At 59.3% G+C, this 57,671-nt stretch carries 38 protein-coding genes and 6 pseudogenes (2 of these 44 only partly in view); 32 read left to right on the forward strand and 12 right to left on the reverse strand.

The genetic code is table 11. From position 1 onward, the window contains the following. Window positions 1-621 carry the final stretch of a Ulp1 family isopeptidase gene (locus MAFF_RS25770; protein ID WP_157866200.1) on the forward strand. It extends 4,590 nt beyond the left edge of the window, so the window shows 621 of its 5,211 coding nt (coding positions 4,591-5,211); the start codon falls outside the window, past its left edge; it ends in the stop codon at window positions 619-621. A gap of 46 nt (window positions 622-667) precedes the next feature. Here the strand turns inward: MAFF_RS25770 and MAFF_RS39330 are convergent. Together MAFF_RS39330 and MAFF_RS38270 are read right to left on the reverse strand one after the other, a co-directional pair. After that, window positions 668-1,233, reverse strand: a pseudogene (locus tag MAFF_RS39330) (ISKra4 family transposase); the annotation flags it as partial. A 6-nt stretch (window positions 1,234-1,239) separates the two neighbouring features. Continuing rightward, window positions 1,240-2,101: pseudogene (locus MAFF_RS38270) on the reverse strand (transposase); the annotation flags it as partial. Window positions 2,102-2,223: 122 nt separating this feature from the next. Here MAFF_RS38270 and MAFF_RS40390 point away from each other — a divergent pair. From MAFF_RS40390 to MAFF_RS25820, 13 genes and pseudogenes are all read left to right on the forward strand, one after another. Then, window positions 2,224-2,493, forward strand: a complete 270-nt coding sequence (locus tag MAFF_RS40390) for a DUF4158 domain-containing protein (RefSeq protein ID WP_197535287.1) — start codon at window positions 2,224-2,226, stop codon at window positions 2,491-2,493. Window positions 2,494-2,592: 99 nt separating this feature from the next. Next, window positions 2,593-3,123, forward strand: coding sequence for a hypothetical protein (locus MAFF_RS40395; RefSeq protein ID WP_197535288.1), 531 nt, complete (start codon window positions 2,593-2,595; stop codon window positions 3,121-3,123). Further along, on the forward strand, window positions 3,014-5,074 hold the full coding sequence (locus MAFF_RS25780) for a Tn3 family transposase (protein ID WP_197535289.1): 2,061 nt from the start codon (window positions 3,014-3,016) through the stop codon (window positions 5,072-5,074). The genes MAFF_RS40395 and MAFF_RS25780 overlap by 110 nt, the downstream gene beginning before the upstream one ends. Beyond that, window positions 5,071-5,457, forward strand: a complete 387-nt coding sequence (locus MAFF_RS36895) for a hypothetical protein (protein ID WP_157866080.1) — start codon at window positions 5,071-5,073, stop codon at window positions 5,455-5,457. Before MAFF_RS25780 ends, MAFF_RS36895 begins: the two co-directional genes overlap by 4 nt. A 69-nt stretch (window positions 5,458-5,526) precedes the next feature. Then, entirely contained in the window at window positions 5,527-6,006 is a 480-nt protein-coding gene (locus tag MAFF_RS36900) for a tetratricopeptide repeat protein (protein ID WP_010913956.1), read from the forward strand. Between the two features lie 155 nt (window positions 6,007-6,161). Next, a pseudogene (locus tag MAFF_RS25790) lies at window positions 6,162-6,706 on the forward strand (recombinase family protein). After that, complete coding sequence (locus MAFF_RS40870) at window positions 6,703-7,629, forward strand: hypothetical protein (RefSeq protein ID WP_010913958.1); 927 nt, start codon at window positions 6,703-6,705, stop codon at window positions 7,627-7,629. The pseudogene MAFF_RS25790 and the gene MAFF_RS40870 overlap by 4 nt, the downstream one beginning before the upstream one ends. 88 nt (window positions 7,630-7,717) lie before the next feature. Beyond that, a complete protein-coding gene (locus tag MAFF_RS40875; protein WP_010913959.1) occupies window positions 7,718-8,065 on the forward strand; it encodes a hypothetical protein in 348 nt (115 codons plus the stop codon). 23 nt (window positions 8,066-8,088) lie between these two features. Further along, window positions 8,089-8,415, forward strand: a complete 327-nt coding sequence (locus MAFF_RS40880; RefSeq protein ID WP_052292101.1) for a Ulp1 family isopeptidase — start codon at window positions 8,089-8,091, stop codon at window positions 8,413-8,415. Window positions 8,416-9,157: 742 nt separating this feature from the next. Further along, complete coding sequence (gene xopAD / locus MAFF_RS25805; protein WP_010913960.1) at window positions 9,158-16,279, forward strand: XopAD/skwp family type III secretion system effector; 7,122 nt, start codon at window positions 9,158-9,160, stop codon at window positions 16,277-16,279. A gap of 1,650 nt (window positions 16,280-17,929) precedes the next feature. Then, on the forward strand, window positions 17,930-18,601 hold the full coding sequence (locus MAFF_RS25810; RefSeq protein ID WP_010913962.1) for a winged helix-turn-helix domain-containing protein: 672 nt from the start codon (window positions 17,930-17,932) through the stop codon (window positions 18,599-18,601). 44 nt (window positions 18,602-18,645) lie between these two features. Beyond that, window positions 18,646-20,088, forward strand: coding sequence for a type II and III secretion system protein family protein (locus MAFF_RS25815; RefSeq protein WP_044551336.1), 1,443 nt, complete (start codon window positions 18,646-18,648; stop codon window positions 20,086-20,088). 8 nt (window positions 20,089-20,096) lie between these two features. Beyond that, entirely contained in the window at window positions 20,097-20,657 is a 561-nt protein-coding gene (locus MAFF_RS25820) for a CpaD family pilus assembly lipoprotein (protein WP_010913964.1), read from the forward strand. Window positions 20,658-21,447: 790 nt separating this feature from the next. Here MAFF_RS25820 and MAFF_RS25825 read toward each other — a convergent pair. Then, complete coding sequence (locus tag MAFF_RS25825; protein ID WP_010913965.1) at window positions 21,448-23,352, reverse strand: HrpF/NolX family T3SS translocon protein; 1,905 nt, start codon at window positions 23,350-23,352, stop codon at window positions 21,448-21,450. 197 nt (window positions 23,353-23,549) lie between these two features. After that, complete coding sequence (locus MAFF_RS25830; protein ID WP_063825847.1) at window positions 23,550-24,251, reverse strand: hypothetical protein; 702 nt, start codon at window positions 24,249-24,251, stop codon at window positions 23,550-23,552. Between the two features lie 183 nt (window positions 24,252-24,434). Here MAFF_RS25830 and MAFF_RS25835 point away from each other — a divergent pair, with 183 nt between their 5' ends. After that, a complete protein-coding gene (locus MAFF_RS25835; protein WP_010913967.1) occupies window positions 24,435-24,938 on the forward strand; it encodes a nodulation protein NolB in 504 nt (167 codons plus the stop codon). Window positions 24,939-24,947: 9 nt separating this feature from the next. After that, the gene (sctJ, locus tag MAFF_RS25840; protein WP_044549206.1) at window positions 24,948-25,811 is read left to right on the forward strand and encodes a type III secretion system inner membrane ring lipoprotein SctJ; all 864 of its coding nucleotides are present in this window, start codon (window positions 24,948-24,950) and stop codon (window positions 25,809-25,811) included. A 193-nt stretch (window positions 25,812-26,004) separates the two neighbouring features. Here sctJ and MAFF_RS41205 read toward each other — a convergent pair whose 3' ends face one another. After that, complete coding sequence (locus MAFF_RS41205; RefSeq protein ID WP_157866081.1) at window positions 26,005-26,277, reverse strand: hypothetical protein; 273 nt, start codon at window positions 26,275-26,277, stop codon at window positions 26,005-26,007. Window positions 26,278-26,447: 170 nt separating this feature from the next. On the opposite strand from MAFF_RS41205, the gene sctL reads away from it, so the two are divergent. The 12 genes from sctL to MAFF_RS25910 all read left to right on the forward strand — a co-directional run bounded on the left by sctL (window position 26,448) and on the right by MAFF_RS25910 (window position 38,245). Further along, entirely contained in the window at window positions 26,448-27,071 is a 624-nt protein-coding gene (gene sctL / locus MAFF_RS25850; RefSeq protein ID WP_010913970.1) for a type III secretion system stator protein SctL, read from the forward strand. Beyond that, on the forward strand, window positions 27,068-28,426 hold the full coding sequence (gene sctN, locus MAFF_RS25855) for a type III secretion system ATPase SctN (RefSeq protein ID WP_010913971.1): 1,359 nt from the start codon (window positions 27,068-27,070) through the stop codon (window positions 28,424-28,426). The genes sctL and sctN overlap by 4 nt, the downstream gene beginning before the upstream one ends. After that, entirely contained in the window at window positions 28,402-28,935 is a 534-nt protein-coding gene (locus MAFF_RS25860) for a hypothetical protein (protein WP_010913972.1), read from the forward strand. Before sctN ends, MAFF_RS25860 begins: the two co-directional genes overlap by 25 nt. A gap of 27 nt (window positions 28,936-28,962) precedes the next feature. Beyond that, entirely contained in the window at window positions 28,963-30,027 is a 1,065-nt protein-coding gene (gene sctQ / locus MAFF_RS25865) for a type III secretion system cytoplasmic ring protein SctQ (protein ID WP_010913973.1), read from the forward strand. Further along, window positions 30,020-30,685, forward strand: a complete 666-nt coding sequence (sctR, locus tag MAFF_RS25870) for a type III secretion system export apparatus subunit SctR (protein WP_010913974.1) — start codon at window positions 30,020-30,022, stop codon at window positions 30,683-30,685. The genes sctQ and sctR overlap by 8 nt, the downstream gene beginning before the upstream one ends. A 29-nt stretch (window positions 30,686-30,714) precedes the next feature. Then, window positions 30,715-30,963, forward strand: coding sequence for an EscS/YscS/HrcS family type III secretion system export apparatus protein (locus MAFF_RS25875; protein ID WP_010913975.1), 249 nt, complete (start codon window positions 30,715-30,717; stop codon window positions 30,961-30,963). Window positions 30,964-30,971: 8 nt separating this feature from the next. Further along, window positions 30,972-31,790, forward strand: a complete 819-nt coding sequence (gene sctT, locus MAFF_RS25880; protein WP_010913976.1) for a type III secretion system export apparatus subunit SctT — start codon at window positions 30,972-30,974, stop codon at window positions 31,788-31,790. After that, entirely contained in the window at window positions 31,787-32,824 is a 1,038-nt protein-coding gene (locus tag MAFF_RS25885) for an EscU/YscU/HrcU family type III secretion system export apparatus switch protein (RefSeq protein WP_010913977.1), read from the forward strand. Before sctT ends, MAFF_RS25885 begins: the two co-directional genes overlap by 4 nt. 975 nt (window positions 32,825-33,799) lie before the next feature. Continuing rightward, window positions 33,800-34,120, forward strand: a complete 321-nt coding sequence (locus tag MAFF_RS25890) for a hypothetical protein (protein ID WP_044551341.1) — start codon at window positions 33,800-33,802, stop codon at window positions 34,118-34,120. A 392-nt stretch (window positions 34,121-34,512) separates the two neighbouring features. Further along, complete coding sequence (locus MAFF_RS25900) at window positions 34,513-35,403, forward strand: SctD/MshK family protein (protein ID WP_010913978.1); 891 nt, start codon at window positions 34,513-34,515, stop codon at window positions 35,401-35,403. A gap of 238 nt (window positions 35,404-35,641) precedes the next feature. Then, on the forward strand, window positions 35,642-37,687 hold the full coding sequence (sctV, locus tag MAFF_RS25905) for a type III secretion system export apparatus subunit SctV (protein ID WP_010913979.1): 2,046 nt from the start codon (window positions 35,642-35,644) through the stop codon (window positions 37,685-37,687). Window positions 37,688-37,747: 60 nt separating this feature from the next. Beyond that, a complete protein-coding gene (locus tag MAFF_RS25910; protein WP_010913980.1) occupies window positions 37,748-38,245 on the forward strand; it encodes a tetratricopeptide repeat protein in 498 nt (165 codons plus the stop codon). A gap of 110 nt (window positions 38,246-38,355) precedes the next feature. Here the strand turns inward: MAFF_RS25910 and MAFF_RS39340 are convergent. After that, a pseudogene (locus MAFF_RS39340) lies at window positions 38,356-38,630 on the reverse strand (IS110 family transposase); the annotation flags it as partial. On the opposite strand from MAFF_RS39340, the pseudogene MAFF_RS41505 reads away from it, so the two are divergent. Then, window positions 38,631-38,934: pseudogene (locus tag MAFF_RS41505) on the forward strand (transposase); the annotation flags it as partial. Window positions 38,935-38,978: 44 nt separating this feature from the next. On the opposite strand, the gene MAFF_RS25920 reads toward MAFF_RS41505, so the two are convergent. The 3 genes and pseudogenes from MAFF_RS25920 to MAFF_RS25930 form a co-directional block, all read right to left on the reverse strand. Next, complete coding sequence (locus MAFF_RS25920) at window positions 38,979-39,695, reverse strand: IS6 family transposase (RefSeq protein ID WP_157866082.1); 717 nt, start codon at window positions 39,693-39,695, stop codon at window positions 38,979-38,981. Between the two features lie 143 nt (window positions 39,696-39,838). Next, window positions 39,839-39,994 (reverse strand): annotated as a pseudogene (locus MAFF_RS41510) (IS6 family transposase); the annotation flags it as partial. A gap of 190 nt (window positions 39,995-40,184) precedes the next feature. Continuing rightward, the gene (locus MAFF_RS25930; RefSeq protein WP_425280319.1) at window positions 40,185-41,156 is read right to left on the reverse strand and encodes an IS701 family transposase; all 972 of its coding nucleotides are present in this window, start codon (window positions 41,154-41,156) and stop codon (window positions 40,185-40,187) included. Window positions 41,157-42,633: 1,477 nt separating this feature from the next. On the opposite strand from MAFF_RS25930, the gene MAFF_RS25945 reads away from it, so the two are divergent. Next, a complete protein-coding gene (locus MAFF_RS25945; RefSeq protein ID WP_425280342.1) occupies window positions 42,634-44,880 on the forward strand; it encodes a hypothetical protein in 2,247 nt (748 codons plus the stop codon). Between the two features lie 350 nt (window positions 44,881-45,230). Here the strand turns inward: MAFF_RS25945 and MAFF_RS25950 are convergent, their stop codons facing one another. Further along, on the reverse strand, window positions 45,231-45,947 hold the full coding sequence (locus MAFF_RS25950; protein ID WP_157866083.1) for an IS6 family transposase: 717 nt from the start codon (window positions 45,945-45,947) through the stop codon (window positions 45,231-45,233). 384 nt (window positions 45,948-46,331) lie between these two features. Here MAFF_RS25950 and MAFF_RS36700 point away from each other — a divergent pair, with 384 nt between their 5' ends. Beyond that, window positions 46,332-55,502: a shikimate kinase gene (locus MAFF_RS36700; protein ID WP_010913990.1), complete on the forward strand. Its 9,171-nt coding sequence runs from the start codon at window positions 46,332-46,334 to the stop codon at window positions 55,500-55,502. Between the two features lie 27 nt (window positions 55,503-55,529). Here MAFF_RS36700 and MAFF_RS25960 read toward each other — a convergent pair whose 3' ends face one another. Beyond that, window positions 55,530-56,246 carry an IS6 family transposase gene (locus MAFF_RS25960; protein ID WP_157866082.1) on the reverse strand — a complete coding sequence of 239 codons (717 nt, stop codon included), beginning with the start codon at window positions 56,244-56,246 and terminating at the stop codon, window positions 55,530-55,532. Window positions 56,247-56,452: 206 nt separating this feature from the next. After that, window positions 56,453-56,893, reverse strand: coding sequence for a Tn3 family transposase (locus MAFF_RS38300; protein ID WP_010913991.1), 441 nt, complete (start codon window positions 56,891-56,893; stop codon window positions 56,453-56,455). A 623-nt stretch (window positions 56,894-57,516) separates the two neighbouring features. On the opposite strand from MAFF_RS38300, the gene MAFF_RS25970 reads away from it, so the two are divergent. Further along, a protein-coding gene (locus MAFF_RS25970; protein WP_010913992.1) for a cytochrome P450 crosses the window boundary here: on the forward strand, window positions 57,517-57,671 show its 5' portion. The gene runs 1,048 nt beyond the window's last position; 155 of the gene's 1,203 nt are visible here — the first part of the coding sequence; the start codon lies at window positions 57,517-57,519; its stop codon lies off the right edge, out of view.

Genomic DNA, 57,671 nt, shown 5'->3' on the forward strand with positions numbered 1-57,671 from the left:
GCGCCTGCACGAAAGCTCGCTACAAGACTGGACGCGACCCTGGTAACACCCGACATGGCGCAGCAGAAAAACGCTGTTGACTGCGGCGTCTTCGTGGTGGACGGCACGCGCGAGCTGGTTCGTCGATTGGCGAACGAAGAGCGGCCAGACCAGCAGCTGCCGCTGCACCTCAACTACCTCGTCGCCGATCGGCAGGCGCTGCAAAACCGACTGAGAGAGGGGCGCTTGCCGCACGAGCTTGCCGCAAGCCCTGCCGAAGCTTTGGCAGCACCCGGGTCGCAGGTGCAACACGCCGCCTTGCAAGAGCAGCAAGCCAGACAGGTCGCGCCAGCGCCGTTGGAACGGCACTTGGGCAAGACGCGCGAGGCCGAGGACAAGCTGACGAGTACACTGGACAGGAGCAACCGCGTGAACAGCGGGGGCGTCGTCATCAACACTGAACGTTACACAGCGCCGTTGAGACCGGCGAAAAGGCAGAGGACTGACAATTCGCAAAGCCTCGCCATCGGGCGGCAGCCGAGCGAAGCAAACACAACGTCCATCGGCCAAGCCTCCGATCAAGCCCGAGCGGACCTAATGGCTTCCTCCAGAAGCAGAGAGCGCTCCGACGCGGGACGTTGAGCTCGATGGCTGGGATGAACCAGAACAGCTCTTTGCCGACGGAGAGGCTGATGCGATCTCCGGCCCGGTAGCTCTCGCCGTAATTGATCAGGCTGGCACTGTTGGAAGGCGATGTAGGCCTGGAACTCGCCGATTGGGGGTCAGGAACTTGCGCATGTTCGGCTAGCCTGTGTCGAGACTTTCCGCGTCGAGCTGCAGCTCGGCGATTTCGTCACAGATGCCATTTGATCCTGCGCAAGGTTGCAAGCAGGTCCTGTCCGGTCTGCTCGTCGTGGTTGTCGAGCCCTTGCACGAACTGGCGAAAAACCGTGATGCGCATGGTGATATGGAACCAGTCGAGGACATGCTCGCGCCGGTGCGATCATTTCCGCGAGCGAGCGGACTTCTTCCCCCCGTCGGTGATTAAGGTAATATCCTGATTGGCCCGGACGCCCTGCTTCTTGAGATGGTCGAGAATGCGCCGTTGCAGCTCGCGATCATAGCCGTGGACGAAACCGATGTAGCGCGGAGCGCCGTCTTCAGGCAGCGAGCGGCCTACGATCAGCTCGAATTTTCTTCCGGTCGTCACGGTGGCGGATGTACTCGGGAACCGGGCAGGTTCATCCAGTCGCGCGGGCTGCCGTACATTGCGCGCTTGAGGGTCTTGAGGCGGTTGATCTGACCTTCGGCCTGTCCGTTGCTCCAGGGCAGCTCGATGGCGTTGTTGTCGGAATGATGTCGGAGTCGATTGCATCGTCGATCTAGGGGGCCAGTGTTTCCGACCTCCTGCTCCGAAGGATACCGTTGAAGCGCATTGCCAAGGCGTCGCATCTCGGCGAATGCGTCAGATCCCTGCTTCAGGGCATCGACTTTCCTTGCTTGTCGAGGCGTCAGCAGGCCTCTTGGCTTTATGTACAGCGCCGCGGCAACAACTGGCGAAATCGCGTGGCCGGTATCCGGATCTCGAACGGGTCCCGAGCTGATCGCCATCGAAGGAACATCATCGGCGCGCACTCTTTCGGCCCGCCGCCAAGCTCCCAGCAGTCGCTCCAGATTGGAGAAGCTGCCGGTGTAGCCGCGCTGCTTGACATCATGAAAAAGATGCCGTCCGCAGCGGTTCCCTTACTTCCAGCATTGGGCAAGGAACGTTTCAAAGCACCATGGTGATGTGGGGTTCAATGCTGCTCGCCGCCTATCTGGTAGGATAGACCCTCCTGGCGTAAGGACTATGCGCGAGACGGGCACGCCGGCGATGTGTCGCAGCGTCGACAATAGCGTCCTCGGACAGGATGGGTCTTCCTGAAGCACGTCCACTAAGGCTCATCTGTTCCTCGATTGCCGTACGAAGATTCTGGACCAGATGAAACCAGTCGGCCACCTGGTGAGCCTGCGGTGCGCCTTCACGGACGGCCTGCGCATACAGGCGGCAGCGGTCTCGGCTGACGACCTCGACGGAGGGATGATTCCGCAGCCACCTGGCTGCGCTATCGACACTCCGATCATGGCCTAATCGGCCCCAAGCTGCGATTTTGGCCAAGTTGTGGAACGTTGCCGGAACAGATTGACCGGTATGGCGTCGGCGCTTGAGAATTCACTCTTGGAAGAGGGAGTGGATGTATGGGTTTGCGCGTTTCGCTCGAGGTGTTGACCGGGGCGTGGAGCCTCTCTTTTGCCGACATCGACTTTTTGAAGGTCAAGGCGGCCGGGTCGAGGCTTGGACTGGCGGTTCAACTGAAGTTCTTCGCCGCGAACGGATATTTCACCACCGCGGCGGCTGAGGCCCCCGATGACGCGGTTTCGTATCTGGCCGAGCAGCTTGGCGTCAGCAAGGCAGATCTCTGCCGGTATGATTTTTCGGGGCGTTCAGGGCGGCGCCATTGCGCCGAGATTTAGCGCCATCTTGGTTTCCGCCGGATGAAGCGGGCGGATCGAGCCGCACTTGCGAGCCGGATAGCGACGGAGCTTTGCCCTGGGGGAGCATCGGTCGCAGCGATGATGGAGGCTGTTTTTCTGTTGTGCCGGGATCGCAAGATTTTCGGTCCGTCGCGAAAGGAGATGGAGCGGATAGTGCGCTCCGAGCGGCAACGCTTTCTGGAATCCTTTCTTGGCGGTGTTGCGGATCGGCTTCGCCCGGAAACGGTCGCGCTGATGCAAACATCGCTGGCCGATCCAGATAGCCCGACCGGGTTCCATACAATCAAAGGAGATGCGGGTGCAGCCACGCTGGACAACATGCTTGCCCTGGCTGATCGGCTTGCCTTCATCAAGAAGCTGGATTTACCGCGGGATCTTCTATCCGCTGCCGGCAAGACCTGGATCGATCAGATCGTTCGGCGGGTCGGCGCCGAAAAAGCGTCGGAGATGCGCCGCCACGCCCCGAGGCGGCAACTGGGGCCTCCATACCGTTTTCCTGATGATGCGGGAAGCACAGATCATCGACGGCATGATCGACCTGCTGGTGGAGACCATCCACAAGATCGGGGTGCGTTCGAAGCGCAAGGTGGTGGGCGGCATCGCGCGTGACATCGAGAAGGTTTACGGCATGGAGCGGCTGCTGGTCGATATCGCGGGTGCCGCGATCGAGGCGCCGGGTGGCCGGGTCTGCGATGTGATCTTTCCGGTAGCGGGCAAGGAGAAGCTTGCGGCGATCGTCAAGGAGCATCGGGCGAAGGGCACGCTCGAACGGCGCATCTACCAGGTTATGCGTGGATCCTATGCCGGTCACTATCGAAGAATCCTGCCGAAGCTTCTTTCGGTTCTGGAGTTTCGTTCGAACAATGCCGTGCATCGGCCCGTGCTTGGGGCGTTGGACTGGATCAGGCGGGCCTTCGAAACCGGTTGCCGCGTGGTGCCGCGGAACGGGGTGCCGATCGAAGGCGTCATTCCGCCGAAATGCCGCGGCGCGATCATCGGCAAGGACGGACGCATCAACCGGATCAGCTATGAACTGTGCGTGCTCAGTCAGTTGCGCGACCGCATCCGGGCCAAGGAAATCTGGGTGGTCGGGGCGGACCACTATCGCAATCCGGACGACGATCTGCCCAAGGATTTCGAGAGCCGACGGGCGGCCTACTACAACGCGCTCAACCTGACGTCGGATGCGCGAGCTTTCACGCGCAAAATCCAGGCCGAGCTTGAGCGGGAATTGCGGCTGCTGAATGCCGAACTCCCCCGCAACGACAAGGCACGCATTCTCTGGCGCGGCGAGAACCGCATCTCGATCACGCCGTTCCAGCCGCTGCCGGAACCGCAAGGCCTACGATCGGTCAAGGCCGAGATCGGCCGGCGTTGGCCGATGACGGAACTGCTGGATGTGTTGAAGGAGACGGCGCTCGACACCGGCTTTCTGGACGCCTTTGAAACGTCGGCTTCTCGTGTGGCGCTTTCGCGCGGTGCGCTCGACCGGCGTCTGATCCTGTGTCTTTACGGGCTGGGCACGAATGCCGGCCTGAAGCGCGTGGCGGCCGGATGCCCGGATGTCAGCTACGAGGAACTGCTTCATGTTGGCCGGCGCTTCATCCATCGGGATGCGCTGGAGGCGGCCTGCGGACGTGTTGCCAATGCGACGCTGGCAATCCGCAACACCGCCATCTGGGGCGAAGCCGGCACGGCTTGTGCCTCGGATTCCAAGAAATTCGGCGCCTGGGACGGCAACCTTATGACCGAATGGCATGTCCGCTATGGCGGTCGCGGCGTGATGATCTACTGGCACGTCGAAAAGGGTTCAACCTGCGTCTTCTCGCAACTCAAGCGGTGCTCGTCCTCGGAAGTTGCTTCGATGATCAAGGGCGTGCTTCGGCATTGCACCGACATGGAGATCCAGCGGCAGTATGTCGACAGCCACGGCCAGAGCTCGATCGGCTTTGCCTTCTGCCATCTGCTCGGGTTTGAACTGGCGCCACGCCTTAAGGCGATCGCCCGGCAGACGCTGGCGCTGCCGCATCCAGGCCTGCGCGCTTGCCCAATCTGCTTCCCATTCTTTCCAGCGTCATCAACTGGGAGGAGATCGAGCAGAATGCACAGCGGGTTAGCCGATCCCGAAGCGATCCTGCGCCGCTTCGCCCGCGCCGAGGTGATGCACCCGACCTATAAGGCACTCGCCGAACTCGGCCGGGCGATCAAGACGATCTTCCTTTGCCGGTATTTGCGCCACGAGAAATTCCGCCGCGAAATCCACGAAGGCCTGAATGTGATCGAGAACTGGAACAGCGCCAACAGCTTCGTCTTCTTCGGCAAGGGTGGCGAGATCGCCTCGAACCGGCTCGATGAGCAGGAGATCTCGGTGCTGGCCCTGCATCTGCTGCAGGCGTCGCTTGTCTATGTGAACACGCGCATGATGCAGTCGGTGTTGAGCGAGCCGAAATGGTCGGCGCGGCTAACGCCGGAGGATTATCGCGGCCTGACGCCGCTGATACGGTCACGTCAATCCTTATGGCCGCTTCAACCTCGACCTGAACAGCAGGATCGATTTTGAGCAGAAACAAGCGGCGTGAAGCATCGAAGGGAATGGTAGAAATGCCTGTATCGAAGAAGCCCCGAAAGAAGGCAGTGGCGAAATCCAAGAAGCCGGAAAATGACAATGCTCTGCCTCCGATGCCGGACCGGCGCGGCATGGAGGGGTTCATGGCAGGTCTTTTCGGCGGAGGGCGTGGGAGCGACCCGACGGACGCTGCGCAAGACATCATGTATGAGGCTTGGGAAGCAACCAGTCGCAGCAAGCGTATTACGCTGGCCCGGAAAGCGCTTAAAGTCTCGCCGTTGTGCGCCGACGCCTATGTGCTGTTGGCCGAAGAAGAGGCGGGGTCTGTCGAGGAAGTGCTGGACTATTACCAGAAGGGCGTCGCGGCGGGTGAATAGGCGCTGGGCCCTGACGGGTTTGAGGGATATGCCGGTCGCTTCTGGGGTTTTCTCGAGACGCGCCCCTACATGCGGGCGCGGGCAGGTCTTGCCGCGGTACTCTGGCGGCTTGGTCAGCACCAGGAGGCCATCGACCATTATCAGTCAATGCTCAAGCTCAATCCGAATGACAATCAGGGCATCCGCTACGTGCTGGCCGGGCATTTGCTGGCGCGCGACGATATCAAGGCCCTGAGGAAGCTTCTCAAACAGCACGAAGACGATGGCGCTGCTGCATGGCTCTACACGCGGGCACTTCTTGCCTTTCGTGAAAACGATCCGGGCGCCGGCAAGCTTGCCGAGGAGGCCTGGCTCGCGCACAGCCATGTGCCTGGCGTCCTTTCCGGCAAGCAGCCTTTGGTTGCTTCCATCGACGGCTATATCACTTTGGGGGGGAGGATGAGGCAGCTGACTACGTCGACGAAAACGGCCAGGCCTGGCAGGCCACGCCCGGTGCAGTCGCGTGGCTGGCGGAGGTTACAGAAAGCTGAAACCACGACGACGGCGTAACTGACCACCGGAACCGATGGGCGTGTTCTAATTTGGGTATACCCGGCCTGAACACCCCCCATGAACACGTCGCAACCGGAAAGCCTGTATATTTTGGGCTCAATCTTCGTTAATGAACAGAGCATCGCGCCGGCACACCCAAAATGAACAGTTGCATGACCCGCATCGGATACGCCCGCACCTCCACCACTGACCAGAACCTCGCCGCGCAGATCGTCGCGCTCAAGGCCGCCGGCTGCGAGGTCATTCGCGAGGAGCAGAAGAGCGGCTCTACCCTGGAAGGCCGTCCGCAACTCAACACCATTCTCGACTTCATTCATGCTGGCGAGACGCTTGTCGTCACCCGGATTGACCGCCTGGCCAGATCGCTGCGCGACCTGCAGATGATCGTGGACAAGCTCAAGACGAAGGGCGCGCATCTCTCCGCGACAGAACAACCTGTCGATACGTCGACCGCCCCCGGTAAGGCCTTCTTTGACATGCTTGGTGTCTTTGCCGAGTTCGAGACCAATCTGCGGCGCGAGCGCCAGGCGGAGGGAATCGCTGCCGCCAAGAAGCGCGGCACATACAAGGGCCGGCCGCCGAAAATCGACCGCGACACGATCCAGCAAAGGCTTAGACAGGGTCAGGGCCCACACAAATCGCCCGCGATCTCGGCGTCTCACGCGGTACTGTCTATCAGGTGAGGAAGGGCAAATGACGAAGGGCAGGCTCATAACCCGTCTGACGCCAGCGACATGCGAAGAGATCCAGACCCGCATGCTCGAAGTCTGCCAGAAGATCGCTGAGGACCACGGCCTGGTCATCGAGGGCGCCGGATGGCGCGGCACGGATACCGGCTTCTTCTTCGAGCCCGTGTTCCGCGTCAGCATTCCCGCTTCCGACGGCACCGCATTCAATCTCGAAAAAGACAGGTTCGAGTTCTTGGCAGAGCACTTCGGATTGGCCCCTTCGGACTTCGGACGCGAGTTCCGCACCGGAAGCGAGCGATTCCGGATCACCGGCATCGATCCAAAGCGGCCACGCTACCCGATCTCCGCTGAGCGAATTCCCGACCGCAGAGGGTTCAAATTTGCCGCCGAAAACGTCGAGCAGATGCAAGCTCCCACCCCGTCGTTGTCCGCGCCGCAGCGCGGCGCACAGCCCAGCTCGTCGCAGGAGCTTCCCGCAACCCCAGCTACGCCGAGCTCGGGAGCTTGGGATGGGGACAGGCTTAGGGAGCAGACACAACAACCCGAGTCATCATCGTCAGCCGACGCTGCGGCGTCAAACATGTACGACCGCCTTGACCCAGTGCTTGATCCGAATGCGCTCACAGTGGCTAAGTTGAGCAGCGATGCGCAATCTGTGCTGGCGCCTGGCGTTGCTAGACCGCCTTCGTTCGTTGGGCCAGCAGGCCCCCCCGACCTACAGGACATCGGACCTATCGTCGGCAAGGGCTGGCGCCACGGCTCCCAACCGGCCTCGAAGATCCTGATCGAGGAACTGGGTAAGATCAATCTGCTGCCGAACCAGTTCGGCCCAGCCCAGTTCGCGATCAACAGAGAGCACTACTCCGCCACGTTGGGTCGGGAGGGCGCAGGGACGTTCGCCTCATCCATCATGCTCGCTCCGGGCAGATAAATGAAGCTGGTCCGTCACGTCAGCCGCGCGTCTGGAGGCCGGAGCACAGGTACCTGCCGGCTGGAGCACCGCGAGTGTTGGCTATCCGGTGCCATCCACCCCGAAGCTGCATGCTCATTATGCGCCCGCGCTTCCGAGCACATTCTCCGCTGATCAGATCGGGGCGTTGAAAGTCTCGTCCTCCGACCCGAGCGGGCGGACGCTCGGCGCCAGGGAATTCCTGGGCGATCAGCACATCCAAAGGGATTACGAGCTCCTGGGAGAGCAGTTGCAGGCGCGCGATCCAAATCTCGCTGCTCGGACGCGGCTTGTCGATCCCCTCATAGCCCATTATCATCTGCGCCTGGGCGAAGTGAGCGAGGCGCAGCGCGCATTTCGGCGCATCGTCCAAGATCCCAATCGTAATGACACCGCCACTTCCTGTTTCTGCCAGTGAGTGATGCTAGCCGTGCCGATCGTATGGCCCGCGGCACCCATTGGTCGCTGCTGCTCGTTGATCGCCGCAACCGGCAAAGCCCGGTTGCCTATCACTACGACTCCTACGAGGGAGGCAACGACCGCCAAGCTGCGATGCTCGCAACGCGGTTGGGCGCCAACCTGCAACAAGCGAGCATACGTCAGCAGGAGAACAAATTTGATTGTGGCGTTTTCGTCGTGGACGGCACCCGGGCCCTTATTGAACGATTGGTGAAGACGGACGGGCAACACATAGCAGATCTCAACGACCTCGTCCCCGATCGCCGGGATTTGCAAGGCCGACTCAGAAATTTTCCTGGCCGCGGTTGACGGCGACCAGAGCAGCTCTCGCGATCAGCGCTTGTCGCGGCGAGGCGGTCGCACGCAAGCAGGGCCAGCCATCTGGCTCGAAGCTCGACCCGCACGAACGCTTCATTCTTGGCCTGATTGAGGAGACGCCGGACATCACGCTTGCCGAGATCGCCGAGAGACTGGCACGGCGTGCGGGTTGTTCCTTCAACGGTGTGGATGTTCCTCGACAAGCGCGGCGTCACGTTCAAGACGTATGCCCGCCCGTCGGCAAGAGGTTTATTTCTGATGGCGGCTGGTCTGCATCAACGTATACGGCGTGTCGGCTGAGGGCCTGGGCCGGTAGCGCGACGCCGTTGCTGCGGAAGAATATTCTACACCGGCGCCCTTCCGAGCGAGAATAGCTTCGCCATCACGAGAAGTCCCGGCGGTACCGCCAGCGGCAAGTTCACGCGCCACTGGCGGGCAATCGCAGCAAAAGCCTTAGCATCTGTCGCCTCACTCTTCAAAGCCAAGCGGCACGGCTCTGCCAACCTTCGTCTTTTCATCGTCACGCATCATCAGCGTGGCTTCGCCGAAGCTTGTCCACAGCGATCTCGCTCACCGCCGCAGCTGGCCCGAGATAGGGGCAGCTCCCGGACGTCTGGCGGAATAGGTGAACGCAATGCGACTCCAGATAGACCCAGGTCAGAGTCACGTCAGGTGAAGGGGATATGTTCGATCCCAGAGCGCGCAGGTTGGGCAGATCCGCGCTTTGCGGGTTGTGGAGGGCGCCGTGTGCGCCACGCATTGTAATCGGCGCGCATTTCTCGCCTGGAGACGGATTATGACGGGAGTTGACCGGCGTTTGAATGCGCCTAGCGGATCAGGCACGCACCGGGCTGAATCGGATCATGGCGGTGGTCAAAAAGGCTCGACCTTCAGTTCTGTCGTTCAGGGCTTGCGCTCTGAAGATCGAGAGTTAGGGGCATCCTCAGCTGAAAGGCCACCTTCGGCCAGCGATGTCCGGCGCCGCACGTCCGGCGATCCCTCCGTCAATAGGTGTGACGGCCAGCCCGTTTTTCGCGACTTGCCGCATCTGGGAGCGACAAATCGGCAAGAAAGTTCGTCGCGTTCCGGTGCAGAAGTCCGCAATGCCGATCAGTCCAGGAGTTCACAACAAAGTGGTCCTTCCTCGCGCAGGCAGCCCGTGTCGGGCCTGGATCGCAGACCAAAAAGGCGGCGCCTGGACGATGTCGCCGCGCAGAGCGTGCAAAGTGCAATCTCAGAAGAACAATCTAACAACGCACTACACGCCATTTGTTTTGCCCGTGACATTGAGGGGTTCTCGCGTGCAGTGGTGGAGCATGACAGACGGCTGCAAGGGGCGGGCGACGAGGTCCATGCAGCCTTCCTGCAAAAGGCCGCCGCCCAGTTCAAAGCTCAATTTGTCACATGCTTCGAGGACAATATCCGCCGCGGGCAATCATGGGGCTACGCCACCGCATGCAATACGGTGAGTCGTGAGGCTGGAGGTCAGGAAGGTGTGGAAGCTTGCAAGGCGATGGCAGCTCGGGTGTCGCAGCTTCCTAGTGCGTTAATGTGCGAAGTAGACCCCAAAGCCTTTTCGCTCTTTTCGGCATCGTTTGGTCGGCATCCGCAGTCGAGAACATGCCGAAATGGAACGATCAGAATCGCCGAATTTTGCCGCGATGAGGGCAGGACACTTGGCGTACTGCAAAGTCAAAGTCTGTCGTTGCTGGTGAACGGTTTCAGCAAGTGGCCGCAGCGGTCGGAAACTCGTGACGGTACGGAAGCCGTCGCCAGTGAGGTCCGTCGTCGCGAGGACCGCCGTTTCGGGCTCTCTGATTTTAGGGAGCAGCACCTGGCTAATCTGGTGAACGGTTTCAGCAAGTGGCCGGAAAAGGAGTGGTCCCGCCAAGCCACCGGAACGATTGCCGGTGAAGTCCTTCGCCGCCGTAACCTCGGGCTCTCAACTTTTAATCACCAGGACTTGGCCAACCTAGTGAACGGTTTCGGAAAGTGTGCCCAAGAGGAGGTCTGTTGCCAAGCCACAGTTGCAATCGCGGGCGAGGTCCTGCGCCGCGACCGCCGTGCCCGGCTCTCCGAATTCACCCACCAGGAACTGGCGAACCTGGTGCAAGGTTTCAGCAAATGGCCGGAAGAGCAGGCGTCCCGCGAAGCCGCCAGTGCGATGGCCGGTGAGGTCCTTGGTCGTAACCGGCGTGCCGGCGTCGCTGATCTTAATCCCCAGCACATGGCGACCCTTGTGAACGGTTTCAGTAAGTGGCCGATAGAGGAGCGGTGTCGCCAAGTCACCGGAGCGATTGCCGATGAGGTAGGTCGCCGCGCCGCCCGCGGCAGGTTCGGGCTCTCTGATTTTAATCATCAGGACTTAGCGAACCTCGTGAACGGTTTTAGGAAATGGCCGGAAGGGGCGGTCTACCGCCAAGCCACAGCCAATATCGCCACAGAAGTCTCTCGCCGCGCCGGCGAGCAAGGGCTGTCTCATTTTACTCCGCAGGAGCTGGCTAACCTAGTGAACGGGTTCGGCAAATGCCCGGACGATGCCGACTATCATCACGCCACAGTCGCGATCGCCAGTGAGGTCATCCGCCGCCGCGCCCAACTCTCTGCTTTCAGTCATCAGCACTTGGCAAACTTGGTGAACGGTTTCAGTAAGTGGCCACAACAGGCGGACTGTCGCGATGCAACACTGGCGATCGCCAGCGAGGTCTTTCAACGCGACGACCAGTTCTCTCATCTTACTCAGCAGGCACTTGCGACATTGGCGAACGGTTTTAGCAAGTGGCCGGAAGAGGCGGCGTCTCGCCAGGCAACAGTCGCCATCGCCGGGGAGGTCACCCGCCGCGCCGGGCGCGGCGAGTTCGGGCTCTCTGATTTCAATGACCAGGACCTGGCGAACCTGGTGAACGGATTCGGCAAGTGGCCGGAAGCGGCGTCGACTCAGCAAGCCACAATCGCTATAGCCAGCGAGGTCCTTCGCCGAGGCACCCGACTCCGTGACTTTACTCACCAGCACCTAGCTAATCTGGTGAACGGTTTCAGCAAGTGGCCGGACGGGGCGGACTGTCGCGACGCCGCGATCGCCATCGCCGGTGAGGTCATTCGCCGCGGCGCCCGACTCTGTGAGTTTAGTCACCAGCACCTATCTAATCTGGTGAACGGTTTCAGCAAGTGGCCGGTCGGGGAGGACTGTCGCAGAGCCGCGATCGCAATCGCCGGGGAAGCCCGTCAGCGCCAGCTCTCCGATTTCGCTCCGCAGGGAGTGGCGACCTTGATGAACGGCTTCACCAAGTGGCCGGAAGAGTCGGCGTGCCAGCAGTCCACGATGGACATCGCGCGCAGATTGGGTGCTCGAGAGCTACGATTCGGTGTGTTCACGACAGCTCAGCTAAGTATTCTCGCCAATGCTTTGTCGCGAATGATCATGAAGGCAGAAGACACTGGGGATATTACGGACGCGGCTCTGCCGAAGGATCGCTTGCACAAGCTCGCTCATTACCTGCACTATGATGATGATCGCCTGGCGCAGGCTGACGTTCTAGACATCACAACCGTTTTCAAGGCACTTGGTAAGGCTCGGCTGTCTGATGATCTCGGTTTGCTCGCACCGACAGGCTTGAACCGCCTCTCGGAATTGCGTCAAGCCCCTGATTTTACGACCCACAACGATCTGGAAACCATGGCTAATCTGTGTGCATCTCTGCTGCCGCTGGCTCGCAGCCCACAGAGGCCGCTGCGCTCGCACCGCACGCAGGCCCTCAATCTGCTCAACGACCTCCAATCCGTGCTCGAGCAGAAGATCGAGGCGCATCTGAACGCAAGCGATGCCGAGCGGACCCGTGGACCGCTTGCCAGCCGCCGCCCCGCTTTATCGATCTATCAGACGCTTAAGGCCCGTGCGGTCCTGGAGAGACTATTCAGGTCACCGTATGTCGAGGGCAAGAGGTCCGACTTGCGGGTGAGGCAGCAAGCGCTGGAGCGCAAGACGAAGGAGATCCTGGACAGCACGCGCGGCCTCATTGAAAGCGACCTTTCCAGCATGAGCTGGAACCTGATCGCGCAGATCGAGGCGGAGAATCCAGTGGATGCGCTGGACTTTTTCATAGAGCAGGATGCGGCGACGATCCAGGGGCAACATCCAGCATCGGTCTTCGACGTGTATCAGGTCCTGCGAACCATGGATCACGAGCCAAGACCGCCGCAGGGTGACGCAGGACTGATGCAGTTGCCGGTAGTTGACATGCAGGGACGGCCGGTGGCCACCGAGCCGGAGAGACGGTATTCGATATTTCAGCGCCTGACTGCCGGGGCTTTGCCAGTCGTTGCGGTCCAGATGCCAGGAACGCCGAGCGCCTTCATGCTGGCGCGTACGGTGAACGTCAACGGTGTGCCATACCGCATGGACCTGTTCGGAGGCAGCAAGTTAAAGCCGCCGCGATTGACCGTGTCTCAGATTGCGGCCCGTGCTCCAGGCGAGCTAGCTAAGCTTTCCGGGGGAAAGCTGCTGGCGATTCCGTATGTCGATACCGCACCGGGCACCGCCTTCGAGCAGCTGTCTCGGACTTGGGCCCCTTTCAAGGAGGCCTATTATTATACCCAGCGCAGGGGTTTTGCGGCGCCACCGGCGATCAAGGGCCTGGGAGTTCACGACTACGCGCTGGAAGGCGCCTTCAAACTGTCGCTGCTGCCGGACCGTCCCGCCAACCAGGAGCATCCCTTCAAGCTGAGGGGGCCGGACGGTCCCATTGCATTGCGACCGCATGACGGCTGCGGTTTCATCAGGGCCTCGCTAGCCAACCTTATGCCAGCTGTATGTCGCGCCGGCGAGCAGGGTCCTGATCAGATGTCTGCCTTTGGTGAGGGAAGGAAATCATCCCTGCCAGTCTCGGCGCTGCAACACTATCCGCGCTGCGACCAAGTGGCGGATGAGGTCCGTGAAAAGGCCACGGCCTGGCTCGAGAGCCAACAAGAGCCAACGTTGACCACCGAAGAGCTGTTTAGAACGGTGACGGCCGGACACATCGATGGTCCCGGCGCGGTTGCCGTACCCTCCAACGATGAGTGTCTCCATGTGCCGACGCTGAAGAGCGAAACATTGACGGGGACGAGCGGCGTGCTGGTCGGGCGCTCGCCCTACGATAAGCCGAACCTGCGCCCGTTTGCCGCCGAGCGGGTCAAGTTGGCCGTCGACGGCGATCCGACCGCTGTATTTCTCGATAACTGCACGGCCATTCAATACAGCTTCAATGTCGCCCAGAAGTCGGGGAGGGAACTGGCCGCCGACGATCCGACTTTCTTTGCCAAAGGCATCCTGATCGTTGTACCGGATAAGATGTGGCCGGCCGCCTACGCCGACCGTGCGCTAATCATGTCTGCCGAGGACGTCAAATGCCATGCGAGCTGGACCACGAGCAAGGACCGCGTCAAGGTGGACACGACGGTCGACTGCCTCGGCATCCTGCAGGCGACCGAGGTGTTTGCCCCGGGCTCGTTGGTTGCCGTCCCAACTGGTGAACAGAAGAAACTTGACGGCGACTTCGACGGAGACAGCCTCGTCATCGTCGGCGACCGGCCACAGCTTTACGAGCATGTCAGGCAATTCGATCAAGAGGAGCAAGCTCGCGGATTGCGCTCGCTCAAGCCGCCAAAGTCGCACACGCCGGCGATTGAGGATGGTCGCTACAAGTTCGGGCGCGCCAGCCAGATCCTCGCCGCCACGCGCAATGTTCTGGAAATCTATACTTGTCTGCAGCGAGACTTTCTCGCTCAATCCCATGAAGCCCGACAGTGGTTTGCCGAGCGTGCCATCTTCGGCACGTACGAAGGCATTCACCAAGAGCTCAAGCGAGACATCCGAGGCGTGTTGGAGCAGGAACAGGTCAGTGCTCAGAACGTCCAGGAGACGCTTGAAAAGGCGCGGCACGACATCCAACTGGCAGACCATCCGGTCGCGCGCGAGATTGCTGAGTTGCTCCACGCTGAGCTCGAGACGTGGGCCGCGAGGCTGGATGAGCAAGCTCTGCCCGAACAACTCCTGCCCGAAACAGTCGTCAGCCTGAGCGAGGCACCACTCGCGATGAGCCAACCGCTTTGCGAGCTGTTCCCGGAGCTGGCGGAGATCTATTCGGCAACGGCTCAGCCACGCGACCGCGTCCAGCTTCTTGTCGACCGTTACCCTACGCGCATTGCCCCGCGACCGGATGGATACAATCCACACGACCTCGTGCGGAGTGCAAAGAATCTCCTGAGCCTCGGTATCAAAGTCGGAACTGACGCATATAAATCGGACACTGGGGCCCACATCTTTATGTTCAAGAGCAGGCAACTTCGGCGCCTGCTGCAACAAACACCAGGCTCGAAATCGGTGCCCTACACCAAGAGCATTGCGGCTACCCTCAACCAGGGTCGGTTTGATGTCGATGCCACATTGCAGGATCTTCAGGACAATCCGACGCTGGCGGCTTCAGTTATGCAAGCTTCGATCAAACTTGCTGCCGAGCGAGGCTTTCTGCCTCAACCCTCGGCTCGAGGGGCTTCTGCCGATGATTCAGCCACGACGATGACCTTGACTCCCGAGCTGGCCGTACAGCGAGCTCAAATGGAGGCTTGCCGCGCCCGAGCCGAAGAGAAGGACATCACCCCGATGGTAATCTCGGTTGCCGAAGCCCTCAGGAGAGCCGATATCAACGTGAAGATGCCCCATCTCGCTGAGCGTTTGAGATCGGAAAGCTCGATGACAGGCCAGCTCACCGGGATACAGGCCCCGTTTGAAGCCGGCGCCCAGCTGATCAACAACGCTGTACGCCACTGCTTCCAACTCCCTGATAGAGATTTTACCCGTGCCTTCAAGAAAGCCATTATAGCCTTCGACGAGAGCGGGTATTCTGAGGTCAGCACGACCAACTGGTTCAGGACGCGATCGCCGACCTTCGTCGGCATCAAGACCGTGCTCGCCACGCCGGGGGGCTACCGCTTCGAGGTGGAGTTCCACACTGCAGACAGCTACAAGACCAAGATTTACAATCACGACACCTACAAGGAGCTGCAGAAGCTGCAGGAGCTGCAGCGAGAGAGCCAAGATCCACTGGATCAGTCTATAGCCGAGCAACTCTTGGAGCGCGTGCGACAGGCCTGCAACAAGGTCATCATCCCTCACGAGGCCATAGAGATCCCCCACTGGGAAGCCCACGCCGATAGCACAGTTGGTGCCAGCCTACGTCGTCGGTTGCAAGTCGCCCCGCCGAGACGAACGGAGCGCTCCCCGATCGCAACAGAGATTCTTGGCGCGTTGGGCGCGCGATCGATCGTGCTCGTCGGCGTGAAAGGCGCAGGGAAATCCAGTTTGGGCCGTGCACTCGCCAAACGACTAGGAATGAGGTTCGTCGATTCCGATAGAAAAATCGAGGCGAAGACCGGCAAGTCCGTAGCTAAGATCGTCGCTGAGGATGGGGAGGCCTATTTCAGAGATCTTGAGGTGAATGAGATCAGGCAGTCACTCGAACTGGGGTCGGCGGTGCTCGCAACCGGCGGTGAAGCGTTCATGATCGAGGAGATCCGGCATTATGTCGGGGAGAAAGCCGTCTCGATCTGGCTCAATACCAGCGAGGACGTGATCAGGCGGAACCTGAGAGATAACATCAGAGGCCCAAAGGTGCAGACCGCCGACCAAGCCCAGACCATCACAGACCTGATGCATGTGCGGAATCCAATCTATACACTTGCCGATCTCACGATTGCCCCGCAGCATGAGCGGGATCTCAAGAACGCGAATGCTTGCCTGACCGCGCTGCACGCCTATGTTTGCGGTGGGGGCAGGGCGGTACCCAAGCTCGTGACCTCATCCGGGGTCGTACCATGACGGCCCCGTTCAACTCGGCCGCGTGCGGAAACGGGAAAGACGCTGATCCAGCAGACCCCTTGGTGATCTCCAGCGCCTCCGCTCACTGAAATCGGCACCGTGGAGCATATGATAGCTGAACGTCCCGGCAAAGATCAGAGGAACCTACCTCAGACACCCGCCCGAAATCGGCGAGCAGATTGTCTGTCAACCCATGGACATCGCGAAAGTCTTGACCAGCTGACTGGTCGGCATGAGCAGCAAACGCCACGTCCGGCCACAAAATCAACGGCGGCCGTCAGAAGGTCGCCGAGTGGATGTGGCACGAACTCGGCGTCATCGACCTGCGCGAATGACCGCTATCGCATTTGTCCCAAGCCCGACCACGGCCGAGATGAAGCCGCGCCACAGGGTTGATGCTAGACGGGCGCCGATCAGTGCCGCAATTCAGCCGGGCAAGCCTGGGCAACGTTTAGGTGCGGCGAGATAATGTCGGATGGGAGCCGTTTGGTTTCCAGCGCATCTTGCGGCCATCCAGTAGGCGAGCGTCTCTCAGCGAGATTATGTGGCGGAGCCGCCCTGGAGCGCGAGGTGTTCTGCGGAGAGGAGAATGGAACCGATACTGATCGGAAACTTTTGGCAACGAGTCTGCACCAATCCGAAATGCCGGCGCGACGCTCCCTTATTTGCCGCACCCGAGTTGGTGCGCGACGAGGCGGTGCGCGGACGGCATCATTCCCCAGCATCTATCATCCCGAGCGGTGATAATCGGCTGCAATTTCGTGGTCAAGAATCGAGGCCAGTGTCAGCAACTCGGCCGTCACCTCCTGATGGCCAAGAAGGGAGATGCTCTCGGCCGCCCACCCAACCGCCGCTATAGGCTTGGCCCTGTCGACCGCCGCAATATCCACAACGTTCTGGATGGGCGTGCAATACGCCGGTGCCTACTCGGTATCGTGCAGCTTTACAACAGGCCGAGTCGAGAACCTGACCAAAAACCGTGTCAGCTTGCTCTTGAGGCCGTTGCACCTGATTGCCAGGGAAAACCGACGGTTGGTTCGATCCGACACTGACCTGTGTGATTGGGGGCTTGGGTTACGAGCCGGTGCCGGACTGAACCGTCTCCGAGGACGACGGTTATCTCGTGGCACATTGGGGCACGTGGCGGCGTTGCCAATCGCCCCAGGTGTCGCAGAAGCGGTCAACGATTGCACTTCATGGTCAGGCGGACCTGATTTGAGGCTGAAACCAGGGAGGCGTCGGTACCAAGCATCAGCCTCACAGTGCGATCTGGGGGGTGAATATGCGGACAATCCAGGATGTGGATTGCTTACATCCGAACAATCGATTTGCTCAAGTCGCTTGTCGAAAGCTAACCCCTACGGGTCATGGAATTATGGGCTCTGGAGGGCAATGTCGCTTGGCGAATGCAGGGGCCGCCACATCGGCAGGATGCGCAGACGAATTGAAGGCGGAGTGGCATCTTGGCCTGCCCAAACGACGCTTCAGCCCATCACAGGTTCTACCTCGCCTACTACAGGCGTACGGCTCGCATGATCCTGCGACTAGCCGTCCCAAAGAGGATTACGAACACTGCGACGCGTTGCGCGACTTCTGCTTTCGCCGTCTCAACAGTCTCGGTGACCTGTCCTACCATTAATAGGAGATGAAATGCGAACGCTATTCGTTGACCACCATGCGGATCTTACGCGAGCGGTGGGAGTTGCACTCGGCGATAGCGGTTTCGCCGTTGATGTTGTTCCCACACTGGAACAAGCATCGAGTGCATTTTCTTGCGCCAGCTACGAAATTCTCCTGCTGGAGCTGGTTCTGCCGGATGGCGATGGCTTGGATTGGCTGAAGCAGCTAAGGGGTGAGGGACATTCAGTTCCTGCTCTCATTTTGAGTGACGTCGACGATCTTGAGAAGCGAATTGCGATTTTCAACGGTGGTGCGGACGATTTTCTGCTCAAGCCAGTGTATACTAATGAGCTCATTGCCAGAATGAGAGCCGTTCTGCGGCGGTCGACTCAGATGACTGCCCCGATCATTGTATTTGGCAATCTCCACTTCGATCCGATCGGCCGACAGGTTTCCGTTGCTGGTTATCCACTGACGGTCGCACGCCGTGAATTATGTATTTTAGAGCATCTGCTCAACCGTGCAGGCCGCATCGTGCCGCGTTCGCAGTTGGAAGATCACCTCTATTCGTTCAACGATGAAGTATCGGCCAACGCGCTTGAAGTCGGAATCTATCGCTTACGTCGATATCTGAGCAGTTCAAACGCAACGCCACGGATAAAAACGGTGCGTGGCATTGGTTACATTCTTGAATGTGACTAGCGCGACATTCGTATAGTTGGCCGAATTTGAAAGAAAAGACCGCCTTGAAAATCATTACAACTCATTCTGACACCGATCGGCGGCCCCCGCACATCGTTTGCCCGAGACCTGCTACTGTTTCTCCTTACTTGGGCCGCCTTCTCTGTGCGCTCATTCTGGCATATCCAGTTTCTGCCCCGGCCGAAAACATGCAGGATCAAGGGGCGCCGCGTGCCGCTTCCAATAGCATCGACGGCACGCTGAACCTTTCCTCTTCGCTCGGCAAGACGGTTCATTTGCCCGCGCCTGCCACGACCATCTTTGTTGCTGACCCGACGATCGCTGATTATCAGGCAGCCTCAAATACAACGATCTTCGTCTTCGGGAAGAAATCCGGGCGGACCAGCCTGTTCGCCTTGGACGATAAGGGCGAGGCTCTCGCCGCGCTGCGAATTGTCGTTACGCAACCGATCGAGGAATTGCGCGCCATGTTGATGGATCAGGTTGGCGACTCTTCAATCCAGGTGAGCTATACGCCGCGCGGCGCAATCCTTAGCGGTACAGCGCCCAATGCGGAGGTCGCCGACACCGCAAAAAGGGTCACTGAGCAGTATCTCGGGGACGGTGCGCAAGTCGTCAACAACATTAAGGTCGCTGGGTCCTTACAAGTTAATCTCAGTGTGCGCGTAGCGGAGGTCTCCCGTAGCGCCATGAAGGCACTCGGCGTTAACCTGTCCGCCTTTGGTCAAATCGACAATTTCAGAGTGGGCTTGTTAAGCGGCGGAGGCACTGGCTCTGGTGCAGCGCAGGGTGGTGGCACAGCAGGAATCGGATTCAACAACGGTGCCGTCAACATCGGCGCGGTTCTAGACGCGCTCGCCAAGGAGCACATAGCTTCCGTGTTGGCTGAGCCGAATCTCACCGCGATGTCCGGTGAAACTGCCAGCTTTCTCGCAGGTGGCGAATTTCCCATTCCTGTCCTGCAGGAAAACAAGCAAGTGTCGGTTGAATTCCGTCACTTCGGCGTCAGCCTGGAGTTCGTGCCGACCGTTCTCAACAACAACCGGATCAACATTCACGTAAAGCCGGAGGTCAGTGAACTATCGTCCCAAGGTGCCGTTCAAATCAATGGTATTTCCGTGCCGGCAGTTTCCACGCGCCGAGCCGACACAGTCGTCGAACTCGCCAGTGGGCAGAGCTTTGCAATTGGCGGTCTGATCAGGCGCAACGTGAACAATAATGTCAGTGCGTTTCCCTGGCTCGGCGAAATGCCGATTCTTGGCGCTCTGTTTCGTTCCTCCTCGTTTCAAAAAGAAGAATCAGAACTTATAATTCTGGTTACGCCTTACATCGTAAAACCAGGCTCCAGCCCCAACCAGATGAGCGCACCCACGGACCGGATGGCGCCGGCTTTGGACGATCCGCCGGCAGATCCGCCGCGAGGCCGCGCTGCTGCCCGCACCGGCGCGCCCGGGGCCAAGCGCGGTCGCGGCTTCATAATTCAATAGGTGATCGAATGACTTTGCGGATCAAAGTTCTCCTGGTCGCCCTGACAGCCAGCGCAAGTGGCTGCACAAGCACTGTGCCGATCTATGTCGAGCCCCCTGCGCCAATCCTTATCCGGCCGGAGACCACCGTGCTGATATTAAAGAGCCTCCGCGCTTCCGAACGGCAGCGTTTGCGTGTTTTCCTTGACAGGACCAGTAGCGGCCGCCGCGATGCCCTTCACCTCCTTATCTGGGGCTCGTCCCGGCTCAGCGCAGAGGTGGTGCATCAGGCCAGGCAGATGGGTATAGACACTTACAACATCCATTTGCTCGACCAACACGATGGCGGCGCAGTCCAAGTAGAAGCAATTGTGTATCATGCCCGCCCACCTGCCTGTCCGTCGTATTCTTTACTCAGTGACAAATCCTTCGAAAAGCCCCTTGGCTGTTCGACACGACGTAACCTAGCTGCAATGGTCAACGATCCGCGCGATTTGCTCGACAACCAGGCTGTCGAGCCGAGCGATGGCGAGCGTGCGGCCATACCAGTTGCCACATACAGGACGTTCGGGGCGGGCAAAGGTCAATGACATGGGTCGTATGTTTTAGCTTGGTAGAGCACGGCGCCGCCTCCAGTCTGTAACATTGCCGTTGCTTCGGATCTGGTGGTGAGCGCGGCCGTCACAATACACGACCGTGACCTGAACAAGATAGGGGTGTCCCTCACCTCTCCGGGGTGCCCGGTGGCGCTGCGCTCATGACGTTGCCTCGCTGAGCGGCGTTCTTCATCTGCGAGGTTAAAGGCGCACGTCACGCGACGGCGGCGTGGCTCAAGTGGCCAAGCGAGCTTGATCTTGGCGGTCGTGTCGACAAAGCTGGCGGCTGTGTCGCTGCGCTCCACCGGCCCATGTTGCGGCCCGGTGGTCCCTATGACCACCGGAGAAGCAGTGGGGGACGGGCGCTGCGCCAACTGGCCAGCACGACCGCTCTGGGTTGATACTGTTGAAAAAGTCCGGCGCACCGCAAAGTCCCCACCGATATTAGAATCCAGTTCCAACCCGGCGCATTGCATGGAATCAGGATTCAATTTTGGGGTCTCCGCGGAACGCCATCCTACGAAAGCGCCACGGGCGACCGCGACGCGGACTTTTTCAACAATATCGGTTTTTTCTAGCCGTTCTCAGTTCTCACCTTCTCCTCTCAGGCTAAGTGTGAAAACGACCTCAAGGCCGAAGGATGAGCGGATTAAGCCCGGGCCTGCTGCGACCTAACCACGATCCTCAAGGCACGCCTGCCAAATCGCCTTGCGGAAAGGCAAAGGTTCCCCACAAGGTGATTGATAGGCTAGTGAAGCGTGCGAAGGAAGTCGCACATTTGTTGTCAGGCCACTTTCTGGAGTATTGGCACCATCGGGCTGAGGAGGCCGGCCGCTTGCATAGTGTCGGCCGGAAGGCATGCTTGCAGGTTGGACAAATAGTCTTCTGCATAGCTTTTCGCCATGGAAATCGGCAGATCGATCCCGGCCGCGGCGGCCTCTTCCAACGCCGTCTTCACCAGCCCGTTGCGAATCGCAAGCTTGACCTCGGGACCCGCGACAAGGCTGAGCGCCTGCGCTCCGATATTGATGCCAGCGTCTAGCAGCGCCTGCTTCATATTGCCTCCGGTAATGGCTGTGCGGACAAGATTTGCCGCTTGCGCCTCGAACGCGAGCGTCATCGACACGGCATCGGCCACTTGGCCCACGACCGGAATGAAGCTCAACAGACCCACCGCCGTCGCAGCCCAATCAGCCACTGTCGAGTACACCTTGAGCACGTCGTCGACTGTGTGGATGAAGGCCCCGCCGTTCTTTTTGGCCGACTTGGTATCAGGCTGGTCCGCCCGGCCCGTCATCATGTCCGAGACGGCGTCCTGTTCCGCAGCAGTTTCGGGCGCATGGGTCTTTGGCTGCTGAACGGCTCGGTTTGCAGACGACATGCCGTTGTAGAAGTGGCCAAAATCTTTGTTGCTGATATTGCCGGAATCAACCGTGTGTCCGCCGCCGAAATCGAAGAACGAATTGTGGGTCTTGTAGCCCGTAATCGAATTGTTTAGAAGACCGAAGAGCAGATGATCCGATAACAGCTGCGATGCCGCCTGCTTTACTCTCGGATCTAGGCTCTTGTCTTGCGCCATGCCTGCGAGCTTGTCACGAGTCAGGACACCGCTCCCAAAGAATTTTTGCTGGTTGCTGTTGATCGTCTTAAGGGTATTCAGCTCGGTTTGCGTGAGGCTCATCGAAGATGAAGCGACTTGGAGAAAATCCTCTTTATGGACTTTGTCTATCGAGCCACCGTACAACCGCTTCCATTCATTCGGGTGACTGACAAAGTACTGAGCCGCCGCAATGACCTGTGGCGGACATTTGCCAGTTTTCGCGTCGCCGTCGACGATCTGCTTGAAATAAGTCAGACTCAGGTTCTTGGGCAGGTTTTCGGAGTACCGGTAAAGCTCGCGCATCGCATCGTTCAAGGTCATAACCGACGGCTGCGCACTTCCAGTACTATCGGATGGGATGTAGTTCTGCGCGTAGCTTTGCGCCTGCTGGCCCTGAAATGCGGCAACTTGTGAGTGATGGCGAGAGAACTCGGACAAATCCTTGGCCGTGATCTTACCGCCACAGCGGCCATCGCCCTGCGAGCCGATCGCATAAAAAAGCTCTGGATCCTGCTGCAATCCCTCAATCGCCGCTTTCAGATCCGGTGGCGTAGAGGGATCATTGGCTTTATCCGTCAGCGATTGCCAACTAAGCGGGCATAGGTCCTTGTGACGGTTCAGCACTGCGACAATCTGCAACTCGGCTTGGGACAGTGAGCCGCCGTTCCACGTAATTCTCTCGCTTTTTATAGGCGCTTGCGCAATGGGAGGGAGGGCGACCGCAGGCTGCGGGCCTTGATCAACTGATTCGTGCGCAATGGGAGGGAGGGCGACCGCAGGCTGCGGGCCTTGATCCGTTGCTTCGATGGCTGCCCTCATGCTTGGCGGCAGCAGATCCAATGGGTTCTTGCGCAATTCTTCCAACGAGGATGCGACATCGGGCAACAGCGACTCCGATGTGTTCCGGCACAATTCCTTCATCGACGGGAAGGGGCTGGCGTCGTCTTCGTGCAGGTGAAGGGAGAGCATCGCCTCGAATGACGATGCGTTTTGCTGCGCCTTTTCCAACGAAGATGTCAGATTCAGGCTGCTGTACTGGAGAATATCCTGGCTACTGAAAACGTTGCTTGTATTATTATTGACGGACATTGTGTCTCCTCAAAAATGAAATTGCAATCCCCCACGCCAGATCCATGTGCAATACCAGCACAATGACCGGAGATATCGCTGAAGCTGGCGGTTGCCACCATGAGCGGTTTAGCTTTCGGTAAACTGACGAGTTCAGAGGAATTCACAATTTGGGGTGGCCGCGGTGTTGTTTTGTCCCGAAGCTGCGACCGCAGATATCATTTTTGGCGTGGCTCTGGCTTCCCGCCAACGCCATCCTGCTGCGGCACGTCGGACGAATAAGCGGCTTCAGGCAATCCGTTGCGGACGACCATGGTGGAGGAACCCCGAAACAATGTCAGGACCGATTCGCTTGTCGGCGTTTCATGGACGCGCGGCTGCCCCTGTGCCTCTGCGACAAGACCATTGAAAGTCTGCTCCACGAGCGCGGTGAAGCGCGGCGGACCGGAAACCAAAACGAGGCCATCTCCCGGCGCGGGTCTCACGACGTAGCGGTCATCGGAGATCTCAAGCTTGTCTAGGGCACCCTTAAACGTATCGAAGCGGATCGAAGTCAGCACAAGCATGCGGGTTTGTGATTCTTTTGCGGCTGACACGTAGAGGACAAGCCCATCATAATACCATTGGAGACCGTACATATTGGCCAAACGGTCGAGGAACTCGCGCGGTGGCAAATCCGGCATACTCCCGCGGATCCGCCCCTTCACCTCGGCGCTAATGTTGACTCGGATATTAAGGTTGTTGCCGAATTGCTGCAGCGCCTCAGAAATATCCTGATCGAGAACCGTATATCTGTACGGCGTCTTGGAGAGGGATAAGGGGACGCCGAGAGTTCCGTTGGTTCCGGCGGAGAGAAAAAAACCGGCACACAGAAGTCTCAAAACGTGTGGGCGGACGGATCGGATGAGCGCTCTCAACATTGCGCACTGATACACTAGAGTCTGAAATTTGCACAAGTGACTTAGTCGCCAGCATATCCTCTAGATACTAACCAGGCTCCGTCAGTCAGCTTGTCGTCAGCTCGGCCACCTAGACGTTGACCTGATAACGAATGACGAAGGGCCGAGTTCGCTCCGGTCAAAGAGGAAGCTATCGGGTCTTTCATGATGATCCCTATCACGTCGATCACTGCCACTTTAACGGACTGTCTGGCCAGGGCCGGGTCACCGTCGTTCAGCGAGCAAGCCCAGTTTGAGCGCGCTTTGGCGCACGCGGCCGACTCGCTGAAAAACGATGCCGCATCGGCGCCATCGAGGGTGCCAGTTCCTCCGGCGATGGCTCTTCAACGCGCGGCTACGCAGATGAGTCCCTTGGGGGACCGCGTGTTGCAGACGATTTCTGCGATGTACCCAGACCGTGCTGTTAATTCGGCTGCGCTCGACCAGCAGGTAGGCCTTTTCAAGGGCGCTCTACCTAGGCCGCAGAAGCTTCCTGCCGAAGGTGATGCGGGAACCGGAACGTCAGGCGTTCCGCAAGGACGGCATGATTTCGAAACAATGATTGCTGGTCTGCGGGATATGTACAATGGCGTCACTCAGGTTGCGCTTGTTTCCAAAGGTGTCAGCGGCATCACCTCATCTGTAAATAAACTTCTAAAGGAAGGCTGAACCGCGCACATGATTGGCTTAGCCCAGGAAATCATGCCTGGCACGTGCGGTCGGAGGTCACTTCGCCTTATCGTGCTGCCACTCCTCGTGGCCCTCGGCGGTTGCAAGGTGGATCTCTACACGCAACTGCAGGAGCGCGAGGCGAATGAAATGCTCGCCCTTCTGATGGACAACGGAGTTCATGCGGTTCGGGTCGCTGCCAAGGATGGGACTAGCACGGTCCAGGTTGACGAAAAGCTGCTCGCTTACTCAATCGACCTCCTGAATGGCAAGGGATTGCCGCGCCAGTCATTCAAGAACCTCGGAGAGATTTTCCAAGGATCAGGCCTCATTGCCTCGCCGACCGAGGAACGTGCCCGTTATGTTTATGCGCTCAGCGAAGAGTTGTCCCGCACGATCAGCGATATCGATGGCGTATTCTCTGTACGTGTCCACGTAGTTCTGCCGCATAACGACCTTTTGCGAGCAGGCGCCACGCCATCCTCGGCTTCGGTCTTTATCAGGCACGACGCCAAAGCAGATCTCTCGGTTCTGCTGCCGAAGATAAAGATGCTCGTGGCCGACAGCATCGAAGGGTTGTCCTACGACAAGGTCGAAGTGGTTTTGGTGTCGGTGGAGCGTTCCGCGCCTGAGCAACGGTCCGTGCCGGCGACTGTTTTGGCCCAAGCGTCCAGGCCCGTTCCAGCGCCACTTTTGGCCAGCTTAACCGGTATTGCCGCAGCTGTGTTCGCAGTGGCGTGCTATCTCTTAGTCACCGGTCTTAGCCGCCGGCGCAAGCAGTCAGCGGGCGAAGTTCCCAAGCTCGAGCGGCGGTCGGGTGTTTCCGCACTCGATGCCATTCGCAAAAAGACACCGGCGATAGCGCCTCAGTGACATGTCAATGCCAATGCCGATACTGACCGCCCAACCTGATGGTTCGTTCCAATTGCCTTCCTTGGGTCGGAGCGAGCTTGCTGCTTCGGCCCATCCTACCCGTCTTGGCGCGCGTCTTGATCCGGCGTTATCGGCTGCTACGTTGGCTCAGTTGCAGAAGTGTCCCAGACTGCAGCGAAGACTAACAGAATTGTTACTCGACAATGATTCGAAGTCGAATGATGTTGAGCGGGGGCTGGACCTTCTGCGCGGTAATGATCCGCTTCGGGCTGCCCTCCTTGCAGGTAGTGCATGGCATGCCCGATCGCTGCTTAAGCTTGTCTCTCAGCCTGACCTCACAGTGCTCATTCAACGTATCGGCGCTGATGCCCATGCGTTTGGAATCCGACATCTGGCGCATGCCATTGCGGACAGATTGATCGCGGATCCGGGAAAACTCGCGCACCAAATTGAACACGATGGACACGCCTGTCTTGGTGCCTGGCTCCATCACAGTCCAGTGATGGAGCGCAACCGCGTGCTCCTACGCTTGCCTGTAGGAACCGCCGCCGACAATCCAGAGCCTAAGCACGGGAACGCCGCAGGCCAGTTGTTGTCGCTTGTGGTACGCCATTTTGAGGCGGAGAACCCGCCGATATGACAGCCGATATTTCCGTGGCGCCGGCAGCGCCGCAGATGCGCCCTTTGGGGCCACTGATACCGGCGAGCGAGCTCGAAATCTGGGATAATGCCGCAAAAGCGTGTGCCGCCGCAGAACGGCATCAGCAGCACGTACGCAGTTGGGCACGCGCGGCGTATCAGCGTGAGTTGGCGCGCGGCCATACCGAGGGCCTGAATGCAGGCGCGGAGGAAATGGCGGCGCTGATTTCGCAGGCGGTTGCCGAAGTCGCACGACGAAAGGCGGTTCTGGAGCAGCAATTGCCGCAGCTCGTGCTTGAGATACTAAGCGAGCTTCTAGGAGCGTTCGATCCGGGCGAACTGTTGGTCATGGCTGTTCGCCACGCCATTGAGCGCCAATACAGCGGCGCGGAAGTCTGCCTCCATGTGTATCCGACGCAAGTGGACATGCTTGCGCGAGAGTTTGCGGGATGGGACGGCCAGGATGGTCGGCCAAGGGTTCGGATCAAACCGGATCCGACGTTATCGCCGCGACGCTGCGTGCTGTGGAGCGAGTACGGCAATGTCGATCTGGGGCTTGATGCGCAGATGCGCGCGTTGCGTCTCGGCTTCGGGTCGCTTTCTGAAAAAGGCGAACTGTGACAACGCAGGTATCAGAACATAATCACGACGATGCGATCTGCCCTGTCGATCCGGCGATCTCGTCTTTGAGAGCTACGGCAAAGGGGATCGACACGCGCGTCGTGCGCGGCAGGATCACGCGGGCTGTCGGCACACTGGTCCATGCCGTCCTGCCAGACACTCGTATTGGAGAACTTTGCCTCCTACAGGACCCACGAACCGGACTGTCGCTGGAAGCTGAGGTGATCGGCCTGTTGGATGATGGCGTATTGCTGACGCCGATCGGCGACCTGGTCGGCCTCTCCAGCCGCGCGGAAGTCGTGGCCACTGGACGAATGCGTGAAGTACCCGTCGGCAACGATTTACTTGGCCGGGTGATTGACAGTCGCTGCCGTCCATTGGACGGCAAAGGCCAAATCGAGACCACAGAAACTCGGCCGCTGCACGGCAGAGCTCCAAATCCAATGACAAGGCGCATGATTGAACGGCCCTTGCCCCTTGGGGTGCGTGTTCTGGATGGTCTCCTGACGTGCGGCGAGGGCCAGCGGATCGGAATTTACGGCGAGCCAGGTGGTGGCAAGTCGACCTTATTGTCACAGATCGTAAAAGGTGCCGCCGCTGACGTTGTCATAGTCGCATTGATAGGCGAACGAGGACGTGAAGTTCGTGAATTCATCGAGAGGCATCTCGGGGAAGAGGGCCTTCGCCGTGCCGTCGTTGTTGTTGAAACGTCCGACCGCTCGGCTGTTCAGCGGGCGCAATGTGCTCCGATGGCGACAGCGCTCGCGGAATATTTTCGCGAACAAGGGCTACGCGTTGCTCTCATGCTGGACTCGCTGACACGCTTCTGCCGCGCCATGCGTGAAATAGGCCTTGCTGCGGGCGAGCCGCCGACGCGACGGGGCTTCCCTCCTTCCGTTTTCAGCATGCTGCCAGGCCTGCTTGAGCGCGCCGGCATGAGTGAGCGTGGCTCAATCACGGCGTTCTATACCGTGCTTGTAGAAGGCGATGGCACAGGGGATCCAATCGCTGAAGAGTCGCGCGGCATTCTCGATGGCCATGTCGTGCTCTCGCGCGCTATTGCGGCGCGATCGCATTTCCCCGCTATCGATGTACTACAGAGTCGCAGCCGCGTGATGGATGCGGTCGTTTCGCGGACACATCGCAAGGCGGCATCCTTCTTTCGTGAACTCCTTTCCCGGCATGCCGAGACCGAGTTCTTGATCAACGTCGGAGAATACAAGCAAGGCGGCGATCCCCTGACGGACCGGGCTGTCGAGTCAATAGACGAACTGAGGGAGTTTTTGCGCCAGAGCGAAGACGAGATCTCAGGGTTTGAGGAAACGGTCGCATGGATGTCGCGTCTGACCGCGTAAATCATGTTCAGGCTTCCAGGTTACGGGTCTTGAAGGAAATGCAAGAGCGTCGTGCCCTTAGTGAGCTGTCCAAGAAGGAAGCCGAGCGCCGTATGGCCACCTTAGCCGCACAGAATGCCTCCCGAGAGCTTGCCATGGCACAACAACATTGCGCAACGGCGGAAGCAGCGCTCTACCAGGAGCTGATGACTCTCGAAAACTTGTCTAACGCCGCGCTTGACCGGCACCACCTGCATGTTGAGCGGCTTGCAACTGAAATCACACGCCGACGGCAGATGCTTGGTAATGCGCGAATCGCCCAGGAAAAGGCGGAGACAGCGGCGTCCGAGACGAGGGACCTATGGGTCGCATGTTCGGCGGCTACGCACAAATGGCGCCAGATCGAGGACGACGTCGGGCGCGCCGTCGAGATCCATTCGGAGGCCGCAGGCGAGATCGAGGCCGACGATGAGATACTGCTTCGATTTGGCAGGGGACCGCTTTCCCAGGTCGCGAAACGGATTCGATAACCTGCAGGTCCTCCGAATGACAGAACGGTGCAGTTTTTGGCAGCCGCTTTGGTGAGCCCCCCTCTATTGGAACCAGCGCTGACACTGTCCCACGAGGTCGCCTCGTGGCTCAATGACACTGCGGCTTCGCGCGGACCGTTTCAGACCCGGATCAACGACGTGCCACTGTCGGTGCGTGTGGCAGGGCTTGTCTGGCAGGAGAATTTTGCCGCCATTCCAATGCTCGACTGCATTTGTAGGGTCGGAGCTGAGACGGTCGTGCTGTCGATATCGCGGTCGCTCGTAGAGGGGCTCATCGCAACAGTGCAGAATGGGCTGACTTTCCCTTCCGAGCCAACGGCTTCACTCATTGTTGAACTTGCACTTGAGCCACTTATTGCTCGACTGGAGTATAGGACTCAGCTGAACGTGCAGCTCGTGCGCGTGTTTGAAGCCGCGACACTGGCTCCTTATCTCGAACTGGATATCGACTTCGGCCCGGTCAGTGGCAAGGGTCGTCTGTTCCTGTTCTCGCCTCTCGATGGCTTGGTGCCGTCTGCGTTTCGTGCTCTGGGCGAACTGTTTGGCCAGTTACCGCGACAGCCGCGCGGATTACTTTCAGACCTCCCGATCGTGGTTGCAGGAGAGATCGGCACGCTGCACGTTCCTGCGGCGATTCTTCGAAAAGCATGTGCCGGTGATGCTCTGTTGCCGGACCTGGCGCCGTTCGGCCGGGGCGAGATCGCCCTATCTTTGGGCCAGTTGTGGGCCAGCGCCGATCTTGAGGGCGACCAGCTAGTCCTGCACGGGCCTTTCCGCCCGCGTTCCTATTCTTTGGAGAATGCGCATATGACACAACTTGGATCGCAACTAGGGCCGACGGAGGATCTCGACGATGTCGAGATCATGCTTGTCTTTGAATGCGGTCGCTGGCCTATTCCTCTAGGGGAATTAAGAAGTGCCGGCGAAGGGCATATTTTCGAACTTGGACGGCCGATTCAGGATCCGGTCGATATACTTGCCAACGGTCAGTGTATCGGGCGTGGCGACATCGTGCGCATTGGAGATACGCTGGGCATCAGGCTCCGTGGCCGGTTGGGATGCAATGACTGAGCTCCAGCCGCCAATCCTGGCGCTTCTCGCAGTTACCGCCGGACTGGGTCTGCTGGTTTTGGTGGTCGTCACGACCACGGCCTTTGTAAAGGTATCGGTTGTTCTTTTCCTCGTGCGCAATGCGCTCGGGACTCAGACGATACCACCTAACATAGCGCTGTACGCTGTCGCATTGATCCTCACCATGTTTCTTAGCGCGCCCGTTGTTGAACAGACCTATGATCGGATGACCGATCCGAAGCTACATTATCAGACGTTCGACGACTGGGTAAGCGCCGCCAAATCCGGGAGCGAGCCCCTGCGTGATCATCTTAAGAAGTTCACAAATGAGGAGCAGCGACAGTTTTTCCTCTCGTCTACCGAAAAAGTCTGGCCAGCGGAAATGCGTGCCAAAGCCACGGTTGATGATTTGTCCATTCTGGTTCCATCTTTTCTAATTTCAGAGCTAAAGCGCGCGTTTGAGATCGGATTTCTTCTTTATCTTCCTTTCATCGTTATTGATCTTATTGTGACGACAATTTTGATGGCGATGGGCATGTCTATGGTATCCCCGACGCTTATATCTGTCCCTTTCAAACTCTTCGTGTTCGTCGCTATTGATGGCTGGTCGAAATTGATGCACGGGCTTGTGTTGAGTTACACGATACCGGGAGGTTGATTATAGCTGAATCCAGTATTGTCACTCTTATGAGCCAATCGTTGGTGGTATTCATGATCTGGATTCTGCCGCCGCTCATTGCATCGGTGGTCGTTGGCTTGGTCATTGGCATCATCCAGGCGGCAACACAGATCCAGGATGAAAGTTTGCCACTAACCGTCAAGCTTCTGGTTGTTGTCGCGGTTATTGGTTTGTTTGCTCCTGTGCTGAGCGCCCCGCTGATAGAGCTAACCGACCAGATCTTTACCGAGTTTCCCGCCATGACACTTAGCTACTAGTCTCCGCCATGTATGCGTCACCGGCCGAGATTCAGATCCTCATGCATACGGCTATCGAACTCGTCGTAGCAGCCGGTCTTGGCGCAGCGCGCGCGATAGGCATTATGATGATCCTACCGGTATTTACACGTTCTCAGACCGATGGCCTGATCCGCGGCTGCCTGGCTGTCGGCTTCGGATTACCATGTCTGGCACATGTCAGCGACGCGTTGCAGGCGCTGGATCCTGAAACACGTCTGATTGAGGTAGCTCTGCTCGGATTGAAGGAAGTTCTTGTCGGCGCACTACTTGGCACCTTCCTTGGCATTCCCTTATGGGGACTTCAGGCGGCCGGTGAGTTTATCGACAACCAACGCGGCGTCACCAACCCGTCCGCCCCGACCGACCCCGCGACGAATAGTCAGGCTTCCGCCATGGGAGTCTTTCTCGGGATCACTGCGATTGCCATCTTCGTCGCATCAGGGGGGCTGGAAACGTTGATCGGCGCCCTTTATGGCAGCTATTTGATCTGGCCCGTGTATAAGTTTTATCCTACATTGAGCACGCAAGGAGCAATGGAGGTGTTAGGGCTCCTCGACCAGATTATGCGCACGGCGTTATTGGTGTCAGGGCCCGTCGTGTTCTTTATGACGCTGATTGATGTATCCTTTATGCTACTGCGTCGCTTTGCGCCGCAATTCAAATTGACCCAACTGTCCCCGGCGATCAAGAATCTTGTCTTTCCGATTCTCATGGTTACATACGCTGGCTATCTCGTAGAGGGTATGAAACTGGAGATCACACAAGCGAATGGCGCGCTCGAGTGGTTCGATAGATTGCTGAAATGAGCGACTCGAGCGAAGAGAAGACACACGCCGCCACCCCCAAAAAGCTAAACGATGCACGCAAAAAAGGGCAGCTGCCACATAGCTCCGATTTCGTTCGCGCGGTCGGCACTTGCGCTGGTCTCGGATACCTTTGGCTAAGAGGCAGCGCGATCGAAGACAAATGCCGCGAAGCGCTACTATTTGTCGACAAGCTGCAGAACCTGCCATTTGACTTCGCGGTCCGGCAGGCGCTGGTTGTGCTTGCCGAACTCACCTTGGCAACTGTTGGCCCGCTGCTTGGAACGCTTGTCGCGGCGGTGCTTTTGGCAAGCATATTAGCCAATGGTGGATTTGTTTTCTCTCTCGAGCCAATGACGCCCAACTTCGATAAAATTAATCCTTTTCAAGGGCTGAAGCGCTTGGCGTCTGCGCGTTCGATGGTCGAACTCGGGAAGACGCTGTTTAAAGTATTCGTTCTCGGCGCAACCTTTTCCTTTTGCCTTCTCGGCATGTGGAAGACGATGGTCTATCTGCCGTTCTGCGGCATGGGCTGTTTGGGCCTTGTCGTTACGGGGGCAAAACTGCTGATCGGAATTGGCGCCGGCGCACTTCTGGCCGCTGGCCTGATCGATCTCCTGGTGCAGCGTGCGTTGTTTCTGCGCGAAATGAGGATGACCAAGACTGAAGTCACGCGCGAGCTGAAGGATCAGCAAGGGGCGCCAGAGTTGAAGAGTGAACGACGTCGCATTCGTGACGAGTCAGCTGACGAACCTCCCCTCGGTGTGCATCACGCCACGCTGATCTTCAAAGGAACGGCGATACTGATCGGTCTGCGTTACGTCCGCGGTGAAACCGGGGTGCCCGTCCTGGTTTGCCGCGCCGATGGCGAGCGGGCTTCACACCTGCTTAGCGAGGCGCGAGCGCTACGTCTTGAAATTGTCGACAACGATGTCCTAGCGCATCAGCTCATCGGCAAAACGCAACTGGGCAGACCCATTCCCATGCAATATTTCGAGCCCGTGGCGAGAGCACTCTTCGCCGCAGGATTGGCCTAGCCCTGGGGCCTCTGTGGCCGCCCCGTAACACAAGAGGGCTAGTGCCATTTTGGACGTGATCGGAGTGCGGTCTTCCGTGAGGCCTTTATGTGTAACATTCCTAGCCTGAAAAATTCGTGGGAGTCGGCGGGTTTCATGCAAGACGTTGAACGCATGATTTGGTTGCTCACGCCGATCCGCGCCATTTCACGGAGACCACTTAAGCTGCCGCTGAGCGGTTTGTCATTTGTGGTCGGCAAGCGCGGCGGCGCATGTGGCATGCAGAGCTTTGGAGCGGACAGACGCCGGCCGTGCTGACCCGAGCTGCCTCTGCGGTTTTCCGAGCGCTGATCGGCTGAATTAACGCACAATCCGCCGGGGAGCCACGCCCTTGGATCTCGCTGGATTCGGCGGCGAGCCTGAGCTCCCTCGGTGCAAAAAGGAGGAGCAGCAGCTGGACGCGGGAGCGCATCACCGCACCCAGGTCACACGACCAAGTTCGCACTTTTCCGGCCCGCGATGAATGGGAACGACCTTTCTCCTCAATTTGACAGCACGGCGGGCGTCATCAGCAGCGTTTGCCGGATGTTAGTGAGATCGCCGGGAAGTGCAATTGCGCCGTCGAGGCTGCCGCTCGCTTTGGCGCAGGTCGGTAGCAGAAGACGGTCCGGGCAAGGCGGGGCTCGGGAGTTCGCCTCCCGCGCCCTCAGCCCGCCACCGTGGGAAAGTTGGGAAATGATGATGTCGCAGCAACGAAGCCTCGGAATTTACCGCTACGTTCGAAGAATGTCAGGCCTCCTGTCAGGCGCTATTCCTTTGGCAGAAGCGCAGTACCCACTTTTCACCACTTTGCAGGAGGCCGAACCCTGCTCGATCATTATTTTCCGGTAGCCCGCTTTTTGTCCAGACTCGTCAGGTTCTCGAAAGCTCCTGCTCGTAGCCTGATGAGATTATCTTTAGGCGTCGGCGCCAATGGAACGCATGCAGGAGTACTTGATGGCCGCAGCAATTGGGAGTGGATTTGGCAACATTTCCTTAGCTCGCAGGGGGCATGGAGATCCGAAAAGCCAACCAGAGCAACCTGACAAGCCGGGTAGCGGGAATGATGACCCTAACAAACCGGGTAGCGGGAACAATGACCCAAACAAGCCGGTTGGCGGGAAAGATCCTGTGGACGGTCAGACTATCTCTGGGGATGATCAGCAAGCTCTAGCCGAAGCGTTCGACACGGTTCTCCACTCCGTTGCGCTAACTATTTTGAACGATGCCATGGCTGATGCCGACGAGGCTATTGCAGAAACTGAAGAGGATGCCTGACGTGGATGGTCTGCGTCAGGATGTGTGTGCCGTGCTGACGGGCGCGGTTTGAACAGAAGGAAAACGTTATGAGTAAAGCAGGTACTGGCACCAGTGCGGCTGGCACTGGGACTTCGGTGGCTACAGACGTAGGTACCAGAGTCGCGGGGAAAGCCGCTTTCGAGGCGCAAATCGCGGATCTAACGGCGGCTAGCTTGGAGGCTACGGCTAGGAGTATACAGCTGCGCACCGTTACGACCAACCTCAACACAATCAAGAAAGCGGCCGACGAGCGCGTTCAGTAGGTTCGGAAGCAGGGGTTCCCGATCGCGTCGCCAGGTGGCGCGATGTAGAACCGAAATGAGCCGCACGGCAATTGCCGTGCGGCTTCTCTCTTGTTCGGGAGAACATCCTTGAATGACGCCGTTTCTCTTGATTTCGAAGTTCTGTCGGGGCTCTATTGCGGGCTGACGGGTAAGACTGCTCTCGAAACGAGCTTAATCGGCTGCGGCTTAGACGCCGATATGATCTTCGTCGAGCAAGGATTGGCACCGCATCATTTTCGTATAACGCTCCTTGGCAACTCGATCGAGGTCGAGGCGCTTGCGGCCGGACTCAGCATCAAGGGTAAGCGGAATATCGCCGCGGGCGAGTGCGTTGTGGTGCCACTTCCTGTCGTCGTTCTCGCAGGCGAGATGTCCATTCTCTGGTCCGTGCAGGATGAAGTGACAAGTGGTCCGATAGGCATACCACGCCTCTCGATGCGTGTTCTGGCCACGGTGATAGTCAGCTCTCTAGCGGTCGGTATGCTCTCAGCCTTTTTTTCCTATAATGGGGACGGTGGTGCATCGAGACCCAATTCACCCAGTGCCGATCATGAGTCGAAGCGGACCAACCACCGCGCCGACGACCAGATTGCGGAGGCAGCGGCTAAAGAGCTGCAGGAGGAAGTCGATAGAGCGGGCCTACTCAATGTTAAGGTCGGCTCGGCAAAGGACACTGTGACGGCGGAGGGTACCGTCACGTCTGAATCGGTCATCAGTTGGCGGAAGCTCCAGCAGTGGTTCGATCATCGCACCAAGGGCGCCCTGACACTGGTCAATGGAGTGCTCATAAAAGACGAAAAGGCGCCATCCGCAATCGCAGTTGAAGCCGTTTGGCGTGGCCCGCAACCGTATCTTGTCATAGGTGGTGAGAAGTATTTTGTTGGCGCCGTTCTGGATGATGGATGGACGGTCGACAGGATCGAGGACGGTCGTGTGCTGCTGAGCCGTAATGGCCGCCTTGCTGCTCTCCCGTATTAGTCCGCAGGCCCTATCAAGCAGAATTGCGTGGTCAGCTACCATTCTGCCGCGCCCAGTACCACAACAAACCTGGACAGAGTGAAAACTTGCTGACCACCCAGCTTCGCGCATTCGGGCTCTCATGCCACAGCCTGCTGCTCGCGGGCTGCCCAATGAGGGACTTGGCCCTCGGACTTCGAATGCTACGCTTCACTGCGTAGCAGCAGAATAATTCTCAAGCGATCGTAAAGGGTCCTAGATGGCCAACGTCCTGCGTAAGTTCATCAACCGTTCGCCGGCCAACCCGGACCTGATGGTCGCGTTGATGCTGCTTCTGGCTATCGCTATGATGGTCATGCCTATCCCGATCGTGGTGGTCGACGCGCTGATAGGATTCAATATGGGACTGGCCATCCTGCTGATGATGGTTGCCCTGTATGTCAGTACTCCACTTGATCTTTCCTCTTTGCCCGGCATCATTTTGCTTTCCACGGTGTTCCGCCTGGCGCTCACCGTCGCAACGACGCGCCTGATCCTGGCCGAGGGGGAGGCAGGCGCCATCATCCATACGTTCGGCGATTTCGTGATCTCGGGCAATATCGTGGTCGGTTTCGTCATATTTCTGGTCGTCACCATGGTACAATTCATGGTCCTCGCGAAGGGCGCCGAACGCGTGGCCGAAGTGGCGGCGCGCTTCACGCTCGACGCTCTGCCGGGTAAGCAAATGGCGGTCGACGCAGAGCTACGCAACGGCCACATCGATGCCAACGAATCTCGCAGGCGACGCGCCGCATTGGAGAAGGAAAGCCAACTTTACGGCGCGATGGATGGCGCGATGAAGTTTGTGAAGGGCGATTCCATCGCCGGACTGGTGGTTATCTTCATCAACATGCTGGGTGGGATATCGATCGGCCTGCTCTCGAAGGGCATGTCCTTCGGCGATGTGCTGCATCACTATACTCTGCTAACGATAGGCGATGCATTGATATCGCAGATTCCGGCCCTGCTGCTATCAATTACAGCGGCGACCGTCGTCACTCGTGTCACGGGGGCGGCGAGGGTCAACCTTGGTACCGAAATAGTGAATCAGATCACTGCCAGCAAGCGACCAGTGCGGGTCGCAGCTTGCGTCCTGGTTTTGATGGGGTTCGTTCCTGGCTTCCCCCTGCCCGTCTTTTTGGTGTTGGCCGCAATCTTCGCCGCGATAAGCTTTGTGAAGGGCGATGTTGTCGATACCACAAGTGCAGGGGACACTCAAAAACAAACCGCGCCCGCGCAGGAATGTCCGATCGCTTTCTTCCTTGCGCCAGACCTGATGCATGCGATTGAACAAGTCGAATTGCAGCAGGAGATTGCACGCGTTTCGCAACTACTTTCAGCCGATCTTGGCATTGTCGTTCCCCCCATCCCTGTCACTGTCGACCAGCAGTTGCTGGAGTCTCAGTTTCGAATAGATATCGAGGGGGTGCCAGTTGAACAGGGTGTGTTTGATCCGAGCCAGCTGATGCTCAAAGACGATGTGGCGAACATCGAATCGAGCGGTATCCCGTATCGGCGTGATCCAAAAACGGACAGACTCGTGGCCGACCAAAGCCATGCACCGGCTCTCAAGAGTGCCGGCATCACACATTACGGTCCTGGCGAATTCCTCGCCTTGCGCCTCCATACAGCGTTGACCCGTTTCGCACCCCGATTGATCGGTATTCAAGAGACCCGACAATTGATAGGCCGAATGGAGAAGGACTATTCTGATCTGGTCAAGGAGGTGCTGCGCACGACGCCAATACCTCGGATTGCGGATGTGCTGCGCCGGCTCCTGGATGAAGGAATCCCGATCCGCCACACCCGCCTTCTCTTAGAAGGATTGGCGGAATGGAGCGAACGTGAGCCAAACGTTGCCCTGCTCACGGAATATATTCGTTCTGGTTTGAAGCGTCAGATCTGTCACCGCTATGCCAACACAGAGGGCATCGTGCCCGCCTTGGTCGTCGAACGCCAGAGTGAGGATGTGATGCGCAATGCAGTTCGAGATTCGGCTGCAGGACCCCACCTCGTACTAGAGGACCGGCAAAGCGAAGCGCTGCTGTCACAGGTACGTCAGATCCTTTCGAACACAGCACCGGGTCAGACCCGCCCTGTCGTTTTAACCTCAACGGACATCCGACGCTTCGTCCGCGGCTTTTTCACCAGAAACGGGATCGATGTTGCCGTGCTGTCTTATCAAGATATCGCCTCCGACTTTACAGTTAAACCCGCCGGGTCCGTCAAATTCCCGCATGGATTGATCAGTGGGCTGTCAGAGTAAACCCAATCCGTTTGCCATCGAATGAACGTGATAGCACTCTATGATAATTGGAAACCAAGCATGAATTCACACCAGAATACAGACGGCCGAGCATTTAGGAACTCACTTTTCTTCTCTGTACTCGCCATGCTGCCTCTCGGCGGTTGCGCCAGCTTGGACAAGCCTGCTCTTTCAGTGAGGGAGACGTCATCCCCAGAGCTGCTCAACGCCAACCAAATCGACCCGGCTATGCGAGAACGCATTTTGAGCGCGGTCGGCCAGGATGCACAAGAGCGGGCTCTGCGGGATGAGTTGACGCAGCACCCAGACAATGTCGATGCGGCGATCCGTCTTACGAATGCTTTGGTCGCGCAGAAGCGTCCGCATGAGGCGCTTCAGGTACTGGACAGGCTCTTGGTTGCAGCCCCAGGAAATTTGCGCGCATTGAACGCGAAGGGAGTGATCTTGGACCTTGAGGGGCGGCATGACGCGGCACAGGTGCTGTATCGGCAAGCTCTCGAGACAGAGCCTGGGAATCAGATGGTGCAGCACAATCTCGACCTGTCGCTTGCGTTTTAAAGGAAGTCCGGACCTGAGTGCGTTGGCGCGGTCGCGCTAGCTGTGCACATGCACCGCCCGACACACCTTGGTCAGCGACCGGTTATTTCCAGCACCTCGGCGTCAGCGCCGGCCAGCTCCTGCACACGACCGGCGATGGTGGTTCGCGACCGCGTGCCCAGTTGATACAGGCCTCCCGCAGGATCGTCCGGACCATATTCTCGATGCTGCGCATTTCGTTCAGCACCGGGTGGCGGTGAACGAGGAGAGAACGCCAGAGCCGGCATTGCCAGCTCTTGACATGCACCGGCTGGCCTTCGGCGCGCAATCCGTCGTGAGGCCAGGCCGTCAGCGAGCACGCTTCCAGGTTGACGCGCTCCAGCGGGAGCCCGACTTTGGGCAGCGCGATGCGGGCAAGAAGATCAAAGGCAAGAAGCGGCATATTCTCGTCAATACGAAGGTCTCCTGATGCACGCCCTCGTTCATGCCGCCGACATCCAGGACTGCGATGGCGGCGTGATGGTGATGGCGAAGCTGTTCGGACTCGATCCCTTCCTGTTCAAGCTCTACGCCGGTGGCGGCCATTCCAGGGGCCGGAGTTCCAAAAGGGGCTGAGGAAGACAAATTCAATTTCGAATCGCACCAGGGCGCTCGCCTTCCTCAAGCTGGCCTCCATTCGCCTCATGGTCGGAAGGCTTCGGGCACTGTAAAGTTATCAGCGGATTGATGCAGCGATAGCTGGCCGGGACGGCTGTCACGCTGCGGCGAGACACGCGATTTTGTTCCAGATTTGCATGGCGGCGTTACGCAGGTCTCGATGTTGAGCCGATGACAGCGTATTGCGGGGAAAGTGGAACAGGTTGGCAATCGGATCATGGATGGAAACGAACCGCTGAAGCTGGCGTGCCGACTTGAAGCGTTTCATGGTCCTTTCGCGTCGTCGGGTCGGCTGGTGCGAATTTTCCGCTCGATTATTGAGGCCTTTGTGCGACCGGTGTTCGACACCGGGCATGAGGTCGCGCCTGGCGGCATCATAGGACCGGAGCTTGTCGGTGATCATGACTCGTGGTGTCCGCCCTTGAGCCTTCAGCAACTTGCGCATCAGACGCTTTGCCGCCTTGGCATTTCGGCGGCTTTGCACCAGCACTTCGAGGACCAAGCCGTCCTGATCGACGGCACGCCAGAGCCACTGCTTCTTGCCATTGATGGCCACCACACATTCGTCGAGATGCCATTTGTCGCCCAGGCAGCCGGCTGACCGTCGCTTGATCTCCCGGGCGAAATGCCGCCCGAATTTCTCCGCCCAGCTTCGAATGGTCTGATGCGTGACGATGATGCCGCGGGCCGCCAACATGTCCTCAACCATGCGCAGGCTGAGCGGAAAGCGAAAGTAGAGCCATACCGCGTGCGCAATGATCTCGGCGGGAAAGCGGTGGCAACGATAAAGCGGATCACGAGCAACTTCTGACATGGCCCATGTTCGCACATCTTCATCAGCCGTCGGTTAACTTTACGGTGCCCGGCTACCTCATCAAGATGCCAGACATCGTCTTTCGATGGCGCCTTGCGGCGCAGGCGACGTGCATAATCGGGACTGTGCTTCTTTCCCCAGCGGCGGATGGTCTCGTAGGAGACGACGATCCCCCGCTCCAGCAGCATTTCTTCAACATCGCGCAGGCTCAGCCCGAACCGGTAATAAAGCCAGACGGCATGAGCAACGATTTCGATCGGGAAGCGATGGTTCTTGTAGGTGGCGCATGCTTCGACCATGCCAACCTGACTTATCGTCAAACCGTTAAGCCAAAATCAATGTGACAGCACCCCTGCTTGAGTTCCTGATAGTCCCGCTCGATCCGCCATCGCATCTTGGCCTGATCGACGAGGTCGGCAAGCCTGGTCTTTCCGGGCAAGGTCGAGAGCCAGTACTTAGTTGGCTCGACTTCACCGTCCGGCCATTCGATCAGGAACCATTCCTCAGCGTGGGGGATGGAGCGCCAGTAGTCGCGATGGGCCGGCCGAACCCGCACGGTGGCAAAGCGTGAGGCAAGCGACGCCTTGGAGCCCTCGCGCCAAGTAACCATGTGCCAGGCGTCCTCGGGCAGCGCTTGCGCCAGTTCCTTGGCTGAGACCGGCGCATGTTCAGCCTGCCGCCGAACGCGCGAGGGCGGGGTCCGCGTCCGCTCCACGGCTTCGGCGGCAATGGTTGCGTGCCGGGCGACCACAGGCGGATCGAGGACTGGACCCCGACGACATAGGTCAAGCCCACCTTTGTCAGCCCGGTGCGGAAGGCGGTGTCGTTGCCGTAACCGGCATCGGCCAGCACCACGCCCCGTGAGACGCCGGCCTCCAGCGCCGCCCGAATCTGCGCGAGGGCGATTTCGGGCTTGGTGCGGAAGACCACATTCTCCGGCACGCCTGTCTTGGCCCGCCGGTCAGGGTCGTTCGCCCAGCTTTCCGGCAGATAGAGCTGATAGGCAATCGGCAGGCTCGCCTGCTCGGTGGCAACCGACAGAGAGACCGCGACCTGGCAGTTGTCCTGCTTGCCGAGCTGCCCGCAATACTGCCGTGCAACCCCAACCGAATGCTTGCCTTTCTTGGGAAAGCCGGTGTCGTCGACGATCCAAGCACGGATCTGCCCCTGACGCTCAAGCGCTGGCAGCACCTGTTCCCGCACGCGGCTCAGCACGGCATCATCCGACCAATCCGCCTTCGCTACGAAATGATGCAGCGACTGGTGCGCCGCCTGGACACGCCCAGGCTCCACCCGTGCCGCCATCGGCTCGACGCTTTTGCGCTCGCGCGGCAAAAGCAGCCCGGTGCAATAGGCCTTCAGCGGCGCCACCCGGTCAGCGTGACCCAATACCGAGGCCAGCGTCTCGACATAGGCCGCAAAACGCGATTCACTCGTTTCGATTCCGTCCTGGAGATCCATCGCTCCCTCCATATGAAGCACGAATCGCCATTCTCGCAATCAGTCGTTAACGAAACTTACGACACAGTAAGACTAGGGGCCAGTTTGTAGAGTGCCGGATCGGCGTCTCTTAAAGAGAACACGGTTGTGCCCCTGACCGCAGGCTCTTGCGTGATTAGGGGAATCACATCGTCGACCGCCTCTGGAAACGCGTCTCCCGTGGCCCGTAGCATCTGAACCAACTTGAAGTTGGCCCTCGGCGTTTGGAGTTCGGCGTCAAGTGGCCAGGTGCCGCGAAACACCGGCCCAACAACTTCGCGCCAGGTCTTGAGCTTCTCTGCGGGCGCCTCCGACTTCCATCTCAATGGCGAAGCGGTGCCCGACCTGCCAGAGGGCATTGGACCCTATGCGGCGCAGTGCTGCTCTGGCCTCTACAGGTGCCCCTTCCGCGTGGGGCCGACCAGGCATGGATCAGCGCCGGGGCCTCGCCGGCCTTCACCGTCCGAGACTACAGGGAGCGATCAGCGTTCGGCCGGGCGGAGTTGGTCAGGTTACGCAGCCCGGGCGAGCGCGGATCGCGCTTGGCCGCTGATCGGTGATGACGCGCGGTTCTTGTCTCGATTTGGAAACCCGCCACGAGAAACGCTTGGCCGGCCAGTAGGTCGATGGTTGCGCCCGCCATCATCATCGTGCGCAACAGTCGACAGGGCGGCATTCCCGACAGCACGCCCGCATCATCCGAAAGTTAATTCCGATCCGTGATGCGCTGCGCGAGTGCCGAAGGCGAGGGAATTCGACGGCCCCCGAGAGAAAAAGCGAACGCAGTATGTGCATCGCCCCGCCGGAACTAGCTTACGGCGCGTCAGCTCACCGTCAGCTCGTTCGAGTAGCTCTCTTCGAGAGAGACCTAACAACTCAAAATCATATTAAAGACTTCCGCCAAAAAGGGAACGAATGCCATGTACGGTCGGAAAAGTGGCTCATCCGAAAGCTCCAACCAAGCTAACGACCCGGTACGGTCAAAGGGCAGCGACGGCTTTGGCAAGCACTTGCGCACATGGCGCCGCCTGGTCTCAATGCGAGTTCGTCTCCAGCGCCGGCACGCCCGTACTCGCTAGTTTCGCGGCCTCCTATCGTGGAGATCGACAGGTCTTCGTGTGTTTTGCATTGGGTTCAGGCTGGACCGGCGCGGCAGGGTCGATCCGGGCTGGCCATGACGACTGACGAAAACATGCCGCTGGTTCTCAGACGTCATGCCACCTGTCATCTGGGCGATTGCACTTACCCGCCAGAGCCCTGATGCACTATGGCTGACACATCAGCCCCAATCCACAGACAGCGCGTTCTCGTCTATATCGGAGATGAAAAAATGACGGGCATTGGCCGATCTGGAAAATCGCGCATTGGAGATGCTGGAGCCGGATCGAGCAGTTCGCGCTCGCAATCAGGTCTTGCCTCCGGGGAAGGCAGCCAAGGGTTCGGTTCCGTCCTGGAGCGGATGCGCTCTGAGGGAGGTAAAGGTTCACCCTCGGCTGGCGCTGCGCGAGGTGCCCATGATGACCTTGGCGGCAAATCTTCAGGCCCTTCCGTTCCCCCACATCGAATCCCGGCGGCTGCGCCACGTGCAGCCGCCGGGCCACGTGCGGCCGGTTCGCGGAGGCGCAGTGTTTCCTCAACGTCGGATGGTGAAGCCCTGGCGCCGGTCGCCAGCCAGCCGTCAACTTCGGGTGTGACAGTCCCCAGTTCCTCGTCAGGCGAAGTCATCAACGAGACAAAGCGACGAATGTGCTCGCTGATTGACGAAATCCAAGTTCTCGAAGAGAAGAGCCTGCATAGCGGAAAACCGATGGAGGGCTTCCGAGACGAGCTTGATCAGCTCGCTAATGCGGGCGCAGAACTTCTGGAATGCTACGCGAGCCTGCCCAAGGATGAGGCGCGCAGCACTCTGTCCGACGATGATGTGCGTCACTACCGCGCCGACGTGATTCATCGGGCGGACAGTGCCAACGAGCTGGCCCATACGATCTTCAAGAAGGAGGAACAGAACCGGAAGCGGATGGAGGACATTCTCCACAACTTGGTCAAATCCAATGCCACCCTCGACCAGCTGAGCCGATCGGCTCCCAGTATGGCGAAGTATCCCGTGGCCTGCGTGGAGCGTTGGGACAAGAAAGTACAGCGCCACGAATTGATGCGGGCCGTCTGCGTCGCGACAGCCGACTTACCAAGCTCAACAGCCGAGATGCGGCGGGAAGAAGAGGCCGCGCTGCGGCTGCACTCGGGCTGGGTTGTCAATTCAAAGATAATGCAGCTGCAATCGCGGATCAATCTCGCGCAGGTCAACATGGCCCCGCAGGCGATCATGCTCGAAGCACCCATCAGGGAACTCCTCATCGGTGACAACGGGCAAACGCGTCTGCTGGGTAACTTCATCGGCGAGGTTTTTCCGGCATTCGTCTCGACGGCCGAAGCTGTACTGAGGAAGGAAGGGCGCCCGCTCGACGCGGAACACTGCGCCGTTCTGGAAGGAGTTGTGGAGCGGCTTGCGGATTTTGCGTCGGCCTCGCACTCCGTGGTTGACAGGCTAAGGGATCACCAAGCAGGTGCTGGCCTCCCATTGGAACTGTTGACCCGGATCGTGGACGACGCCTGGATCGCTTCGGACGAGGTTACGGACCTCCTCGCACTGCAGCCGAAGCCGCCAGCCCCTGACCTGACGGCCGACGCTGCCGCTGCGATGCCGACTGGAACTGCCGGCAAGACTATGGTGGCCGAAAGCACTACAGCGCCCAGAAAAAAAGGAAAAGACAAGAGCAAGCAGGCCGCTGGCGCCGGGAGTTCGGCGGCCGGGCGGCCGGAGCCGCAAGTCGCTGCGGCCGTCAGCGACCCTGCGCCAGCAGCCAAGGTGCTCGTACGCACGGATTTAGGTACGAAGAAGCTCGTGAGTGCAGAGGAGGCGCAGAACAGTGCGTCGTCCGCGGCAGCACGCTTGGCGATCTTGCAAAATCCAACGACGGGGGAAAACACGAAGTCACTAGTCGCACGGTCGACCGAACTTTTGAAGTTCGATTTGCCTGCTCAGCAAAGTTTGATCTCCCGAGCGCGCTCCGGGAAGCCCGAGGACGTCGAACACGCCGTCGGCCTCGTGGTCCAGCGCCTGCAAACGCAGGCTGTCGAGATGGAGCCCTGCCTCCCAGCGTTGGAGGCGTCTCGTCTCTCCAAGGAGGGAAAGATGGACGACGTGCACCGACTAACGGTTCAGTTCAGGGACATGTTGGCCAATGTGCGGGGATTGGCTAAAGCTTGGGACGAACAAAAGCCTGATATGATCATGGATTGCATGAAGAGGTACCCATTTCCCTCGCAAAACCACCTTGAGCAGTTGCGGTCGGCCCGGGAGTTGACGCCTGCAGATCCCCCGTGCGCGTTGAACCCAGAGCCGAGCAATCTGTTCGAGATTAGGCTGCAGCCCAAGGCGCTGAGCAACCGTACACTACCGAGTCCAATGTGGGTGCACATCCACACGACACGAAAGATATATGCGCAGCAGTTGGCAACGCTGGACAGCGCCGAGTTCGCCGCTTGCCACGTCAAGTCCAATGAACAGCGCGGCCATAATCGGCAGTGGCAGACCTCCCGGGCTAAGAAGGGTTACGACAACGCAATCCACCGCGGCAAGCTCACCCCGGCGTTCTGTAAGTCCTTGTTGAGCGACCGGGCCGATATGCGAAATGGGCCGGCGTAACATCGGCATTTTGTGGATTCCAACCAGCTTAGTAGACAGAGGCGCAATCTGGGAAACCCCTGGCAGAGCGGCAGTGGCCTGGATCGCAGGTGTGGCTGATTCTCGCGATGGCCGGCATCGAGCATGCTGCTCTAGGGTTTTGGGTACTGCCCGACAACCTGACGACCCGACAGCACGCCTGCATCACCCGAAAGTTTTTCCAAATCCGCGATGTGGTGCACTAGACGTTATGACCGTGGTCTGAGGAGCGGCCCGCCCTTAGACTTTGCAGCTGTTAAGCAAACGGGGGTTGCTTCGGCACTGTAAAGTTATCAGCGGATTGATGCAGCGATAGCTGGCCGGGACGGCTGTCACGCTGCGGCGAGACACGCGATTTTGTTCCAGATTTGCATGGCGGCGTTACGCAGGTCTCGATGTTGAGCCGATGACAGCGTATTGCGGGGAAAGTGGAACAGGTTGGCAATCGGATCATGGATGGAAACGAACCGCTGAAGCTGGCGTGCCGACTTGAAGCGTTTCATGGTCCTTTCGCGTCGTCGGGTCGGCTGGTGCGAATTTTCCGCTCGATTATTGAGGCCTTTGTGCGACCGGTGTTCGACACCGGGCATGAGGTCGCGCCTGGCGGCATCATAGGACCGGAGCTTGTCGGTGATCATGACTCGTGGTGTCCGCCCTTGAGCCTTCAGCAACTTGCGCATCAGACACTTTGCCGCCTTGGCATTTCGGCGGCTTTGCACCAGCACTTCGAGGACCAAGCCGTCCTGATCGACGGCACGCCAGAGCCACTGCTTCTTGCCATTGATGGCCACCACACATTCGTCGAGATGCCATTTGTCGCCCAGGCAGCCGGCTGACCGTCGCTTGATCTCCCGGGCGAAATGCCGCCCGAATTTCTCCGCCCAGCTTCGAATGGTCTGATGCGTGACGATGATGCCGCGGGCCGCCAACATGTCCTCAACCATGCGCAGGCTGAGCGGAAAGCGAAAGTAGAGCCATACCGCGTGCGCAATGATCTCGGCGGGAAAGCGGTGGCAACGATAAAGCGGATCACGAGCAACTTCTGACATGGCCCATGTTCGCACATCTTCATCAGCCGTCGGTTAACTTTACGGTGCCATACTACGCCATGCTGCAAGAACCAGCCATAGCCGCGTGACTCAAACCAAATGGCCTTCGCCAAACCCGGGACGGTTCTGAAACTCTCCGTCAGCTAATCGTCAGCCAAGCGATCTATCTAGACCTGCCGTGCCTAACCGGCCCGACGCTAACGGAAAGATAGTAGTGCAAATCCTAGTATAGCGAATTGGTGGCCCGTCCGATGCACACTACACGCGCATTGGCGAAGCTGACGAGGCGTGATTTCACTCATCAAAGCCTTCATACGCTAGGGCTCAGCGACATCAGCCCCAACAGCATAGGCAACACATCCTCGCCTATATCGGAGACGGAATATGACGGGCGTGAACCGATCTGGGAGATCGCGGACTGAAAAGAGAGTCGGCAGGACGGGGGAGGCGAGCAGTTCGCGCTCGCAATCAAGTCTTGCGCCTGGGGCAGGCAGCCAGTCGTTCGATACCGTCGTGGAGCAGATGCGCTCTGTGGAGATAAATAGAAGGACGCCCGCCGTGCCAATGGAGCGCGGTGCCGATGACGCCCTGCACGACAGGCCGTCCGGCCCCTCCGTTGGTATACACGGAACCCTGGACGCTGCGCGGCATGCCGCCGCCGCGCCACGTGCAGCCGGTCCGCGGCGGCGCAGTGTTCCGTCAATGTTGGAGGGTGAAACCCTGGCCCCGGTCGCCAGCCAGCCGCCAACTTCGGGTGTGGCAGCGCCCATTTGCTTGTCAGGCGACGAAATCAAGGAAAAGCGACGAATGGACAGTCTGCTTACGCTAGTGGGCATGCGCTTTAACGCGGCCAGGCAAGACCCGGGCGATGAAAAGCTGCTCGATCAGGTCATCAATGCAGGCTCAGCAGCTCTGCACCACTACAAGAGCCTATCCCCGGCTTTGGCGCGGACCATTGTGGACGACAACCAGTTGATTACCTGCCGCTACCTCGTGTGGGATGCGGTGCAAGAATATAGCCGCCTTGCCGAACCGACTATCCACAAATTGCAAAAAAAAAAAGCTGAGGAAGAAGCGATCGGGCTGACTCAATCCACGGCTACCCCGGAGAGTGTGGTGGAGGCGCATGCGGCCTGCGTGAAATGGTGGGAAAAGAAGGTAGGGCACTGCGAACGGGGGCGAGCCGCCTGGCGCGCCACTGCCAGCTTGCCAAGTGCAACAGCCAAGATGCGGCAGGAAGAAGAGGCCACGCTGCGGCTGGCAACCGGCTCGGTAATGCATAGCAAGCTCGTGTATCTGCAATCTCGGATCGATCTCGCGCGGGCGAAGATTGAGCCGCAGGCGAGCACGTTCGACGCACCCGTCAGGGAAATCCTCATGGTTGAGAATGGGCGAGTGCGTCTGCTGGAAGCCTTCAGCGGGGACGTTTTACCGGCATTCCTTTCGACACAGAACGCTGTTCTGAGCAGCGGTGGGCACCCACTCGACGCAGATCACTGCGCCGTTTTGGAAGGAGTCATCGAGCGGCTTTCGGAGTTTGCGTCCGAGTTGCAAGTCATCCGGACCAACCTAAACGATCACCAAACAAGTGCCGACCTCCCATTGGAACTGTTGAGCCAGATCGTGGAAGGCGCGTGGATCGTCGGGCACGAGGTCATGCACTTGCTGGAACTGCAGCCGAAGCCGCCAGCCGTTGCACTGCCGCCCGACGCTGGCGCTGCGATACCAGCCGAAACTGCCGGCAAGTCTCGAGTGGCCAAAGGCACTCTGGCACTGCAGCCGAAGGCGCCAGCGCTCATTGCCTCGCCGGCCGACGCTGGCGCTACGATACAGATCGACACTGTCGGCAAGTCTCCAGTGGCCAAAGGCACTCTGGCACTGCAGCCGAACTGGCCAGCGAACATAGCACCACCAGCCGATATGGGCGCTGGAATACCGGCCGACACTGCCGGCAAGGCTGCGGTGGCAGGCGCCGCAGCGCGTAGGAAGCGGAAAGGCAAGGGCAAGCCGGCCGTTGGCGCCGGGAGTTCAGCCCCCGGGCGGGCGTCGCAAGTCGCTGCCGTCGACAGCGACACGGCGCCAGCAGACAAGGTTCTAGTGCTCTCGGATATGGGTACGAAGCTTGTGAGCGCGGAGGAGGCGCGTGCGAGTGCGTCGGCGGGCGCACAGTCGGCAAAGCAGGCGCCGCCGTCCATGGAAGCACTGACGCAAGAGCGCCAGGTGAAACCCGAGGACGCCCGCTACGTCGCGGAAACCGTGGTCGAGCGCCTGCAGACGCAGCCCGCCGAGATGCGGGCCTGTCCGGCCGCGTTGGATGAGCCTCGTCGACCAGGCCTGCTTGCGCCTGCACAGGTGCCCGAAGTGCAAGACAAAACAGTCCGGCTCAAAGGAATGTTGAACCAGGCGCAGGAACTGGCCAAAGCTCTGAACTCGCAATCAAGTCATGCCCCTGGGCAATCCAGCCAATCGTCCGATGCCGGCGTGGAGCGGACGCACTCTGGGCCCCAAGATAGAATGTCCTATGCTCGCGTCGTGCGAGGGGCCGACGAAGCCCTTGGCGACAAATCTGCCGATTACTCCATAGCTCCCCGCGGAGCCCTTGCAGGTTCGCGAGGCGCAACCAGTGGGCCGCGGCATGGTTCTCCCCAAGGTCGGCACGGCGAAGCGATGGGTAGGCAAGAAAGCTCTTTGCGTTTAGAGAGGTCCTGGCTCGGCGATCAAGAACCGAGTAGGTCGCAACCGGACACGCTCGCACGCCATGACCAAAGCCAGTCCAGGCCGGTTGCAGGACCGGAACGGCGGCGTTTCGACCATGTAGCTGCACAGAGCTTCGACGATGCACTACTTAATGACGCTTTGCACAAAATTTTCTTCGCACACGACATCAATGAATTCTCATACGCTGTGGTGGAGAACGACAAGAGGCTGCAGAGTCAGGCGCATCGGGCAACATTCCTACGAAAGGCCGCTTCCGAGTTCACCCGTCACTTTGTTCCAAGATGGGAGGACGATGTCCGCGCCGGCAATACCTGGGGGTTCGCCACCTCATGCAACGCGACGAGCCGGGAGCCTGGAGGTCAGGCAGGCATGGAAGCTTGCAGGGCCATGGCAGCTCAGGTGTCGAGGCTCGGCAGGGCGCTGAACGATGTCGAAAGCAAAACGCTTTCGCTGTTCGTATTGTCGTTCAGTCGACATCCCCGATTGGCGGAATGTCGCAATGGAATGATCACAATCGCCAAGCTGTTTCATGAGCAACCCGGAGCGCTGTCGGAGCTCAACGGTCAAAGTCTCGCTCTGCTGGTCAACGGATTCAGCAAGTGGCCGGAACAGGAGAACGCTCGTAAGGCCACGGTAGCAGTTGCCGCCGAGATTCGCCGCCGCCCTGCCGGGCTCTCTGATTTTGATCCGCAGAACCTGGGTAACGTTGTGAACGGGTTGAGCAAGTGGCCGCTAGAGGAGGAGTGTTGCGGCGTTATCGATGCAATCGCCGGGAAGGTCTGTGGCCGCGCCGGTGAAAAAGCCGGCCTGTCTGGGTTTAATTCGCAGGCATTCGCAAACCTGGTGAACGGGTTCAGCAAGGCGCGGGAACCGGGGAACTCACATCAGGCGACCATTGTCATAGCCGATGCGGTCTGTCGCCTCGCCGATGAAATTGTCATAGCCGATTCGATCGGTCGCCTCGCCGATGAAAAAGCCGGCCGGACTGGGTGGTATCCGCAGGCGTTGGCGAATTTGGTGAACGGCTTCAGCAAGTGGCCTTTGGACTGCCGCGGCGCTATAGTTGCGATCGCGCGTCAGGTCGCTGGCGGGGCCGGCAAGCTGCCTGTGTTTGATGCGCAGGCATTGGCGAACCTGGTGAACGGGTTCAGCAAGTGGCCAGAGGACTGCCGCGGCGCTACAATTGCAATCGCCGCTGAAGTCTGTCGCCTCGCGGACCTCCCAAAGGCCGGGCTTTCTGGTTTCGATCCGCAGCACCTGGCGAACCTGGTGAACGGCTTCAGCAAATTGCAAGCGGCGGAGTGCTCACGCGCCACCGTTGCAATCGCCGGTGAAGTCTGTCACCGCGCCGGCCGCCGCAAGGGGCTTTCTGATTTTGATGTGCAGCACCTGGCGAACCTGGTGAAGGGCTTCAGCAAGTGGCCGCAAGAGGTGAATTTGGGTTACGCCACCAATGTGGTCGCCGGCGAGGTGCTTCGCTGCGCCGAGCCACTCTCTGAATTTCTTCCGCTGCACCTGGCGAGCCTAGTGAACGGCTTCAGCAAGTGGCCGCGATGGGAAAACTCACATCAAGCCACAGTTGCGATCGCCGGTGAGGTCCGTCACCGCGCCGACCAGCTGTCTGGGTTCGAACCGCAGGAGCTGGCAAACCTGGTGAACGGTTTCAGCAAATGGCCCGAGGACTGCCGTGGCGCCATCGTTGCGATCGCCCGGGCGGTGCCTCGCCGCGCCGGCCGGCTGTCGGGATTTAATGGGCAGGATCTGGCGAACCTGGTGAACGGTTTCAGCAAGTGGCCTTTGGACTGCCGCGAGGCCATGGTTGCGATCGCCCGGGCGGTGCCTCGCCGCGCCGGCCGGCTGTCGGGATTCAATGGGCAGGATCTGGCGAACCTGGTAAACGGCTTCAGTAAATGGCCGCAAGAGGAGAACTCACGTCAGGCCACCGTTGCGATCGCTGGTGAGGTGCTTCGCAGCACAAACCCGCCCCCTGACTTTAGCTCGCAGTACCTCGCGAACCTGGTGAACGGCTTCAGCAAATGGCCGGAAGAGGAGGCCTTACGTCAAGCCGCCGCGGCGATTGCTGGTGAGGTGATTCGCAGCGCTAACCGGCTCCCTGATTTTACCTCGCAGCACCTGGCGAACCTGGTGAACGGCTTTAGCAAGTGGCCGCAGGAGGAGAAATCACGTCAGGCCACCGCGGCGATCGCCGGTGAGGTGCTTCGCGGTGCCGAGCGACTCTCCGGGGTTAATCCGCAGCAACTGGCAAATCTGCTCAACGGCTTCGACAGGTTTGCGGAAGAAGAGGCGTGCAGCCAGGCGATTTTGGAGATCGCGCGCAGACTCGGCCAGGCGGGTCAACCATTCCGTCATTTTGCCGCGCCCGGGCTCTCCAGTATCGCCAACAGTTTGGCGCGGGGGATCCTCAGGAGCGAGGACGCCGGAGAGATTGCAGAGGCCGCTCTGCTGAAAGATCGGCTGCACAAACTGGCTCATTATCTTCATTATGCCAGTGATCGTCTGGAGGAGGCCGACGCGGTGGGCGTCACGAGCATCTTGAAGGCGTTGGCCAAGGCTCAATTGTATGATGATCTCGGTTCGCTCGCAGGAGCAGGTTTAAATCGGCTCGCGGAATTGCATCGTGCCCCTGGCTTTGCCCATGAGAATAACCTCGAAACCATGGGCAATCTGTGCGCCGCTCTGCTGCCGCTGGCTCGCAGTCCGCGCAAGCAGCTGCTTTGGCACCGGCGGCCGGCTCTGAACTTGCTGAACGATATTCAACCGATCGTGGAGCACAAGATCGAAGCCCATCTCAGGGCAAGCGATGCCGAGCGGGCCCGCGGGCCGTACTCGACCCGTTGTCTGGCCCTGTCGATTTATCAAGTGCTCAAGGCCCGTGCGAGCCTGGCAGGGTTGCTGCGGCGGCCCTATGTCGAGGGCAACAAGCCCGATTTGCGTGCGAGGCGCGACGAGCTGCAGTCCAAGACCAAGGAAATCCTGGACAGCACGCGCGAGCTCGTCGAACGCGACCTTTCCAACATGAGCTGGAACCTGATCGCGCAGATCGAAGCGGAGGGTCCGACCGATGCGCTGGACACGTTCATGGCGCAGAACGCCGCGACGGTGCAGGCCCAAAATCGAGCGTCCGTCTTCGACGTCCATCAGACTTTGCGAGCCATGGACCACGAGCCCAGACCGCCCCAGGGCGAGGCGGGGCTGATGCGATTGCCGGTGGTCGACATGCAGGGCCGGCAACTGGCCACGGAGGCCGAGACACGCTATTCGATCTTTCATCGCCTGACCTCGGGGGCGGTGAAGATGGTCGCGGTGCAACTGCCCGGAAAGCCGAGCCCGTTCATGCTGGCGCGCACGTTGACCGTCGAGGGCGTGCCATACCGCATGGACCTGTTCGGCGGCAGCAAGTTAAAGCCGCCGCCGAAGACGCTTTCGCAGGTCGCCGCCCGCATTCCAGGTCGGGTGGAGGCAGCATCTTCCGGCGGAAAGCTGCTGGCCATTCCCTATGCCGAAACCGCACCGGGCACTGCGTTCGAGCAGCTATCGCGCTCTTGGGCGCCTTTCAAAGAGGCATATTACTACACTCAGCGCAGGGGGTTTGCAGCGCCACCGAATTTACAAGGTCTGGGGCCTCGCGACTACGCGTTGGAAGGCGCCTTCAAATTGTCGCTGCTGCCGGACCGCCCTGCCAACCAGGAACGTCCCTTCAAGCTGATTGGGCCGGAAGGCCCGATCGCCTTGCGACCGTATGACGGCTGCGGTTTCATCAAGGCCTCGCTGGCCACGCGTATGCCAGCTGTTCGCCGGACCGGTCGGCAGGAAGGACCTGATCGGGTTCCTGCTTTTGGTGAGGGAAGGAGATCGTCCTTGCCTGCCTCGGCGCTGCAACATTATCCGCGCAGCGAGCAAGTGGCCGATGAGGCGCACGAGAAGGCCAAGACCTGGCTCGAGAGCAGAGAGGGGAAAGAGCTGACGGCCGAGGAGCTGTTTCGAACGGTGACTGTCGGACATATCGACGGTCCTGGCGCAGTCGCGGTACCGTCCGCTGATAAGTGTCTCCATGTGCCGACGCTCAAGAGCGAGACGTTGACGGGCAAAAGCGGTGTGCTGATCGGGCGGTCGCCCTACGACAAGCCCAACCTGCGCCCATTTTCCGCCGACCTGGTCAAGTCAGCAGTTGATGGGGACCCGACGGCAGCGTTCCTCGACACCTGCGTTGCTATCCAATACAGCTTTAATGTCGCCCAGAAGTCGGGGGAGGAACTCGCGGCCGACGATCCGACTTTCTTTGCCAAAGGCATCCTGATCGTCGTGCCGGACGAGATGTGGCCGGCCGCCCACGCCGACCGAGGGCTGGTTTTGTCTGCCGAGGACGTCAAGTCCCATTCGCACTGGACGACAGGCAAGGACCGCGTCAAGGAGGACACGCCGCTCGACTGCCTCGGCATCCTGCAGGCCACCGAGGTGTTCGCTCCGGGCTCCTTGGTTGCCGTCCCGACCGGTGAACAGAAAAAGCTTGACGGCGACTTCGATGGCGACACCGTCATCATCATCGGCGACCGGCCGCAGCTTTATGAGCATGTGCGCGAGTTCGATGAAAAGGAGCAAGCTCTCGGACTTCCATCGCTGAAGCCGCCAAAGTCGCATACTCCGGCGCTTGACGGCGACAAGTACCAGTTTGGTCGCGCCAGCCAGATTCTCGCCGCCACCCAGGATGTCCTGGAAACCTATAGCGGTCTGCAGCGAAACTTCCTGGCTCAATCCCATGAAGCGCGAGGCTGGTTTGCCGAGCGTGCCATCTTTGGCACCTACGAAGGCGTTCACCACGAGCTTCGGCGAGACATCGGTCAGTTGTTGGGCCGCGAAGAGGAGGTGAGTGGCCAGGATATCGAGACCGTGTTTGCGAGAGCGCGGCGCGAGATCGAGGTCGCCCGGCATCCGGTTGCTCGCGAAATGGCCGCGCTGCTGGTCGCCGACCTTGAGGCGTGGGCACAGAAGCCGGAACGCCTGCCCGAAACAGTCGGGCCCGTGAACGATGCAAAAAGCACGACGCTGAGCGCAGCAGTCTCAGAGTTGTTGCCGGATCTGGCGGATGCCTATCCGGTAACAAATCAGCCACGAGACCGCATCCGGGCTTTGATCGACAACTATCCTGCGCGGATCGATCCTCGCCCGGACGGTTACAACCCGGATGACCTCGTGCAAAGCGCAAACAATCTCCTGAGCCTCGGCATCAAGGTCGGCACCGATGCCTACAAATCCAACACTGGCGCTCGGCTTTTTTCCAGGAAAAGCCAAGATCTTCAGCGGCTGCTGCATACGACGCCTGGCTTGAGGTCCGTGCCCTACGTCAAGGGCCTGGCAGCGTCTCTCAACCATGGAAGGTTTGATGTCGATGCAGCCTTGAAGGACCTGGAGGACAACCCCACGCTGACGGCTTCAGTCATGGAAACATCGATCAATCTCGCTGCGGAGCACGGCATTTTGCGCAGACCCTCCGGCCTTCGGCCCACCGCCGAAGCTGCCGAGATGATCCCGCTGACCCCCGAGGAGGCCTCAGAGCGCGCCCGAATTGAGGTTGCGCGCGCTACAAAAGAGGAGGGGAAAATCACCGCAGCGGCACTCAGCGTCGCCGCAAGCCTCAGGAAAATGGAGATCCAGGTGAAAATGCCTCATCTGGAGCGCCGGTTGAGATCGGAACGCTCCATAAGAGAGCAGCTCACCGGCACGAGCATCTCGTCCGGCAGCACTCCACAGCTGATCAGCAGCGCCGTACGCCACGTCTTCGAAATTCCTGACAACGATTTTACACGTGCCTTCAAGGCAGCCATTCTGGCCTTCGAGGAGCAGCACTACACCGAAATCGAGGTGACCAACTGGTTCAAATTCGAGCGTCCGAGTTATCTCGGCATACACACTGTGCTCGCCACCACAGAAGGCTACCGTTTCCAGGTGGAATTCCATACGCCAGCCAGCTACAGCGCCAAAGTTGACAATCACGACGCCTATAAAGAGATGCAGGAGCTGAAGCGCCGTGATGCTTTGCAGAAGGCAGAGAAACTCGAGCAGAAGGTAAGAGAAGGCAATAAGGCAGTTGACAGACCCGATAACGTGCTCAGCATAGCACACTGGAGGGATGGTAAGGATAGTGCTGCTGCAGCACCTGGATTGCGAGCTGTCGGACGATCAACAGAGTCGGAGATCGCCAAGTCACCGGAGGCAAAGGAGACTGTCGCTGCCCTCGGCCATCGGCCGGTCGTGCTTGTCGGTATGCCGAGCGCCGGGAAAACCACGATTGGCGCGCCACTCGCCAAGCGACTGGGGCTGCGCTTCATCGATACCGACCAAGAAATTCAGAAGCAGACCGGGAAATCGATAACGCAGATATTCAATACAAATGGCGAGGGCTATTTTAGGAAGCTTGAGGCGGAGGCAATCGCGCGTGTGCTCGAGCAAGGGCCCGCGGTCATCGCGACCGGTGGCGGCTCGTTGAACGATGAGCAGACCCGGCGACTCATCGCCGACAAAGCGGTCTCGATCTGGATAAATACCGACCCGCGGGTGCTACGACGCCGCCTCAGGAACGATACCACCCGCCCGCTGCTGCGGGGCTCCGACCGGGATCAGACGGTTCCCCAACTCATGGACGAGCGCAAGCCGTTCTATGAACAAGCTAACGTCAGGTTTGTCCCACCCCGCAAAAACGATAAACAGAACGCGGGCCCATGTCTGAAGGCCCTGCACGCATACCTGTGCCCCACGGGGGCCGACGCTCAGTCGCTTTCTAATATATCCCACGGCACTGTAAAGTTATCAGCGGATTGATGCAGCGATAGCTGGCCGGGACGGCTGTCACGCTGCGGCGAGACACGCGATTTTGTTCCAGATTTGCATGGCGGCGTTACGCAGGTCTCGATGTTGAGCCGATGACAGCGTATTGCGGGGAAAGTGGAACAGGTTGGCAATCGGATCATGGATGGAAACGAACCGCTGAAGCTGGCGTGCCGACTTGAAGCGTTTCATGGTCCTTTCGCGTCGTCGGGTCGGCTGGTGCGAATTTTCCGCTCGATTATTGAGGCCTTTGTGCGACCGGTGTTCGACACCGGGCATGAGGTCGCGCCTGGCGGCATCATAGGACCGGAGCTTGTCGGTGATCATGACTCGTGGTGTCCGCCCTTGAGCCTTCAGCAACTTGCGCATCAGACGCTTTGCCGCCTTGGCATTTCGGCGGCTTTGCACCAGCACTTCGAGGACCAAGCCGTCCTGATCGACGGCACGCCAGAGCCACTGCTTCTTGCCATTGATGGCCACCACACATTCGTCGAGATGCCATTTGTCGCCCAGGCAGCCGGCTGACCGTCGCTTGATCTCCCGGGCGAAATGCCGCCCGAATTTCTCCGCCCAGCTTCGAATGGTCTGATGCGTGACGATGATGCCGCGGGCCGCCAACATGTCCTCAACCATGCGCAGGCTGAGCGGAAAGCGAAAGTAGAGCCATACCGCGTGCGCAATGATCTCGGCGGGAAAGCGGTGGCAACGATAAAGCGGATCACGAGCAACTTCTGACATGGCCCATGTTCGCACATCTTCATCAGCCGTCGGTTAACTTTACGGTGCCGGCCGGACTATTCCGATGTCGTTCTGGCCGGCCCAGATTGACTGTGGCCATACTGCTGCTCGACCTCCTCCCAAGTGAGGACCTTGGAAAGAATGGGAAGCATTTGGCAATTCAGCGCGCAGGCCTGGCAGCGCCAGCTTCTGCCAGGCGATCGCCCTCAGGCGTGGCGGCAGGTTGAACCCGAGCAGGCGGCAAAAGGGACGCCGAGGGCGCTCTGGCCATGGCTGCCGACATATAAGCGCTGGATCTCCACGTTGGTGTAATGTCGCAGCAAGACCTTGGTCATCGCCGCGACCTCCGAAGACGAACAGCGCTTGAGCTGCGAGAAAATGCAGGTCGAGCCCTTTTCGACATGCCAGTAGATCATCACGCGCGACCGCCATAGCGGACATGCCATTCCGTCATCAGGTTGCCGTCCCAAGCGCCGAACTTCTTGGGCCGTGCCGGCTTCGCCCCAGATGGCGGTGTTGCGGATCGCCTGTGTTGCATTGGCAACGAGCCCGCAAGCCGCCTCGAGCGCGCCCGGAGCAAGCACGTGACCCCTGAGCCAACCAGGAGCCCTCCTATGGCTCAATACGGTCAGGTCGCCTGCCATCATTCCACGACAGGACAACTAATAAAGAAGGTGTCGCCGGTCTGGCGTCTGACCACCGTATACTATCCGACACTGTTTTGTCGCCTTTGTTGGGTCCGCGACACCGGGCTATTTCATCGAGCTCTTGTCTGCCTCAGGCTAATCCCCTGAAAAGCAATCACAATGTTTTTCTTCTGCTGGGTCGGCCAAATTGGCACGAGTTTTGAGACTCCTTCGTTGGGAGCCGGGAGCCGACGACCGATCTTCATTTCGTGGATGACACCGCGATCGATGGAACGAAGAAAGAAAAGCATAATGTCAAATCCGCATCAGATAGCATCCTATGGCAAGGGGGCCTTGGCGAAACCGCCCGTACCCAAACAGGCTGCCAACCTTGTCGACGCTTGCGCAGGAAATCTTGATGGCCGGCTGCGACTCAAGGGCCCACCACACTCGCCTTAATCCTGAACTCGAAGGCGCAGGATAAAGTTCTGCATCTCGCCGCGCGGTATGCCTAGACAGTTACACGTTGGCCGATCTTGACATCGAGTCGGGCTACCCCCCGGACGACGTCTACGTGCCGTCGTAATCATTCGCTGCCCGCAGCGCCTTCCGCCCTTCCATCGCTTAGAGAGTGAAGTGCCACCATGTCCGAACAACCCTTGCCGACGCTGCCGATGTGGCGCGTCGATCACATCGAGCCCTCGCCTGAGATGTTGGCGCTACGCGCCAACGGTCCGATCCACCACGTACGCTTCCCGTCCGGGCACGAAGGCTGGTGGGTGACAGGCTACGACGAGGC

This window comes from Mesorhizobium japonicum MAFF 303099, assembly GCF_000009625.1.
GTDB lineage: Bacteria > Pseudomonadota > Alphaproteobacteria > Rhizobiales > Rhizobiaceae > Mesorhizobium > Mesorhizobium japonicum.

Bases quoted from the DNA above. Each gene is read 5' to 3' on its own strand.
- sctT (WP_010913976.1), top strand. From the start codon at position 30,972: ATGTATGCGTCACCGGCCGAGATTCAGATCCTCATGCATACGGCTATC.
- MAFF_RS25780 (WP_197535289.1), top strand. From the start codon at position 3,014: ATGATGCGGGAAGCACAGATCATCGACGGCATGATCGACCTGCTGGTG.
- MAFF_RS36700 (WP_010913990.1), top strand. From the start codon at position 46,332: ATGACGGGCGTGAACCGATCTGGGAGATCGCGGACTGAAAAGAGAGTC.
- MAFF_RS25875 (WP_010913975.1), top strand. From the start codon at position 30,715: ATGAGCCAATCGTTGGTGGTATTCATGATCTGGATTCTGCCGCCGCTC.
- MAFF_RS25890 (WP_044551341.1), top strand. From the start codon at position 33,800: ATGGCCGCAGCAATTGGGAGTGGATTTGGCAACATTTCCTTAGCTCGC.
- sctV (WP_010913979.1), top strand. From the start codon at position 35,642: ATGGCCAACGTCCTGCGTAAGTTCATCAACCGTTCGCCGGCCAACCCG.
- sctJ (WP_044549206.1), top strand. From the start codon at position 24,948: ATGATTGGCTTAGCCCAGGAAATCATGCCTGGCACGTGCGGTCGGAGG.
- MAFF_RS25885 (WP_010913977.1), top strand. From the start codon at position 31,787: ATGAGCGACTCGAGCGAAGAGAAGACACACGCCGCCACCCCCAAAAAG.
- MAFF_RS40880 (WP_052292101.1), top strand. From the start codon at position 8,089: ATGGCCCGCGGCACCCATTGGTCGCTGCTGCTCGTTGATCGCCGCAAC.
- MAFF_RS40395 (WP_197535288.1), top strand. From the start codon at position 2,593: ATGATGGAGGCTGTTTTTCTGTTGTGCCGGGATCGCAAGATTTTCGGT.
- MAFF_RS25825 (WP_010913965.1), bottom strand. From the start codon at position 23,352: ATGTCCGTCAATAATAATACAAGCAACGTTTTCAGTAGCCAGGATATT.
- MAFF_RS25860 (WP_010913972.1), top strand. From the start codon at position 28,402: ATGGATGTCGCGTCTGACCGCGTAAATCATGTTCAGGCTTCCAGGTTA.
- MAFF_RS38300 (WP_010913991.1), bottom strand. From the start codon at position 56,893: ATGATGGCAGGCGACCTGACCGTATTGAGCCATAGGAGGGCTCCTGGT.
- MAFF_RS25950 (WP_157866083.1), bottom strand. From the start codon at position 45,947: ATGTCAGAAGTTGCTCGTGATCCGCTTTATCGTTGCCACCGCTTTCCC.
- MAFF_RS25810 (WP_010913962.1), top strand. From the start codon at position 17,930: ATGCGAACGCTATTCGTTGACCACCATGCGGATCTTACGCGAGCGGTG.
- MAFF_RS25945 (WP_425280342.1), top strand. From the start codon at position 42,634: ATGCGCTCTGAGGGAGGTAAAGGTTCACCCTCGGCTGGCGCTGCGCGA.
- MAFF_RS25920 (WP_157866082.1), bottom strand. From the start codon at position 39,695: ATGTCAGAAGTTGCTCGTGATCCGCTTTATCGTTGCCACCGCTTTCCC.
- MAFF_RS25820 (WP_010913964.1), top strand. From the start codon at position 20,097: ATGACTTTGCGGATCAAAGTTCTCCTGGTCGCCCTGACAGCCAGCGCA.
- MAFF_RS25830 (WP_063825847.1), bottom strand. From the start codon at position 24,251: ATGTTGAGAGCGCTCATCCGATCCGTCCGCCCACACGTTTTGAGACTT.
- sctL (WP_010913970.1), top strand. From the start codon at position 26,448: ATGACAGCCGATATTTCCGTGGCGCCGGCAGCGCCGCAGATGCGCCCT.
- MAFF_RS36900 (WP_010913956.1), top strand. From the start codon at position 5,527: ATGCGGGCGCGGGCAGGTCTTGCCGCGGTACTCTGGCGGCTTGGTCAG.
- MAFF_RS40870 (WP_010913958.1), top strand. From the start codon at position 6,703: ATGACGAAGGGCAGGCTCATAACCCGTCTGACGCCAGCGACATGCGAA.
- MAFF_RS25835 (WP_010913967.1), top strand. From the start codon at position 24,435: ATGATGATCCCTATCACGTCGATCACTGCCACTTTAACGGACTGTCTG.
- MAFF_RS25910 (WP_010913980.1), top strand. From the start codon at position 37,748: ATGAATTCACACCAGAATACAGACGGCCGAGCATTTAGGAACTCACTT.
- MAFF_RS25930 (WP_425280319.1), bottom strand. From the start codon at position 41,156: ATGGATCTCCAGGACGGAATCGAAACGAGTGAATCGCGTTTTGCGGCC.
- sctR (WP_010913974.1), top strand. From the start codon at position 30,020: ATGACTGAGCTCCAGCCGCCAATCCTGGCGCTTCTCGCAGTTACCGCC.
- MAFF_RS25960 (WP_157866082.1), bottom strand. From the start codon at position 56,246: ATGTCAGAAGTTGCTCGTGATCCGCTTTATCGTTGCCACCGCTTTCCC.